The sequence below is a fragment of the Herbidospora sakaeratensis genome, assembly GCF_001570525.1.
GTDB lineage: Bacteria > Actinomycetota > Actinomycetes > Streptosporangiales > Streptosporangiaceae > Herbidospora > Herbidospora sakaeratensis.
Map to the genome: position 1 here is coordinate 654,049 of NZ_BBXC01000007.1, position 57,671 is coordinate 711,719.

The following is a 57,671-nucleotide window of genomic DNA, read 5'->3' on the forward strand; positions in this document are numbered from 1 at the left end:
ACGTCGCCCCGGCCAGCCCGCTCGAACAGGCCATCGCCGACGTCTGGGCCGCCGTGCTCAACGTCGACCAGGTGGGGGCAGAGGACGACTTCTTCGCCCTCGGCGGCCACTCCCTGCTGGCCGCCCAGGTCGTCGCCAAGCTCCGCCGCGTCACCGAACGCCCGGTGACGATCATGGACATCTTCAAGTACCGCACGGTCAGGGCCCTGGCGTCGAGAAAGGACGACGGGCCGAGAAGACTCCTGCATCGCCTCACTCCACCGAGGCGCACGACCACCAACCTCGTCTGCGTCCCGTACGGCGGCGGCAGCGCCGCGATCTACCAGCCCCTCGCCGACGCCCTGCCCGAGCACGTCGCCCTCTACTCCGTCGCCGTCCCCGGCCAGGAGTGGGGCCTCGACGAGGAGGCGCGGCCGATCCCCGAGGTCGCCGACGCGTGCGTCGCGGAGATCCTCGAACGGGTCCCCGGCCCGATCGCCCTCTACGGCCACTGCGGCCTCGGCGTCATGCTCGCCGTCGAGATCACCCGCCGCCTGGAGGCCGCCGGACGCGAGGTCGAGGTGCTGCACCTCGGCGGCGTCTTCCCGTTCTCCCGCCCGGGCTCGGTCGCCGGGAGGATCCGCACCGCCGCCGAGAAGCTGCGGTCCGACCGCATGTGGGCCAACGGCCTCATCGCCGCCGGCCTCGACGTCGAGGAGCTCGACGACGACCAGCTCAAGGCGATCATCAAGAACCGCCGCGAGGGCACCCGCGAGGCCGAGGCGTACTTCACCCGGCTCTGGTCGGAGTCGGGCGGCCCGGTCATCAACGCGCCGATCACCGCCGTCGTCGGCGAACGCGACCCGGCCACCGAGTTCTACCAGGAGCGCTTCCGCGAATGGCTGCGGCTGGCCCCGGCCAGCTCGTGCGTCGTGCTCGACGAGGCCGGCCACTTCTTCCTCAAGCACCGCGCCGAGGAGCTCGCCGAGATCGTCACCACCCGCGAGAAGGTGCCCCGCACCCCCGAACGCACCTGGTGGACCCAGGCGACCTCCGACGAACCGGTCACCGACGAGGGCCCGAAGCCGAGTATGAAGCGGTTCGGCGCGGTCGCCGCCGGGCAGCTCGTGTCGATCATCGGCTCGGCCCTGACCGAGTTCGCCGTGCCGCTGTGGATCTACGTCACCACCGGTTCACTGGTCAACTTCGCGCTGTTCTCGGTGATCGGCCTGCTGCCCGGCATGCTGGTCGCCCCGCTCGCGGGCGTGATCGTCGACCGGTACGACCGCCGCAGGGTCATGCTCGCCGGAGACGTCGGCGCCTGGTCGACCCAGCTCGCGCTCGGCGTGCTGCTCTGGACCGGGAACCTGCACATCTGGGCGATCTACCCGCTGCTGGCCGTGTTGTCGGTCGCGCTGACCTTCCAGCGGCTCGCGTACGGCGCGTCGATCCCGCAGCTGGTGCCCAAACGGCTGCTCGGGCACGCCAACGGCGTCGTCCAGATGGTCACCGGCTCGGCCCAGCTCATCGTGCCGCTGATCGCCACCGGGCTGATGGCCACCATCGGCCTGGAGGGCATCCTGATCATCGACGTCGCCAGCTACACCTTCGCGATCGTCTCGGTGCTGCTGGTGAGGTTCCCCCGCACGATGGGGCTGCGCCGCCGCGAGACCATCTGGGCCGAGATGGTGGGCGGCTTCCGCTACACCTGGTTCAACCGCAACTTCCGCGCCATGCTGCTGTTCTTCGCCGGTCTGAACGTCTTCCTGTCGCCGCTGTTCCTGCTGCTCAGCCCGCTGGTGCTGGCCTTCGGCGGCAACACCCTCGACGACGTCGGCCGGGTGGCCTTCGCCGGCGGCGTCGGCGTGCTGCTCGGCGGGCTCGCGGTGGCGTTGTGGGGCGGCCCGCGCCGCCACCGCATGCGCGGCATGCTGCTGGCCACGCTCGGGCTCGCCGTCTTCTGCGCCGTCACCGGGCTCCAGCAGAACCTCGTCGTGATCGCGGTCGGCGCGTTCGGCATGTCGCTCGCGCTGACCGTCGTCAACGGCATCTACGCCACGATCGTCCAGGTCAAGGTGCCGCAGCGGTTCCACGGCCGGGTCATCGCCCTGAACACCCTGATCGCCTGGTCGACCCTGCCGCTGGCCTTCGGCGTGGTCGCGCCGTTCGGCTCGGAGCTCATGGAGAACCTCGTCGACGGCCCGAAGGGCGCCGGCATCGGGCTCCTGTACGTCGTCTTCGCCGGCGCCATCGCCCTGATCGCCCTCGTGGCGCTCCGGGTGCCGAGGCTGGCCCGGTTCGACGCCGACGTGCCCGACGCCCCGCCGGACGACCTCATCGGTCTTCAGGCGGTGGCGGACCGGCGAGCGGCAGCCGCATCACGAAGCTGACCCCGCCGGGCACCGGCTCCACCCGGACCGTGCCGTGGTGGGCCTCGACCACCTCCCGGGCGATGGCCAGGCCGAGGCCCGTGCCGCCGCGCATCCGGCTGCGGGCCGTGTCGAGCCGGGTGAACCGCTCGAAGATGCGCTCGCGGTCGGCCTCGGGGATGCCCTCGCCGTCGTTCTGCACCGTCAGCACGGCCTGGTCGCCCTCGGTGGCCAGGCTGACGGTGACCTCGCTGGCGGCGTGGCGGTCGGCGTTGTCGAGCAGCTCGCCGAAGGCCCGCGCGAGCTGCGGCTCGATCGCCTCGACGACCACGCCGGGCTCCAGGCGCAGCTTGCGCGGCATGCGCTCGGAGCTCGGCTTGAGCCGGGCGCCGACCAGCCCGGCCAGGTCGACCCGCTCCTTGACGTTCGCCTCGGCCGAGCCCACCCGGGCCAGGAACAGCAGGTCGGTGCAGATCGCCTCCAGCCGGTCGGTGTCGCGCAGCGCCGCCTCGATCGCCTCCGGCATGTCCTCGACGTGCAGCCGGCCGCTCTCCAGCTGGGCCCGGATGCCCGCGATGGGGGTGCGCAGCTCGTGGGAGGCGTCGGCGGCGAACTGGCGCTGCTGCTCCACCGCCCGCTGCATGCGCCCCAGGGTGGCGTTGGCGGTGCGGGCCAGCCGGGCGATCTCGTCGTCGCCGGGCGGGACCGGCACCCGCCGGGTGAGGTCGCGGGCGGTGATCTCGGCCAGCTCGTTGGTGATGTCCTCGACCGGGTGGAGGGCCCGGCCGGTGATCCGCCAGGCCAGCCAGCCGATCAGCGCCGTCAGCAGGGCGACCTGCACGGCGATGGCCAGGGCCAGGCTACGGGTGGTGAGGAAGCTGGGGGCTTCCCGGGCTGCGTACACGACCTCGCTGTTGGCGTCCGTGGTCGCTCTTATACCGACTCCGTAGACGCAGTTCCTCTCCGGCAGCATGCACGAGGTGAACCGGATGATCCGGTTGTCGGGGGCCGGCCAGACGGCCGTGACCGGCGGCAGGTCGCGGGCCGGGTTGCTCGACTCGATCACCCGGCCGCCCGGGGCGACGACCTGCACGTAGGTGATCTCGTCGCGGATCGGGATGGGGGAGGGCACGACGCCCATCCGGATCTCCGCCGACACCTGCGAGGCGACGTTCTGGCTCGACTCGAAGATGTTGTCGATCACCAGCCTGCGGGTGATCAGGTTGCCGCCGACGCCGACCGGGATCAGGATCAGCAACGCGATGGCCACCGCGACGAGCGTGAGGCGCGCGCGGATCGAGCGGGTCCGCAACCAGGGGAGGGACATCCCTTGAGGCTACTCACCGTGATCTCATCGCGCCGCCCCGACAACACCAAAGGTCGGCCAAGCCCCGGGCGGGATTCGGCTGCCGCCTTATGCTGGACATCCTTCCGGAACACGACCGAAACGTGCGTAAGCCAGTGTGGTGGTCGGCGGGGGAAGAGAGGAGGCTGGTCATGCTGCTGCGTCTGCGGGTGTCGCTGCCCGATCGGCCGGGAGTGCTCGGCCAGGTGGCCCGGGCCTTCGGGGTGATGGGGGCCGACATCCTCCAGGTGACCGTGCTCGAACGCGAGGGGGGCCGGGCCATCGACGACTTCACCGTCTCGTGGTCGGCCGTCTTCAGCGCCGACGAACTGCGCGACCGCATCGGCGTCGTGCCCGGGGTCAAGGTCGAGGCGGCCTGGCCCACCCGGGAGACGCCCGGCGCCAGCCCCGACTACGACCTGCTCGGCCACGTCGCGGCCGAACCGCAGCGGGCCGTGCTCACGCTGGTCGACGCGGTGCCCGACCTGGTCAGCGCCGAATGGGCGGTCGCCGTCGACTGCGCGTCGGGAGAGGTCGTGCACGGCAGCTGGCAGGCCCCGGAGACCCTCCAGGCCGCCCGGCTGACCGCGCCCCGCGCGACGGCGTTCTCCGAGGGCACGCTCAACCTGCTCAGCGTGCCGATCGGCGACCTGTGCCTGGTCGTGGCGCGACGGCAGGGCCCGGCGTTCCACCGGGCCGAACAGGACAAGATGACCCGGCTGGTCGGCGTGGTCTCGGTGCTCGCCCACGCCGGGGCGAGCCGCTGACGCCGGTGTTATCGACGGGGCGGGTCGATCCGCGCGCCGGTGTGGGTGAACAACATCAGCCGCGACACGTCGACGGCCACCCGGGCGTGCTCGCCCGCGCGCCACGACGGCCGGGCGCCCAGCCGGACGATCAGGTCGGCCCGGCGGTGCGACCCGAGCCCGTTCGGGCCGGGCTGCGGGCCCGACGGGGTCTCGTCGGCCTCGATGTCGTTGTTGAACAACCGCCGCATCATCGACCGCGTCTTCGAGCCGTTGGCGCCGCCGTTCGCGGCGCGGAACCTCGGGTCGGGCGGCTCGGGCACCGCCACCGCCGGGATCCCGCACTCGACGTAGGCCAGCCACTCGTGGCCGTGGTATTCGAGCGTGCGGACCCGGCCCATGAACATCGGGCCGTCCATGCCCTCGGGCATCGGCGCGAGCGCGTCGGGCCGGATGCCCACGATGATCTGGCTGCCGGTGTGCTGTGACACCGCGTAAGCGCGTGGATCGGTCCAGGGCATCGTGATCTGGTGGGTGCCGAAGTCGAGCATTATGAACTGGTTCTGTGGTGTACGCACCGTGGCCGCCAGCAGGTTGAGCTGCTGCGAGCTGAGGAACGCCGCCGTGAACGCGGTCGCCGGGTCGTTGTAGACCTGCGCGGGGGTGCCGATGTCCTGCAGCACGCCCCGGTTCATGATCGCGATCCGGTCGGCCAGCGTGAGGGCCTCGATCTGGTCGTGCGTCACGTAGATGGTGGTGACGCCGAGCGCGCGGACGAGGCTGGAGATCTCCATGCGGAGCTCGGTGCGCATGCCCGCGTCGAGGTTCGAGAGGGGCTCGTCCATCAGGAAGAGCGACGGCTGACGCACTATGGCACGGCCCATCGCCACCCGCTGGCGCTGGCCGCCGGAGAGCGTTCCAGGCCGACGGTCGAGGGTCTCGTCGATGTGCAGCGCCTTGGACAGTTCGACGACGCGGTCGCGCACCATCTGCGGATCGGCCTTGGCGATCTCCAGGGGGAAGGACAGGTTCCCCCGCACGGTCCGGTGCGGATAGAGGGCGCCGTTCTGGAAGACCATCGCCACGTCGCGGTCGCGGGGCGCCAGGTGGTTGGCTATCTTGCCGCCCAGCCACAGGTCGCCGTCGGTGATGTCCTCAAGACCGGCGATCATGCGGAGCAGCGTCGACTTCCCGCAGCCCGACGGGCCGAGTAACACCAGCAGTTCGCCGTCCTCGGCGCGCAGATTCATCCGGTCCACGGCCAGGAATCCGCCTGGGTAGATCTTGGTGACGTTGTCGAGGACGACCTGGCTCATAGGTTCTCGTTCCCTTCCGGGCGCGCAGTGCCCGGAGCCCGCCATCTGGGTGATTGATGAGGTAGTACATCGTGTGGGCACGGTCCATGTCCATACATGTCGTGAAAAACGGGAGGCCCAGAGGTTACCGGGGTGTTGCCGGGACGAGGGGTGAGCCAATCAGACGGCGGTGTCCCGGTGTTCCGGAAAGCCCGAAACCCCGTGAGCTGCGCCTGGAGCCCCAGCTCCCTTGCGGAACTTCCTGCTGGTTTTCACGTCGTTCAACGTCATCGGCTGACATTTCCCGAAACGCCGACATGAAAGGTTCATTTGACTTCCGGCCCTGACAAGGGCGGATCAATGGTGAGCGGCCTACTTTCTGCAATGCGAAGAACAGGTGAAGTAGCGTTCCTGGCCCGAACGCCGCCCGGCGGTGAGGATACGCGCATGAACAACGCCCGGCTCGCCGACATCGCGGTGCAGGCGGGGGTCAGTGAGGCGACCGTGAGCCGTGTGCTCAACGGGAAGGCGGGGGTCTCCCCGTCGACCCGGCAGGCCGTCCTCACCGCCCTCGACTTCATGGGGTACGAACGCCCGCTCCGATTACGCCAGCGCAGCAACGGCCTGATCGGACTGGTCACCCCCGAGCTGGACAACCCCGTCTTCCCGGCCTTCGCGCAGGCGGTCGAGAAGGCCCTGGGCCAGCACGGCTACACCCCGGTCCTGTGCACGCAACTGTCCGGCGGCGCCCCCGAGGACGAGTTCACCGAGATGCTCATCGACCGGGGCGTCAGCGGCATCGTCTTCATCTCCGGCCTGCACGCCGACGCCACCGCCCGCATGGACCGCTACACCCGGATGACCGACCGGGGCCTGCCGATCGTCCTGGTCGACGGCTACAACGAGGCCATCCAGGCGCCCTTCATCTCCCCGGACGACCGGCTGGCCACCCGCCTGGCGGTCCGCCACCTCGTCGACCTCGGGCACGAGCGCATCGGGCTCGCGCTCGGCCAGCGCCGGTTCGTCCCGGCCCTGCGCAAGATCGAGGGTTTCCGGCAGGCGATGACCCACCTGCCCCGGGCCGCCGACGCCGACGACCTGATCGAGCACAGCCTGGCCACGGTCGAGGGGGGCCAGGCGGCGGCGGGGGCGCTGTTCGACCGGGGCTGCACCGCCGTCTTCTGCGCCAGCGACCTGATGGCCCTGGGCGCGATCAGGGCCGCCCGGCAGCGCGGGCTCAACGTGCCCGGGCACGTCTCGGTGGTCGGCTTCGACGACTCCCCGCTGATCCCGTTCACCGACCCGCCGCTGACGACCGTGCGCAAGCCCATCGGCGCGATGGCCTCGGCGGCCGTGGAGACCCTGCTGGAGATCGTCGACGGCGCGCCGTCGAAGAACCTGGAGCTGATGTTCCAGCCCGAGCTGGTGGTGCGCCGCTCGACCGGGGCCAGGCACGGGAAGGGCCCGTGACGTCCTGGTTGGGTGTCACGGGCCCGGTACCCATGGCCGTGTTTCCGGGTTGCGGACGCGGGCATGGCCGCCAGCTTCGGCCGAGGGAGGATGGCCTGGCTGGCGAGGCTGTCAACGGAGCCTGGCGGCCTCCGCGGCGAGTTTCTCGATGACGGCGTAGTCTCCGGCGGCCAGCGCGTCGGCGGGCGTGAGCCAGGTGCCGCCGACGCAGCCGACGTTGGGCAGCGCGAGGTAGTCGGGGGCGGTCGCCAGGCGGATGCCGCCGGTGGGGCAGAACCGCACCTCGGGCAGCGGGCCGCCCAGGGCCTTGAGGTAGCCGACGCCGCCGGCCTGCTCGGCCGGGAAGAACTTCATCTCCCGCAGGCCGCGCTCGAACAGCGCCATGACCTCGGTCGCGGTCGCCACGCCCGGCAGGAACGGCACGCCCGAGGCGGTCATCGCGTCGATCAGGGCGGCCGGGGAGCCGGGGGAGACCAGGAACCGCGACCCCGCCTCGACGGCGGCCGCGACGTCGGCGGGGCGGCGGACCGTGCCGGCGCCCACGACCGCTCCCTCGACCTCGGCGGCGATCCGGCGGATCGACTCCAGCCCGGCCTCGGTCCGCAGGGTGACCTCGATGACCGGCAGCCCGCCCGCCACGAGGGCGCGGGCCATCGGCACGGCGGTGTCGACGTCGTCGATCACGACGACGGGCACCACGGGGGCGAGGTCGAGGAGGGAACTCATACGTACTCCACACTAGTGGCCCGCTGCTGGAGCCAGGCGGCCGCACCCGTCAGAGCGGGCTGCTCGGCGACGATCAGCGAGGTGGCGATGGCGGTCAGATAGTCGGACAGGGCCGGGCCGGTCAGCTCGAACCGGGACCGGAAGTCGCTGCCGCGGACGCGGTCGACGATCCGGGGCAGCACCCCGCCGCCCAGGTAGACGCCGCCGCGCGCGCCCAGCGTGAGCGCGACGTTGCCGGCGAAGCCGCCCAGCAGGGCGAGGAACACCTCGACGGTCTCGTGGCACAGGTCGTCGTCGCCCGCCACGATCTCGGAGGCGCTCTTGCGGGTGGTCTTGATGCCGCGCACGAGCGCCAGGCCCCGGTGCAGCCGGGGCAGGCCCGAGCCCGAGAGCAGGTGCTCGGCGTCGACGTAGGGCAGGCCGTCGGCGCGCAGGGCCTTGACGATCTCGAACTCCAGGTCGGTCACCGCCGGGACGGACACGTGCCCGCCCTCGCCCGGCACCGGCACCCAGCCGTCGCCGGCCGGCACCAGCCCGGCCACGCCCAGCCCGGTGCCGGGCCCGAGCACCGCCTTCACCATCCCGGCCGCCGGCGCCGGGCCGCCGAGCGGCACCAGGTCGTCGCCCGCCAGGTGGGGCAGCGAGATCGCCAGCGCCTCGAAGTCGTTCAGCACGTGCGACTGCGGGATGCCGAGGCCCGCCACCGAGCCCGACCACGAACCGTTGGTCAGCGTGTAGTGGTCACCCTTGACCGGCCCGGCGATCGCCACGCACGCCGCGCCCGGCCGCGCGCCGTCGGCGTGGTCGGCCAGGTAGGCGGATATCGCGTCGGGCAACGTCGGGTGTTCCGCCACGTTGAGGACGGCCACCGCCTCGGGCGCCGCACCCCGCCCGGAGACGATTCCAAAACGTGCATTGGTGCCGCCGATGTCGGCGACGAGCCAGGGGTAGCTCACTTAGAACCCTCCGAAGATGCTGGCACCGCGTTCCGCGGGTCCAACCGTACGACGGAAGGCGGCAAAAAGCTCGCGTCCGGTTCCCACCCATTTGTCGTCGGGTTTCGCGGCGCCGTCGGGGGTTCGGGTGCTCAGGTCGGCCAGCACGTCCAGGGTTCCGGCGGTCGAGTCGAGCCTGATCGGGTCGCCGTCCCTGATCAGGGCGATCGCGCCGCCGTTGGCCGCCTCGGGCGACAGGTGGATCGCGGCCGGGACCTTGCCCGACGCGCCCGACATACGGCCGTCTGTAACGATTGCGACCTTCTGTCCGCGGTCGAGCAGCACGGCCAGCGGCGGGGTCAGCTTGTGCAGCTCCGGCATGCCGTTGGCGCTCGGCCCCTGGTAGCGGACCACCGCGACGAAGTCCTGCCCGTCGAGGTCGCCGGCCTCGAAGGCGCGCAGCAGGTCGAGCTGGTCGTCGAAGACCTTCGCCGGGGCCTCGATCACCAGGTGCTCGGGCTTGACCGCCGACACCTTCGAGACGGCCCGGCCCAGGTTGCCGCCGACCATGTGGATGCCGCCGTCGGGCGAGAAAGGTTCATCGGCGGGCCGCAGCACCGACAGGTCGCCGCTGCCCTCGGCGCGCTCGGTCCAGACGAGCTCGCCCTCCTTGAGCTCCGGCGCCGACCGGTAGTGGCCGAGCCCCCGCCCGGCCACGGTCAGCACGTCGTCGTGCAGCAGCCCGGCGTCCAGCAGCGTGCCGATGAACACCTGCATGCCGCCCGCGGCGTGGAAGTGGTTCACGTCGGCTTCGCCGTTGGGGTACATCCGGGTCAGCAGCGGCACGACCTTCGACAACGCCGCCATGTCGTCCCAGGTCAGCGTGATGCCGGCGGCGTTCGCCATGGCGACCAGGTGCATGGTGTGGTTGGTCGAGCCGCCCGAGGCCAGCAGCGCGACGACGGCGTTCACGATCGCCTTCTCGTCGACGACGTGGCCGATCGGGGTGTACTCCTCGCCGTGCGCGGTCAGCTCCACCACCCGCTTCGCGGCGGCGGCCGTGAGCGCGTGGCGCAGCTCGGTGCGCGGGTTGACGAAGGTCGAGCCCGGCAGGTGCAGGCCCATGACCTCCATCAGCAGCTGGTTGGAGTTGGCGGTGCCGTAGAAGGTGCAGGTGCCGGGGGAGTGGTAGCTGTCGGCCTCGGCGTCGAGCATCTCGGCGCGGCCGATCTTGCCCTCGGCGAACGCCTGCCGGGCCCGCGCCTTCACCTTGTTCGGCAACCCCGACGTCATCGGCCCGGCCGGCACGAACATCGCCGGCAGGTGCCCGAACCGCAGCGCCCCGATGAACAGCCCCGGCACGATCTTGTCGCAGACGCCCAGCAGTAGCGAGGCGTCGAACATGTCGTGCGAGAGCGCGATGGCCGTCGACATGGCGATCACGTCGCGGCTGTAGAGCGACAGCTCCATGCCCGCGCGGCCCTGGGTGACCCCGTCGCACATGGCCGGCACCCCGCCGGCCACCTGCGCGACACCCCCGGCCGCCCGGACCGCCTTCTTGAGTTCCGGCGGGTAGCTCTCGTACGGCTGGTGCGCCGAGAGCATGTCGTTGTACGACGTCACGATCGCCACGCCCGGCCGGGTGGAGGCCCGCAGCAGCGGCTTGTCGTCACCGGCGGCGGCGAACCCGTGCGCCAGGTTGGCGCAGCCCAGATGGCCCCGTGCGGGCCCCCGTCGACGCAGCTCGGCCGCGTCGGCGTCCACACGGGACAGGTAGGCGGTGCGGGACTCCCGGCTGCGATCGGCGATGCGTTGGGTGACCTCGGCCACGGCCGGGTGTGTCATGACGTGCCCTCCTCAATACGGACAAGGGGGACATTAGCCCGAACCTTAGGTATTCATCAAGCCGACTTTTGTAACCTAGAATGAATAAGTCGGTGAACTTACGTCAACCACTATGCTTGAGGCGATGCCACGTATGTCACGGATTGCCACCACCGGTGAGGTGCTCCAGCTGATCCGCGGCGGAGAGGCGACGACCCGCGCCGAGATCGGCCGCGTCACCACGCTCTCCCGCCCCGCGGTCACCCACCGGGTCAACGAGCTGCTGCAACGCGGCCTCGTCGTGGAAGACGCCGAGGGCCCGTCGACCGGCGGCCGGCCTCCGGTGCGCCTGCGGTTCAACGCCTCGGGCGGCGTCGTGGCGGTCGCCTCACTGGGCGCCAGCCGCACCCAGATCGCCCTGTGCGACCTGGCCGGCGATGTGATCGAACGCACAGACCTGGTGATCGACGTCGAGGAGGGCCCCGACGCCGTTCTCGGCCTCGTGATGGACACCTGGGAGAAACTGCTGGAGGGCCGCGGCCCCCTGGCGGGCGTCGGCCTGGGCGTGCCGGCCACCGTCGAATACGCCCGCGGCCGCACCGAGTCGGCCCGCGTGATGGCCTCGTGGACCGGCGTGGAGATCCCGCCCCGCATCGCCAGGCGTTTCCCCGTCCCGGTCCTGGTCGACAACGACGTGAACGTCATCGCGATGGGCGAACACCGCGGCGTCTACCCCGACCAGGACGACCTGCTGTTCGTGAAGGTCTCCACCCGCATCGGGGCGGGCGTCGTCTCCAGCGGGGCCGTGATGCGCGGCGCGCTCGGCGCCGCCGGCGAGATCGGCCACATCCCGGTCCGCGACGGCGGGGGAGTGTTGTGCCGGTGCGGCAACCTCGACTGCGTCGACTCGGTGGCCAGCGGCACCGCCATCCTGCGCACCCTGCGCGAACGCGGCCGCGACGTGGAAACCCTCGCCGACGTGACCGCCCTGGTCCGCCAGGGCGACGCCGAGACGATGGCCGTGGTCCGCCAGGCGGGGCGCTGGCTCGGCGAGGTCATCGCCAGCGCGGTCAACCTGCTCAACCCGTCGGTGGTGGTCCTGGGCGGCGACGTGGCCGAGATGTTCCAGCCGCTGGTGTCGGGCGTGCGCGAGGTCGTCTACCGGCGCTCCACCCAACTGGCCACCCGCAGCCTCCGCATCGAACGCAGCCGCCTGGGCCCGGGCGCGGGCATCACCGGCTGCGCCCTGCTGGTGATCGACCGAATCCTCGAAGAGATCTGACGGGGACGACCCCCGAACCCCCGCACCCTCCGGGACCACCCGATCACCCTGATCGTGTGACGATCAGCCTTTCTCAGTGGGCGCAGACCAGGCAGGCCAGCGCGTGCTCCAGCGCCTCCGGGCTCTGGGCCGGTGACGGCCACGGCATCCGGACCAGCCGGTCCTGCCCCGCTCTGACCGTCGCGCCGTAGCGGTCGAGTTCCCACAACCACGCGTCCGGGGCCGGTTCGCCCATAAGGCGTTCCACGGCGGCCACCAGTTGGGCCCGGTGTGCCGAGTTCACGTGGTGGAGCATGCGTTCGGCCTGGTCGAGGAAGGGGTCGGGGTCGGCGTCCAGGTAGTCGTCGGAGTCGAGGATGCCCGACTCCGTGCCCGTCAGGTACACGACGTCGGCCACGTCCAGCCGCAGCAGGCGCGGGGCCCGGCCGGTGTTCTCGATGACGGCGAACAGGTCCTCGTCGGGGCAGCGCTCGGCGATGGCGACGGCCGTCTCGCGGACCTCGTGGCCGGGGACCGTGGAGGCCCAGCCGCGGATCTTCAGCATGCCCCGGGCGCGTTCGGTCCCGCCCATGGTGCGGGTGGCGACCAGGTCGACGGTGACGGCCAGGTCGTCGCGGCAGCCGTACAGGGCCTCGTCGGGTTTGACCAGCAGGACCGGGCGGCCCTTGGCGTCGACGCCGCCGCGGGCGGGGAGCGCCGTCAGCTCGGAACCGGCCACCGCGACGTGCGTGGGCGTCGCCGTCGCGGCCAGGGTGCGGACGCGTTCGGTGATCGGGGGAGCCGAGACGGGCTGGGTCATCGTGACTCTCCTTCAGTCTGTTAAGGTAAGGCTTACCTTAGCAAGGGTTACCTAACCACAGAGGAGTGCACGTGCGCTACACGGGTCCGAAGGTGCGGTTGTCGCGGCGGGCGGGCGTCCCGCTGACCCGCAAGGCCGTGAAGTACTTCGAAGCGCGGCCCTACCCGCCCGGGGAGCACGGCCGGAAGACCAACCGCCGCAACGTCGGCGACTACGGCATGCGGCTGATGGAGAAGCAGAAGCTGCGCTGGTACTACGACGTGTCCGAGCGCCAGCTGCGCCGCTACTGGGACCTGGCCGTGCGCCGCCCCGGCCGCGCCGGCGAGGAACTGATCGCCATCCTGGAGACCCGCCTGGCCTCGGTCGTGCTCCGCTCGGGCCTGGCCCCGTCGATCTACGCCGCCCGCCAGTACGTCAACCACGGTCACATCACCGTCGACGGCCGCAAGGTCGACATCCCCAGCTACCTCGTCAAGCCCGGCCAGGTCATCGGCGTGCGGGCCAAATCGCGGCAGCTGCAGCCGTTCGTCGCCGCCGCCGAGGGGATCTACGCCGACGAGCGCCCGGCCGCCTTCCTCTCGATCGACCTCAAGGAGCTCACGGTCACCCTGCTGCAGAAGCCGGTCCGCGAGCAGATCGCCCTCCCCGTCGACGAGCAGCTCGTCGTGGAACACTACTCTCGGTAGCCTTTGGCCCGGGATCGCCGTATTTCCCGGGGTCCCCGGGGATTCGTTCGACCGCGATTACGCTCGCCTGCTGTTCCTGTTCGCTTCCCCCGGGGGCAAAAACGGTGCGCGAGCGTGTCCGGTACATCATCGAGTCCAAGCGGTTCCAGCAGGCGATCATCGCCGTCATCCTGATCAACTCGGCCGCCCTCGGCGTGGAGACCTCCGCCGACGCGATGGCCCGCTACGGCGACCTCCTCCACATGATCGACCGCGTCTCCCTGGCCATCTTCGTCGTGGAACTGGCCGCGCGGCTCTACGTCCAGCGCGGCCGGTTCCCGCGCGACCCGTGGAACGTCTTCGACTCCATCGTCGTGGCGGTCTCGCTCATGCCGGCCGCCGGCGGGCTGACCGTCCTGCGGTCGCTGCGGGTGCTGCGGGCGCTCCGGCTGGTCTCGGCGGTGCCGAGCCTGCGCCGGGTGGTGTCCGCGCTGCTCACCGCCGTTCCCGGCGTCGCCTCGATCGCGGCCCTGCTCGGGCTGGTCCTGTACGTCGCCGCGGTCATGGGCACCCGCATGTACGGCCACGTCGCCCCCGACTACTTCGGGAACCTGCAGACGTCGTTGTTCACCCTGTTCCAGATCATGACCGGCGACGGCTGGTCGGACATCACCCGCCAGGTCATGACGGTCTACCCGTCGGCCTGGATCTTCTTCGTGTGCTTCGTCCTCATCTGCACCTTCGTCGTGGTGAACCTGTTCATCGCGGTCGTGGTGAGCGCCATGGACGAGGAGGAGGTCGAGGTCAGCGAGCGCATCCTGGCCGAACTGGCCGAGCTCAGAGAAGAGGTCAGGTCGCTGCGCGAGCCCGCAGGCGCGCCGTGATCTGCGGGAACCAGACCTGCCATCCGGCGACCGCGAGCAGGCCGAGCACCAGCCCCCAGCCGGGGAGCGGCAGCAGCCCCAACACCGCCGGACCGAGCACGGCGGGCAGCGTCCACCCGAGCAGCCAGCCGATCCTGGCCTTCGAGGCGGCCGCGACGATGCCCGACGTGAGGAAGTAGACGATCGTCCCGCCGCAGAGGGTCCACTTCACCGCCTCCTCCAGGTGGCCCTCCGGGTGGGCGACCAGCGCCCCGAGCCCGGCGGCGACGGCCGCGATCCCCGCGGTCATCGCGAAGTGGCTCGGCAGCGTGACCTTCGCCTTCATCTCCTGTACTGGGGCCGCCGACGCCCCGTACCGGAGAGTGAGCCACCAGAAGCAGACGAGCAGCCCGAACCCCGCCATCGCCGACACGGCCAGCGGGCGGGTCCACTCGATCTCCGAGGTGGCCAGCACGACCTGCATGACCGCCTCGCCCAGCACGATGATCACGAACAGCCCGAGCCGCTCGGCGAGGTGGTCGCCGTCGACCCGCGCGGGCTGCGGCAACGTGAACGGCCGCCGCCTGAGGCCGCGCGCCTCCTCCCGCTTCCGGTGCTCCTCGAACCGCTTGGTGATCCGGCTGAGCTGCTGCTCACTGTCACCGCCGCGCAGGAACGAGAAGACCAGGTCGAGCGCGATGCCGACGCCCCACAACCAGTAGCGGTTCACCGGCTCGTGCGCCCAGATCGAGATCACCCACGGGATCAGCCCGGCGCCGTTCTGCGCGGCGGGCCAGCCGCCGAAGAACGTATTGGTGGAGCCCCAGGTGGAGGTGGCCAGCAGGCGGCAGTAGACGTAGGCGATCGCGAACGCGGTCCCGTGTTCCCCGGTTGCCTCCGGCACCGACGCGGCCATGACCGCGATCCCGAACATCGCCGCCAGCATCGCCCGCTGCCGGGTCTTCGGCCCGGCGACGTTGGCGTAGAGGGTGAAGGAGGTCCAGACGCTCCAGATGGCGTAGTAGAGCCCCAGGAACAGCAGCACCCGCTGGACGTCGAGGGGATGCTCCGGCGTGGGATGCAGGATGTGGGCCAGCTGCGCGACGGCCACCACGATGATCAGGTCGAAGAACAGCTCAAGCCAGCTGGCATGGCGCTCGGCCGATTCCATCTCAGACACGCACAGGAATGTACGCGTTGCGCGCTCCGCCACATAACCGGCCAGGGGCGGTGCGGCGGAACGCCACGGCGGTGCCCGGCGTCGGTTCAGGCGATTCCGAGCCGTTCCAGCTGGCGTTCCATCGGTTCGGCCCCCGGGCGGTTGTCGATCTCCACGTGATCCACGACGGGCGGCTCGTCGACCTTGATCGCTCTGATGTAGTCGCCGAAGGCGGCCAGTTTGCCGCGATCCCGCTCCAGCCCCCGGGCGACGATGCGCTCGCGCAGGGTCGCCGCGTCGGAGCGGACCCAGAGCAGCCTGATGTCGCCGCCGCCGAGTTCCTCGGCCCATTCGTCCCAGCGGGTCTTCGAGTGGACCTGGCCGGTGAAGGGGCCGCTCAGCAGGACGGGCGTGCCGTGCCGCCGGATCTCCCGGGCGGTGGCGGTCATGCCCGCGTATTCGTGCCTCTTGATGTGCTCGTCGTACCAGGGACCCTCGCGCTCGCCCTCGTCTCGCCCGGCGGCGGCCAGGATCGCGCTGACCATTCCGCCGTACATGGTGTCCTTGTCGAGCAGGGCGGGCACCGGGTCGAGGCGGGCCAGCAGGAGCTCACCCAGAGTGGTCTTGCCGCTCCCGGGCGGGCCCGCCACGATCCAGCAGGTCATCGGTCCTTCCTGGGCGGCCCCATCGGCTCGATCTTCGGATCGGCCCACGGGCCGTCCATCGCCTCCGGGGTCGCCGTCAGCCGGTGGGCGGCCATGGCGCTGACCCGCAGGCCGTAGAGGCCGTGGTCGGGGTCGATCGCCACGACGCCGTAGCCGACGTCGACTTCTTCCTTTTTCAGCCGCAGTTCGCGCAGCGCCATGTCCAGGGTGGCGCCGCGTGGCAGCCGTACCGTGATCAGAACCATCACGCAACAACTCCGGTCGCCCTGGCATGCAGGGCCTCGACGATGCCGGGCACGTTCACGACTCCGTATCCGTAGTCGTAGTCATACCCCAGCACACCACGATCATCGGCACTTCTCATCAGCAAAGTCCTCAAATCGGACGGTGAGAGCACCGTGGACGGCACCCGCGACCGGATCGCCGCCACGACCCCGGCCGCGACCGGGCAGGCCGCGCTGGTGCCGGAGTCGGGCTCGCCGGGCCCGAACGCCCCCGACCCGGCGAAATGGGTGTAGGCCGCCAGGTCGGGTTTGCGGTCGGCCAGGCGGCCGGGGCCCTGCGAGGAGTAGCCGACCCGCTCGCCGGTCACGTCGACCCCGGCCACCGACAACACCGCCGGGTGGGAGTTGGCCCCGGTGATCGGCTGGTCGGGGTAGGCGCAGCGGCCGTCGGGGCACTCGCGCCCGCAGTTCCCGGCCGCGAACAGGATGTCGGCCCCCGCGGCGGCCAGCGAGCCGACGATCAGGTTGAACGGGTGGGCGGGGTTGTCGGAGTAGTTGCCGGGGTGGCCGGGCGGGAAGTCCCAGTCGGGGGAGAAGGAGCCCCAGCTGTTGGTGACCACGAGGGCCCGCGACTCGGCGGGCTGGGCGTCGAGGACGGTGCGCAGGTGGGCGAAGGCGGCCATCGCGTCGGACAGCAGGCCGTCGAGCGCCGAACCGCCGGGACGGCGCGACAGCAGCACCGGGATGTCGATCACCGACGCCTTCGGAGCCGCCAGAAGCGCGTCGAAGGCGCACATCGTGCCGTGGTCGACGTCGAACTCGCCCGGCCGGCCGGACACGCCGTCGGGCGACCAGCTGCGCTCCCGGTCGAGGACGAAGTCGCCGCCCAGCGCGTTCGACACGTGGCGCTGGTTCACCCCGGTGTCGGTGACGGCCAGGGCGACGCCGGAGCCGTCGTACCCCTCGGCGTGGAGCCGTTCGACGGCGAGCAGCCGGCGCACGTCGCGCCACCCGCCGACGGGGCCGTCGCCGCCACAGGTGAGGGAGGTCTGGATGACCGGGTCGGCGTAGACGCCGACCACCCCGCCCCGGCCGGGCAGCAGGGCCAGCCGGGTCGACACCTCGTCGTCGGCGATCTCGCCCCGGACCAGCACCGAGGCGTCGCGGGGCGCCATCGAGAAGATCAGCGGCTGGTTCAGCGACAGCGGGTCGCCGCCCGCGCGGGCGGGCAGCGGCCGGGGCACCGCGACGGGGGTGAACGTGGGGTCGAGCAGCACGCCGGGCAGCCCGTTGACGACGTCGGCCGCGGTGGCCGTCACCGCGGGATCGGCGACCGCGGCGACCACGTCGGGGGCAGGGCGAAGCTGGACGAGCACGCGCATGGGGGGTTCCATCCGGTCAGCGGGACGCGACGCCCACCAATCTCGCGTACGCCCGTCACCCGGTCCACCGGACGAACTACGGCCAATCCACTCCGTACCCGCCGATACCTCCGCAGTGGTACGACGATCTAACTTCCCGGCTTGTGCAGCACGACGAAGCCGTCGCGCTCGAACACCACCATGTAGCCTGCCGCCCGGCGCTCCTCGACCGACTTCTTCGCGTCGTCGACCGACCCCCACGGCCACGCCCACTGCCCGAGGTCGGCCAGCACCCACGGGGCGCCGCGCGGGGTCGGCTCCCAGACCAGCACGGTCGTCCGGTGGGTCAGCATCGGGCCCATGTGGTTGGGCGCCTCGACCACCACGCCGTCGGGGATCACGGCCATCGCCTGGTACGCCGCCGCCGCGCGGTCATGGGGCTGGTAGAAGCCGGGGTCGGCGAGCTGGTCGAAGGCGAACCGGGGGACCTGCGTCAGCCCGGCGACGGCCACCGAGGCCGCCCACGCGATCACCGCGATCCGCTTGGCCTCCTCGCCGGTCACGCGTCTGCGCAGCCGGGTCGCGCCGTCGACCCCGGCGCAGAAGACGATCGCCACGACGAAGGCGTTGTAGTGGTAGTCGGTCGACCACCACAGGCTGTTCTCGGAGACGAGCCGCTCCAGCACCATCGGCGCGGCCGCCAGCACCAGCGGCGAGAACAGGCACAGGAACAGGGTCAGCCAGCAGAGCAGCACCAGGGTGTCGATCTTGCCGGCGTCGCCGAACACCAGATGGAGGGTGTTGAGGGGGTCGCTGACCAGCTTCCCCACCGCCGCCGGGAGCGAGTCGCCGAGGTGGGTGTAGCGCCAGTGGTTGTCGTTGGAGCCCCCCGCCCACGGGATCAGCACCCCCCGGATCAGCGCCAGCGCGCCGAGGCCCATCACGGCCACGATCGCGCCGTCGAGCCGCCGCCGGGTCAGCGCGAGCGCCGCGCCGAAGCCGATCAGCATCAGCCCCATGTCCTCCTTGACCAGCAGCAGCCCGAACGCCGCCAGGTAGGCGGGCAACCGCCGGCCCCGGTCGAAGCGCTCGATCATGATCGCGCTCAGCACCGGGACGAACATGACCTCGTGGACGTCGAAGTTGACCGCCTGCGCCACCGGGAACGACACCGCGTACGCCCCCGACACCAGGTAGGCCGCCACGACCCCCAGCCGCCTGCGGGCGTACAACCACAGGAACGGGATCGCCGCGGCGAACAGGGCCGCCTGGCAGATGATCAGGGTGCGCGGGCTGTCGTGGATCGCGTAGAAGGGCGCGAGCAGCGCGTAGACGGGGGAGAAGTGGTCGGCCAGCTGGAGGAAGTCGAGCCCGTAGCCCTTCTGCACGCCGACCGAGGGGGCGTGGGGCAGCCCGAACGAGGCGTAGCCGCGCACCGCCTGGTCGACGATCACGAGGTCGAAAATGGTGGCCCGGAACGTCCCTAATCTCACCAGGCCGAGCACCGCGTAGGTCACCGCCGACACCCAGGCCAGTGACCAGACGCCGATGCGATGAGGGGTCAGATGGCGGGTGAGCGGGAGGAACACCCTCACATCGTCCCAGAACCCGGGAAAGGAAAAGCCCGTCCGCCTGGCCTCCGGGTGGCACATCCCCGTGGCGCCGAGGTCGGCGAGGTCGGCGCCACGAAGAACCGGAAAGCCAGGCGAACGGGAGTCTGGGGTCGCGTCAGGCCAGGGTGCTCAGAGTGGTGGGCGGTATCTCCACAGTGGTCGGATTGGCCAGGACGCGGTCGACCACGACCCCGGCCGCGCCGCGCGAGGCGGCGCCGAAGCCCAGGTCGGAGGCGACGAAGGTGCAGCGGGCGACGGAGCCGGTGACCCCCAGGCGGGCGAGTTCCGCCTGGGCGCGCGGGAGGATGTGCCCTTCCAGCCGCGCGAAGAAGCCGCCGACGACGATGACCCGGGGGTTGAAGAGCCGGACGAGGGTGGCGGAGCCGCGGCCCAGCCAGCGGCCGACCTCCGCCAGGGCGTGGTCGACCTGGGGATCGCCCGCCGCCAGGCGGCGCTCGATCTCGCTCAGGCGTTCCTCGGGGTCGCGGACGATGCCGTCGCGCACCCCGTAGGCGTGGTCGGGGGTGACCATGCGGACCAGCGCGGCCAGCCCGACCTTGGTCTCCCAGCAGCCGATGCGGCCGCAGCCGCAGCGCTCGCCGGAGGAGTCGACCATGACGTGGCCCACTTCGCCGGCGAAGCCGTCGGCGCCGCCGAGGAGGCGTCCGCCGGCGATGATGCCGCCGCCGACGCCGACCTCACCGGTCAGGTAGACCATGTCGGCCGATCCGGCGGCCACGCCGTTGGTGAACTCGGCCAGCGCCGCCAGGTTGGCGTCGTTGGCGACGGTGACGGGGACGCCGGGGGCGACCTCCCAGAGGCGCTCGGCGACGGGGACGCCGTACCAGCCGAGGTTCGGGGCGACGTGGACGACCCCGTTGGTGCCATCTATGAGGCCGGGCACGGCGACCGTTATCCCGGCCACCCGCACGCCCAGCATGTGGAGCTCGGCTATCGCGTCGCGGGCCACCCGGGCCAGTTCGTCGAGCGACTGCTCGGGCTCGCAGCCCATCGCGTCGAACCCGACGCGGCGGTCGACCAGGACGCGGCCCGCCAGGTCGGTGGCGAAGGCGGCGATGTAGTCGACGTTGATCTCGAGGCCCAGGGCGCCGACGCCCGCGCCGTCGAGGGCCAGGGCGAGGCCGGGACGGCCGACGGAGCCGGCGTGCTGCGGGCCGATCTCGCGGATCAGGCCACGGGCTCGTAACTCCCCGACGAGGCTGGTGACGGTCGCCTTGTTCAGCCCGGTCTCGGCGGCGACCGCCGAGCGCGAGCGGGGGCCGTGCTCCTGGAGGTGACGCAGGACGAGCGACAGGTTGGACCGGCGGATCATGGTCTGATCGACGGGCACGCCCGTGGAGCCGTTCCTGCCCAGCGCGGGCCCTGAGGTTAGTCGCACGTCTTGCTTCCCGTCGGTCTGCTTGCGGCCGTTCGTCTCGAATTAATTTGCATGCCTCGCCGAATTAAATGTCCTGGACGCATGTGCCACAAGTGTCGAACCGCTTCGCCTTGCATTACAGTTTCGTAACACGGAACTCTGGCCCGTTCCGTAGACTCCCGGGTCTGTACACGGGGATGACAGGTGTGTTAGAAATCGGTAAATTCCGCCAGCTGTTACGCAAAAGTTAGACGGAATGACGCATGGCGATGACGTGGCACCGTCATCGATTTGCATCAGCATGACCCCGATTTACCTGTTGTACCCCGGGCACAAGCGCGGCGGCGCGCGCCTTGCCTGACTGAATCCCCAGGTCAGGAAAGGATCACCCCCTACATGTCTCGACCTCACCGGTTACGGGCGTTAGCCGCCCTGACCACGCTCCTGGTGACGATGGGCGTCGTCGTGGCGCCTCCCAGTGCCCACGCGGCGGACATCCCGGCCTCGGACTATCAGCAAGTCGCGCTCGCCACCGGACCTGGCGAGCTCGGTGAGGCGATGTCCCTGGCGGTGCTGCCGAACCGTTCCGTGCTGCACACCGCGCGCGGCGGCCAGGTCAGGATCACCGACGTCAACGGCAACACCTCTCTGGCGGGCACGCTCAACGTGTACACGCACGACGAGGAGGGCCTGCAGGGCGTGGCGGTCGACCCGAACTTCGCCACCAACCGGCACGTCTGGCTCTACTACTCGCCCCGGCTGAGCACCCCCAACGGCGACGCGCCGACGACGGGCACCCAGACCGACTGGAACACCTGGAAGGGGCAGTTCTACCTGTCCCGGTTCACGCTGACCACGGGCAACACCCTCGACATGGCCAGCGAAGTGATCGTGCTGCGGGTCGACAACGACCGCGGCCAGTGTTGCCACGCCGGCGGTGACATCGACTTCGACGCGCAGGGGAACCTCTACCTGACCACGGGCGACGACACCAACCCGTTCGAGTCGAACAGCTACACCCCGATCGACGAGCGCACCAACCGCAACCCGCAGTTCGACGCGCAGCGCTCCTCGGGCAACACCAACGACCTGCGCGGCAAGGTGCTCCGCATCAAGCCGCAGACGAACGGGACGTACACGATCCCGACGGGCAACCTGTTCGCGCCGGGCACGGCCGGCACCCGTCCCGAGATCTACGCGATGGGCCTGCGCAACCCGTTCAGGATGAGCGTCGACAAGGCCACCGGCATCGTCTACCTGGGCGACTACGGCCCCGACGCCGGCGGCGCCGACGCCAACCGCGGCCCCGGCGGCCAGGTCGAGTTCAACCGCATCACCTCGGCGGGCAACTACGGCTGGCCCTACTGCACCGGCAACAACACCACGGCCGAGACCTACAACGAGTACACGTTCCCGAGCGGCCCGTCGCAGGCCAAGTACAACTGCGCGGGGCAGCCGACCAACAACTCCTTCCGCAACACCGGCCTGCAGACCCTCCCGCAGCCGCGCCCGGCCTGGATCCGCTACGGCGGCGAGGCCGGCAGCCCGCCGGAGTTCGGCGGCGGCTCGGAGTCGCCGATGGGCGGCCCGGTCTACCGGTACGACCCGAACAACACCTCCCCGGTCAAGTTCCCGCAGTCGCTCGACGGCCGCTTCTTCGCCGGCGAGTACGGCCGCCGCTGGATCAAGGCCATCGCGGTGACCTCCTCGGGCGGCGTGGGCGAGATCAGCGGCTTCCCGTGGACCGGCACCCAGGTCATGGACATGGCCTTCGGCCCCGACGGCGCCCTGTACGTGCTCGACTACGGCACCGGCTCGGGCAACCAGGCCCTCTACCGCATCGAGTACATCGGCGGCGCGAACCGCAACCCGATCGCCAAGGCCGCGGCCACCCCGACCTCCGGCGTCGCCCCGCTCGCGGTGACCTTCTCCTCGGCGGGCTCGTCCGACCCCGAGGGCTCGGCGCTCACCTACGCGTGGAACTTCGGCGACGGCACCACCTCCACGGCCGCCAACCCGTCGAAGACCTACACCGCCAACGGCACCTACAACGTGACCCTGACGGTCCGCGACAGCGGCGGCCTGACCGGCTCGGCGAACGTGACGATCACGGTCGGCAACACCGCCCCGACGGTCAACCTGCAGACCCCGCTGAGCGGCGCGTTGTTCAACTTCGGCGACACGATCCCGTACACGATCTCGGTCAGCGACCCGCAGGACGGCACGATCAACTGCGCCCGGGTGAAGTTCACCTACTTCCTCGGCCACGACAGCCACTCGCACCAGATCACCTCCAAGGACGGCTGCTCCGGCACCATCACCGTGCCGACCGACGGTGAGCACGACGCCGCGGCCAACATCTACGGCGTCTTCACCGCCGAGTACACCGACAACGGCGGCCTGACCACCACGGTCACCCGCACCCTGCAGCCCCGGCACCGCCAGGGCGAGCACTGGGGCGCCCAGAACGGCGTCCAGGTCGCCACGCACGCCGCCGCCGAAGGCGGCACCACGGTCGGGTTCGTCGACAACAACGACTGGGTCTCCTTCACCCCGTACAACCTGACGGGCGCCACCTCGTTCGTCGCCCGGGTCTCCTCCGGCGGCGTCGGCGGCACCCTGGAAGTGCGCGCGGGCTCGGCGACCGGCACCCTGCTGGGCACCGCCACGGTGGCCAACACCGGCAGCTGGGACACCTTCACCAACGTCACGGCCAACCTGTCGAACGTGCCGACCGCGACGACCACGCTGTTCCTGGTCTTCAAGGGCGTCACCGGCCAGGGCAACCTGTTCGACCTCGACGCGTTCACCGTCAACGGCGGCACGGGCAACCCGCCCGCCGGGACCATCGAGGGCGAGGCGTTCACGTCGAACTCCGGCGTCCAGACCGCGGCCCACGCCGCCGCCTCCGGCGGCCTGACCGTCGGCTACATCGACAACGGCGACTGGGCCGGCTACTCGAACGTCAGCACCTCGGGCAAGACCTCGTTCACCGCCCGGGTCTCCTCCGGCGGCCCCGGCGGCACCATCACGATCCGCTCGGGCAGCCAGACCGGCGCGGTCCTCGGCACCGTCGCGGTGCCGAACACCGGCAGCTTCGACACCTTCCAGAACGTCTCCACGACGCTCAACGGGAACGGCACCGGCGCGCTGTTCCTCACCTTCACCGGCGGCTCGGGCGCGCTGTTCGACATCGACACCTTCTCGCTCGGCAGCACCCCGCCGCCGACCACGACGGTGGAGGGCGAGGCGTTCACGTCCACCTCGGGCGTGCAGGTCGCCACCCACACCCCGGCGAGCGGCGGCCTGACCGCCGGGCACATCGAGAACGGCGACTGGGCCGCCTACAACCAGGTCACCGTGAACGGCGCCACCCGCATCACGGTCCGCTACTCCTCGGCCGGTCCCGGCGGGACCATCGAGGTGCGGGCCGGGTCGGCGACCGGCACGGTGCTCGGCACCCTCGCGATCCCGAACACCGGCGGCTGGGAGACCTTCGCGTCGGCGTCGGCGAACCTGACGGCCGGCTCGGCGACGGGCCAGGTCGTGCTCCGGTTCACCGGCGGCTCGGGCGCCCTCTTCGACGTCGACACCTTCACCATCCAGAAGTGAGGCGGGACATGAAGCGCACCATCCTCGGCGCGATCGCCGCGGCGGCCGTCGCCGCGACGACGCTGACGCCGACGGCGGCGCACGCCGCCGACCCGGCCTACCAGGTGCTCGTCTTCTCCAAGACGGCGGGCTTCCGGCACGACTCGATCCCGCAGGGCATCGCGGCGATCCAGGCCATCGGCTCGGCCAACAACTTCACCGTGACCGCGACGGAGGACGCCGCCGCGTTCACCGCCGGCAACCTGGCCAACTACAAGGCCGTCGTCTTCCTGAGCACCACGGGCGACGTGCTGAACGCCAGCCAGCAGACCGCGTTCGAGAACTACATAAACGGCGGCGGCGGCTACGTGGGCGTGCACGCCGCGGCCGACACCGAGTACGACTGGGCCTACTACGGCAACCTGGTCGGCGCCTGGTTCCAGAGCCACCCGGCCATCCAGACGGCCACCATCCGCACCGAGGACCGCGCCCACGCGGCCACCGCCCACCTGGGCGGCACCTGGTCGCGGTCTGACGAATGGTATTCGTACCGCACGAACCCGAGAAACAGCGCGAAGATCCTGCAAAATCTCGACGAATCGAGTTACTCGGGTGGCGGGATGGGCGACCATCCGATCACCTGGTGCAAGAACGTGAACAACGGCCGGAGCTTCTACACCGGCCTCGGTCACACGCAGGCAACATACGGCGAGGCGAACTTCCGCACGCTGCTGCTCGGCGGCATCCGGTACGCGGCCGGCTGGGCCAAGCAGGACTGCCGCGTCGAGACCGGCTACACGCCGATCTACAACGGCTCCACCACCGGCTGGTCGCAGGCCGGACCGGGCAGCTTCACCAACTCCGACGCCACGCTCAAGTCGGTCGGCGGCATGGGCCTGCTGTGGTACTCCGCCAAGGAGTACGGCTCGTACTCGCTGAAGCTCGACTGGAAGATGGACGGCGACGACAACTCCGGCATCTTCGTCGGCTTCCCGAGCTCGACCGACGTGAACTCGGCCGTCAACAACGGCTACGAGATCCAGATCGACGCCACCGACACCGCCGACAAGACGACGGGCTCGATCTACGGCTTCAAGTCGGCCGACGTCGCCGCCCGCGACGCCGCCCTCAACCCCCCGGGCGAGTGGAACGGCTACGAGATCCTCGTCGAGGGCGAGCGGCTGCGCGTCTACCTGAACGGCCGCCTGATCAACGACTTCACCAACACCGTGGCCAACCGGTCGCTCGCCCAGGGCTACATCGGCATCCAGAACCACGGCACCGGTGACGACGTGTCGTTCCGCAACATCCGCATCAAGGAGCTGAACGGCAACCCGCCGCAGCAGCCGGCCACGATCGAGGCCGAGTCGTACACCTCGAACTCCGGGGTGCAGCCCGCCGGGCACGCCACCGCCAGCGGCGGCACCACCGTCGGCTACATCGACAACGGCGACTGGGTCGGCTACGCCAACTTCTCCACCGCGGGCAAGAACAGCTTCTCCGCGCGGGTCTCCTCGGGCGGCCCCGGCGGCACCATCACGATCCGGGCGGGCTCCCAGACCGGCACGGTGCTGGGCACGGTCAACGTGCCGAACACCGGCAGCTGGGACACCTTCCAGACCGTCACCACGTCGCTGAACAGCAACGCCTCCGGCCCGCTGTTCCTCACCTTCAGCGGCGGCTCCGGCGCCCTGCTCGACGTCGACACCATCACCCTGACCACCGGCACCACGCCGACGCAGACCACGGTCCAGGGCGAGGCGGCCACGTCGCAGTCGGGCACCCAGATCGCCGCCCACGGCCCCGCCGTCGGCGGCCAGACCCTCGGCCACATCGACAACGGCGACTGGGCCGGCTACAACCAGGTCACCGCCAACGGGGCGACCCGCATCACGGTGCGCTACTCCTCGGCCGGACCGGGCGGCCAGATCCAGGTCCGCGCGGGCTCGGCGACCGGCACCCAGATCGGGACGGTGACGATCCCGAACACCGGCAGCTGGGACACCTTCCAGTCCGTGTCGGCGAACCTGACGAGCTCGGCCTCCGGGGCGATCTTCCTGAGGTTCACGGGCGGCTCGGGCTCCCTGTTCGACGTCGACCAGTTCGTCCTGGAGAAGTAGTCCAGGAGGGTTCGGGAAGCCCCGGCGCCGCTGTGCGGCACCGGGGCTTTCCCTTTTCCGGTATCGCTCCGCTTGGCCCATTTGGGTGGCTATCCGGCAAAGAAGGCGTCAGGGGATTATCTGTCCACAATTGGACATATCTGACAATTGACCCATTAGATGGCAAATCTTAAGATCAACCCTGACTTGATCTTCCCCTCCCCCATGAAGGTGCCCTTGAGCAGGGATTTTGGTCGTCGTATCTACCCCTACAGCTCTCATACTGGTTGCGGCTCTCCTGCCCGCTCCGGTGTTCGCCGAGCCGGACCCCGCCCCCGCGATCACGTCCGCCAACTCTCCCGCCTCGCCGCCCGATCCGATGGCGGAGGCGAAACGGCGCAATACCCGTGTCGAGGTCGAGAATCTGAGAACAGAGGCGTCCACCACGTACGCCAACCCTGATGGCAAGACCATGCGTACCGAGTTGCACGCGAAGCCCATCCGCGTCAAGCGAGACGGCGCCTGGCAGCCGATCGACACCACGCTGGTCGTGGACGGTGACGCCGTTCGCCCCCGAGCGACGGCATCCAAGCTGAAGCTTTCCAATGGGCGGAACAACCGTCTCCTCGGCCCTGAGGGGGCAGCGGCCGCCCACCAGACAGGAGCCGTCTCGAACTGCCGGACGGCTTTGCGCTGACCGCCGGGACCCGGTCCGGCACCTTGTCTCTGACGGCGAAGGACGGAACGCGGATCCCAATCCCGCAGGCGTTGATGGAAGACGCCAGGACCGCTGTTTCCGATCTCGGTAGGACCGGAAGCGCGGCCTTATCCGTGAGACAGGCGGACGGCCGGACCGTGCTGACGCTCCAGCCGGACCCGGGGTTCTTGGCCGACCCTTCCGTTGCCTTTCCGGTGACCGTCAACGCGCTGGCCACGGACTGGTGGGAGGCCGCGCATGTCACCGACACCTTCGTGAACAACGCTGACTACACCGAAAGCTGGAATAATTTCAATCTCGACCGCATCTTGGTCGGCAAGTCGAACAGCGGCTCGGTCACGTGGCGGAGCTTCATCCGCTTCGAAAACATCCCCAGTGACTCGCCGCTCAGAGGCGGGCGCGTCCAGAACGCCGACCTCACGCTGTGGAATCACCTGTCCAGCGGGTGCGGGGACTCCGTGGGCTCGGGCGTCACCGTCCGCCGGATCACTTCAGAGTGGGATGAACTCACCCTGCGCTGGGCCGCGCAGCCGTCAGTGACGAGCACAGGCGCGATCACCGAGTATCCCGGTTACAGTCCCGACTGCACCGGTGGTGCGTCCAGTTGGGCCGGCAAGGAGTGGGACCTCGCCTACTCGGTCAATGCGATCGTCCAGGCGTGGGCGAGCGGTGAGTCGAACTATGGTTTCCAGCTCACTTCGGGAAACGAGAGCGACAGCAAGAACTGGCGCCGCTTCCGCACCCGCGAGTACTGGGGATGCGCACCGCCGCCCGCGCAGAGCTGTCTGGGCACCCCCCACGAACCGCTGCTCACCGTCGACTACGAGCCCTCCAAAACGGAGGAAATAGAGATCGCCTACGAGCGTGACGGATTTCCCGACGATCAACTTCCCACCTACGAGGAACTCCTGGCCAACCAGATCCCGCAGAACGCGACGCTTCCGGTGGAAGACCCGATCTCGCTGGAGGAGGCCGCCGACATCCAGGAGAACTCTCCGCAGACGGAAGAGATCGGCCCCGACATGCTGCCGGTCGAGGACCTACCGCCGGACGAGCCACCCGGCGAACCCGACACGACCGGTCCCTCTGTGATCGCCACGGTGCCCACTGACGCGGCGACGATGGTCAGGACCTCAACCGCCATCGCCGCCTTCTTCACGGAGAAGATAAGCGGCCCGCAGATTGTCATGCGGGACGCAGACGGTACGTCCGTGTCAGGAGAGGTGAGTGTCAGCCCGTCGGGAGAGCGCGTCGACTTCATCCTTTCCGCGCCGTTGGAGGCGGACACCACTTACGTGGTCGAGCTCAGTGGCGCGCAGGACGTGGCGGGACTCCCGATGGAACCGACGTCGTGGTCGTTCACGACCGCGCCACCGGACACGACACCGCCCACGGTCACGGAGGTGACCCCTGCCGACGCCGCCATCGGTGTCGCGCCGGCGACAGAGGTGACGGCGACCTTCAGCGAGAGCGTGTCCGACGCTCAGATTGCCGTCACCGGTTCGGGACAGACGCAGGTGGTGGGCACGGTTGCCATGGACGAGGCCGGGACGGTCCTGACGTTCGCTCCCGGGCAGCCGCTGCTGCCGGACACCATGTATTCCGTCGTGGTGAGCGGGGCCAAAGACGCCGCCGGCAACGTCATGGCTGAGCCGCGCACATGGTCGTTCCGCACTCTGGCCAACGACGGCGACCTTTCCGCAGTGGCTCACTGGCGGTTCGACGAGAACACCGGCACGGTCGCAAGAGATGTGTCCGGACATGGTGCCGACGCCACGGTCGCGCCCGGTGCCTCGTGGACCTCGGGTCAGTTGGGCTCCGCCCTGACCAGGAGCGGAAACGGCAGCCTCGCCACGGTGTCGCGGCCGCTGCTCCGGACCGACGAGAGCTACACGGTCTCCGGCTGGGTGAAGCTGAGCGACACCAACGCCTGGCATCAGGTCGGCGGCCAGCAAGGGACCAACCGGTCGCCCTTCTATCTCGGTATCGATCCCGACACCGACGATCTGATCTTCGTCGTGTACACCGCCGACTCAACCGTCTGGAACGGCATCGGCGCCTACTCCGGGGTGGACGCTCCCGTCGGACAGTGGATCCATCTCGCAGGTGTGTACAACAAGGCCGCAGGTTCGATCGCGCTCTACCTCAACGGCAACCTGATCAAGACGACGACGGGCGTTCCCCCACTGTGGCACGCACCGAGCAACACGACCTTGGGCCCGCTCAGCGGTGGTCTCGACGACGTGCGCATGTACCAGCGGGCCCTGTCGGCCACACAGATTCGCAGCGTTTACAGCCTGCGCGGCCACTGGACGTTCGACGAAGCGGCCGGAACCTCGCTGGCCGACGCTTCTGGTCTTCGGAACACCGGCACTCTGAACGCCGACGGAGTGACCAGGACGACCGGCAAATTCGGCGGCGGAGCCCGCAGAATCGGCGGAGGCACGATCGGGTCCACTGCCGGGCCGGTGGTGCGCACCGACCAGAGCTTCACGATGACGGCCTGGGTCAAGCTTGAGGAACCGGCCGGTCACTGGAGCTTCGGTAAACAGAACGGAGTGAACAGAGCGGCCTTCGCCCTGGGCATGAGCCAGACCTCGCGCGACCTCATCTTCACCGTCTACAGCGCCGACTCGGTCGAATGGAGCGGCATCCAGGCTTACAACGGCACCGACGCGCCGACCGGGCAGTGGTTCCACGCCGCGGGTGTGTACGACAGGGCGGCAGGGTCGATATCGCTCTATCTCAACGGGACGTTGCTCAGGCGAGTCACCGGTGTGCCTGCCCTGTGGAACGCGAACGGTGCGATGATCATCGGTGACAGTATGAACGGGACCCTCGATGAGGTCCGCCTGTATCAAGCGGCGCTCCCGGCGGCCGACATCGCGGCCCTGGCCACGGCGACGACCTCGGCGAAGACCGCGCCTGCGCAATCGTCCGGCGAGCGATCGGCGTTGTCAGAGGGGGCCGCGGTCGCAGCAGCTCGAACCGGTCCCTGGCCGACGTGGCCCACCAAACGGATCGAGCTCTCCAAGTGCTGGGACAACAACATGGCCAACTCTCGTGGCTCCTATCCGCACGGATGGATCCGCGACTCCTACAACTGGTGTTCTGTTCGCACGGTTGGTAAGTCGAGAGCCAGAAAGGTCGAGTACTGGTGCGGTTGCCTCTTCAACGGTGAATGGGGGTGGACGACGAAGGTCGAGGTCACAGCGAAACTGGAGTTCCTGTTCAGCGTCGCCGGGCACACCTTCGCGGGCGGGCAGAGGGGTGGCGCGAGCGCCGGATTGGATCCGAACAACGGGAACATCAACAGCCGGACCATCAAGATGTGGGCCCGGGTCGACCAGATCAAGACAAAGGGGCCGATGGCTTCGGTGTACTTCTCGGACGCCACCGATCTGACGGTCAATATCGGAGCCGGAGCGCCGGCCGGGATGAACTGTTCGTCATCGAATGGGGGTGCGCGGAAGTCCACCCTCGGCGAATGGCGAACCAACCCTCAGCAGTACTTCGAGTGGGTTTCGCACGCCTCGCAGAGCATGGGACCACAAAAACTGAGCATCTGTACATTCACGCCGACGCTGGCACTGGGTATACAGGCGGGCGCGGCCAATCCGTACATCTCAACGAAGATGCTCGATACACCGATCAGGTGCGACACGTCGGACACGATCACCGTCTACTATGGAGGATGCGTTTTCGCTGAGTTCACGCCGACGCACAAGCCGCATCTGATCTGGGACATAGACGGTGACGGAGACACCGAGATGAATGAGTCGGCCGATCTGATCAGAAGGGCGCTGGAAGAGCCTGACGAAACGTTTCCGCGGAAGGACGGGAAGAAGATAATCCCGGGTGAGCGTGGGGTCGGTCCTCTCCATCGCTCCTTCAGCACCTCGCGGGAACAGAGTAATCGCGCTAAGTCCGTGCAGTACTGCGCCGGCATTCTGGAGCATTTCGGTGGAATTCCGTCACCTAAGGGACGAGACTGCGACGAATATCCGTTCGCGTCCACGCATGAGGGCTCCAAGGACTCCGGGGCGAACATGAATGTCGCCGTCGACTTCATCCTCGCTGGCCACAACCGGAGCGTGGGGTCCAACCTGAAAACCTTCTGGTATGCCTATCGCGTCCTAGGTCAAGATCCGTGGGGTAATGACGAACCCCACGCGTTCACCCGGTTCTACCTCAAAGCCCCCTGAAAAAGTAGGGAATTACCGTGACGGCAGATCTCGAAGAGCATTATCGGAGCGTAGTCAAAAGCCTCGATCCGTCATTGGCTGACGGCACCATCACCTGGTGCCGGTTCGCAAGCCTGGCGGACCTGGTGGCCGCGCTTCCTGTCGACCCGGCCAACACTGTGCCGCAGACACTTTCCGAAGCCTTCGGTCAATCCCTCAACCGGGTGTCGACGACCGGGCGGGGAGGGATCCTGCTCATCGGCGAGCTGGACGGATGGTTTCTGCTGATGGAACCCAACGACTGGAACTCGGCCGACCGTATCGCCGAACTGTCACGTGACGCGGAGGCTGTTTCGCTGGTCATCGGGGACACACTGGGGCATTACAACCTCTACTACGCCCGCGACGGTGAGGAGGTGTGCCGGTTCCGATGGGGCGGTCCTCCTGAAGGGGAACCGCCGTCCCTCGCGGAGGGTCTCTCCCTGGAGACACCGCTCGACTTCGACGTGTGGAAGGCGCGCGCCTTCGTACTGGCGGAGCGTGTCACCGGAGTCAGGTTGACCACCGAGTGGCTGGCCGCAGAACACACCGCTCATCGGTCGGGCAGACGATTCTCTGGCGGAAACCGCTAGCCGAAGGTCCCCCGGGGGAGAGACTCCCGGGGGGCCTTCGCGTCACGCTAGAAGCCGCAGAGTTCGGCCAGCGACTGGTCCTCCGTCGCCTGGGAGTTCGGCGTCGGCGTCAGGGTCGGCTTGGCCGCCGTCGGGGTCGGGCTCGGGTCGGGGGCCGAGGCGGCCGGGTTGGGGCCGCTCGGGGAGGCCGTCACGCCCGCCTGGACGGGGGCCGCCACGCCGTTGGACTTGCGGATGGCCGTGGCGACCATCTTCTTGATCTTCTCCCAGTCGGCGCTGCCCGGCCAGATCTGCGGGGGCACGAACTGGGTGCTGGTGATCTTGGCGTCCTTCACCTTCATGCCGAGCGTCACCAGGTGCTCCAGCAGGGGGCGCGGGATGTCGGTGCGGAACAGCCGCTTCGCCGCCTGGACGATCTTCGTGAAGTTGGCCAGCACGACCGGGGGCGACGCCTGCTGGGCCAGCGCGCCGATGACGCAGCGCTGGCGGCCCATGCGGGAGAAGTCGTCGCTGCCGACGCGGGAGCGGCCGTACCAGAGCACCTGCTCGCCGTTCAGGACGCGTTTGCCCGCCTTGATGGTGCCCGCCGTGCCGTAGACGCCGCCGTACTTGATGTCGCTCTGTACGTTGATCTCCAGGCCGCCGATGGCGTCCACGAGGGCGGCGAAGCCGTACATGTCGACCATGGCGTAGTAGTCGACGTGGAGGCCCAGCGTGGTGCTGATGGCGTCCTTCAGGGCGGCCGGGCCGCGCACGCCCAGGTTGGGGTAGTCCTCGGCGTACTGCCAGACCTCGTTCAGCAGGCCGCCGTTGGGCAGTTCGGCGCGGAAGCCGCTCGGGAACTGCCTGTTGAGCGGGCTGTTCTTGCTGAAGTGCACGTGCTGGAGGTTGCGCGGCAGCGCGAACAGGATCGTGTTGCCGGTCTGCACGTTGACGCTGGCCACCTGCATCGAGTCGGTGCGCACGCCCTGCCGGTTGCCGGCCGCGTCGCCGCCGATGAGCAGGAAGTTCACCCGCTTCTTGCCGTTCCACGGATCGGCGGCCTTGATGGGCACCGCCTGCGGGTCGCCCGCGTCGTGGTCGGAGGGGAAGTTCTCCAGCAGGTCCTGCGCCGCGTTCACCGTCGTCGCGGCGAACGCGAACGGCGCCATGACGGCCACGCACAACGCCCCGACCACGACGCCCGACACGATCTGGCCCCGTTGCGGCAGCCGGTCGGGCTGCAGCGAGACGTAGGACATCAGCACCAGCCCGAACCACGCCAGCGCGAGCACCGCCGAGCCGACCAGGACGGTCGTCAGCGTGCTCTCGCGGACGGCCGAGCCGACGTCGCCGAGGATGCCGATGCCGAACACGACGGCCGCCACGAGGACGACGCCGAACGTGCCGAGGAAGGCGTAGCCCGCCTTGCGGCGTCCGCTGCGCAGGTGCGCCGCGCCGGGCACGATCGCCGACAGGGCGGTCCAGCCGATGACGCCGCCGGTGGTCAGCGGGCGGCCGAACTTCGGCGCCCGCCCGCCCTTCGCGGGGCCGCGCGGCGGCAGGGGAGCGGGTTTGCGGGGCGGACCCGGCCGGGTCACCTCGTCGTCGGCGATCCGCTGCTCGGCGGGCGGGCCCTGCACGGCGGGGGGCGGCGTGAACTGCGGCCCCCCGGACTTCGGCGGGGCGCCCGAGTGCACCATCGTGTCGGGCCGGACGGAGGCCGCCGGTCCGGCGTTCTTGGGGACCGGGTCGGGCTGCGGCCCGGCGGTCTTGGGGATGGCGGCGAAGGATCCGGTCTGCGGTGGTTCCGACGGGCCAGAGGGCTCTGCGGGCATTTGCTGTTCTTCGTAGGTTTCGTCGGCTACTCCGCCGGGGAAGTCCTCGGACGACTTCTGGGGGCGCTTACGGGTGCGTCTCTGACGTGACTCGTCATTCGCGGCTCCCCCACGACCCATGGTCGACCGCTCCTCTGCTCGTTGTTGCCCGTGCGATGCCCAGGGATTCTAGCCCTCAAATCTGGACAACACTGAACACATCCGGAAAGAAGGCCTTGTCTAGGAGACGGCCTTCGCGGGCATCGCCCACGTGTTGCACTGGTACGCCTGCTGCTTCTGCCACCCCTGCCGGAACCACACGCCGTTGTTCGGCGGGGAACCGTGGTCGCGCGGCCATCCCGGGTGGTCGCCGAGGCTGCCCCAGAATGCGAACAGGTCGTCGCGCCGCGCCGCCGGAACCGGATAGCTCGCCGCGACGGCGCGCATGAACATGCCGGCGAAACAGTTCGCCTGGAGTTCGAGCCGGCGGCTCAGCGCCAGCCGCCGGCTCTCCGACCCGGAGGCCAGGCTGCGCTCCCAGCGGGCCTGCGACAGGCCGGTGAGCTGCTGGACGTGGTGGCCGTACTCGTGGCCCATCATCGCCGTGAAGGCGCCGTGCCACGACGACATCCGCGCGTAGCCGACCGACTCGCCGTTGCCGTTCGCCATGGCCTTGGTCGAGGCGTACACCGACATGGTGCGCGGGCAGTAGTAGGGCGCCGCGCTGTTCGCCTGCGGGAAGTCGCCGCACGGCCCCCGGCCCTTGCCCGACGCGACGACCCACTTGGGCGGCTCGAACGGGATGCCGACCTTCTCCAGCGTGGTCCGCCAGGCCCGGTCCATGCACTTGGCCGTCTTGAGGATGTGCGCCTTGATCTGCCGGTGGTCGAACACGTTCGCCCGCCCGCCCGGACAGCGGGTGCGCGGCAGCGCGCCGGCCGTGTAGACCGTGTTCTCCTTCAGCGACGTGTTGAGCGGCGCCCGCTGCTCCTTTACGGGCCGGCGCTCGCCCCGCTGCGGTTCGCGCACCGTCCGGCTCCCGTCGCCCGACGACGTGACGACCGCGTCCTCGGCGCCCGACCGGTCGGCGGCCGCCGCGCCGAGCACGACCACCACGAACCCCACGGCGGCCAGCCCGAGGACGCCCCCGATGATCGGCCCCGCGCTCGACTTCCGCCGGGGCTGCCAGTGGACCGGCATCTGCCGGGGCGGCCCGTAGGGCCCGGCGGGCGCCGGGCGCATCCCGGGTGGAAAGTGCGGCTGAGGCCCCGGATGCCCTGTACCGGCCTGCGGCATCGGGGGCGCCATCGGGGGCGCCATCGGGGGCGAAGGCGGGGCCGGGGCAGGGGGCGCAGGGTACCCCGGTAACGGCTGCCGTGGGCCGCCTGGACCGTATGGGTGACGCCCGGGAGCCGGCGGATACGGCTGCCCCATCTCTTCGACCCCCTTGGTTGGAGATTGGGCAGAACAATACTGATTTCACACTCGTCACGGATGTAGCACCGATCGCGCACGGCGGGTAATCATCCGAGGTGATCTCTGCGATGTTCCGGATTCGGACGGCTCGTCTGCCCTAGCGTCTTTGGCATGAATCTGCAACAGCTCCGCTATGTGGTAGCCACCGCAGAGCACCGCACCATGACCGACGCCGCACGGTCCCTCTACATCGCGCAGCCCGCGTTATCCCGCGCGATCCGGGACCTCGAACGGGAACTCGGCATGACCCTCTTCGCGCGTTCCGGGCGGGGAGTGGTCGTGACCGCGCAGGGGCGGCGGGTCGTCAAGCTCGCCCGGGAGGCGCTCGACGCCGTCCGGGAGATCGAGGCGCTGGCGACCCAGTCGCACACGGCGGGAGCCGAACTGCGCATCGCGTCGACGCCGAGCCTCGAACCGGGGCTCGCGGGTCGCCTGCTGCCCGCCTACGTGGCGGAGCATCCGGGCATCCGCGTGCACATCGTCCGCTGCGACGGGCGGGACAGCGTCGTCACCGCCGTCCGCGAGCAGCGGGCCGACCTCGGGCTGACCGACCTGCCGGTGCCCACCGACCTGGTCAGCCATCCGCTGGAGCGGCAGGAGATCGTGCTGATCTCGCCGCCCGGTCTCGACCTGCCCGATCCGGTGCCGATGAGCAGGCTCAACGGCATGCGGCTGGTGCTGCCCGGCCAGGGCAGCCCGCGCCGCCGGGAGTTCGACCAGATCTTCGCCTCGTACGGCGTCCGACCCATCCCCGCGCTGGAGTCGGACGAACGGGCCAAGTGGCTGCCCGCCGTACGCGAGGGTCAGGCCTCGCTCCTGTGGTATCGCGGCATGGCCGAGCAGGCGGCCCGCGCCGGCCTGGTCGTGCGGTCGCTCGACCCCGCCCCCAGGAAGATCATCGCGATCGTGCACGCCCGCAAACGGCTGCCCGCGACCGCGCAGGACTTCGTGACCCTGGCAGAAGGAGGATCCGCCGCTTAAACGCTTGGACCGTTCCAAATCCGACTTGTCGGATTCGGGGCCGGATCTGTGGGGGCACTTCTGGATCGGCCATTTCCCGAAGCGTTCCCTCGTCCGGCGGTCGCGCGGAGGGCGCGGAGTAGGCTCGCTGACGATGTCTACTCTGCGCCTTCGTGGCCGTACGTTCGGGCCCGGCGACCACGCGATCATGGCCGTGGTCAACCGCACGCCCGACTCCTTCTACGACCGGGGCGCGACCTACGGCTTCGCCGCCGCCCTCGACGCCGCCAGCCGCCAGATCGAGGCGGGGGCCGACATCGTCGACATCGGCGGCGTGAAGGCCGGGCCGGGCGACGACGTCGGCGTGGCGGAGGAGATCCGCCGGGTCGCCGACCTCGTGGCGGCGGTCCGCGACCGGCACCCCTCGGTGATCATCAGCGTCGACACCTGGCGCGCCGAGGTCGGCGAGGTCGTCGCCGCCGCCGGCGCCGACCTGCTCAACGACACGTGGGGCGGCGTCGACCCCCGGCTGGCCGACGTGGCCGCCGAGCACGGCATCGGCCTGGTCTGCGCGCACGCCGGACGCGTCGAGCCGCGCACCCGCCCCCATCGGATCGCCTACGACGACGTGGTGGGCGACGTGGTGGCGTACACGACCGACCTCGCCGAGAAGGCGCTCGCCGCGGGGGTGTCGCGGGACCGCATCCTGATCGACCCCGCCCACGACTTCGGCAAGAACACCTACCACTCCCTGGAGCTCAGCCGCCGCCTCGACGAGATGGTCGCGACCGGCTGGCCGGTGCTGGTGGCCGTCTCGAACAAGGACTTTGTTGGCGAGACCCTCGGCGGCCTGCCCGTCGACCGGCGGCACGCGGGCACCCTCGCGACCCTGGCCATCTCGGCCGCCCAGGGCGCCCGGGTCTTCCGCGTCCACGACGCCGCCTCGGCCCGCACGGTCCTCGACGTGGTCAGCCGTAGATCACCGACAGGAACCTGACCAGGATCGCCTCGCGGGTCTTCGCGGGCAGCGCGTCGAGGACCGCGTTGACGGCGGCCATCTCCGGCTGGTCGCGGGAGGTCAGGTCGATGCCGACCGAGGCGGCCAGCTCCACGAAGGTCGGGTCGTCGAGTTCGTCGAGGTTCAGCGAGGCGATCAGCTCCGGCAGGCCCTCCGGAACCACCGCCGGGCCGCGCTCGCGGGCGGCCTGGGCCGACTCGGCGATGACGGCGAGCATCGCGTCGACCCGCTCCAGGGTCACGCCGGTGACGGTGATGTGGAGGTTCGCCGGGATGCCGGCGTAGGAGAGCTGCGGCTGGAGGAACCAGCCGCGCCTGCGGGCCTCGTCGGCCAGCACGAACACGTCGACCTCGGGGGAGCCCGCGATGGCCACCAGGGCGGCCTGCGGGTCGCCCAGCACGCGCAGGCCGGGGATCTTCGCCGCGCCCTCGGCGATCCGGCGGGTGGCCTCCAGGGTGGTGCGGCCCAGTTCGAGGTAGCCCTCGCGGCCCAGCGCGTGCAGGGTGCCCCACGCGCCGCCGAGCGGGCCGGCCGACCGGGAGCTCTGCACGGTCGCGTTGATGATCGTGTAGCCGGGCCAGGCGGCCGAGGCGAAGTAGGCGGCGCGGCGCAGCGCGGCGTCCTTGAACAGCAGCACGGAGGCGCCCTTGGGGGCGTACCCGAACTTGTGCAGGTCGCAGGAGATCGAGGTGACGCCCGGCACCGACAGGTCGAACGGCGGCACCTCGGCCCCGGCCTCCCGCAACCACGGCAGCAGCCAGCCCCCGACGCAGGCGTCGACGTGGCAGGGCACGCCCCGCGCGGCGGCCAGCGCCGCGACCTCGGCGACCGGGTCGATCACGCCCTGCGGGTAGGAGGGGGCCGAGACCACCACGAGCACGGTCCGCTCGGTCATGGCCGCCTCGACGCCCGCCGGGTCGACGGTGAACGTGGCGAGGTCGACGGGCACGGCGACCACCTCGACGCCGAGGTAGTGCCCGGCCTTGTGGAACGCCGGATGCGCGGTGACCGGCACGACCATCTGCGGCCGGTCGATCTTCGCGGCGTCGCGGGCCGCCTTCACCGCCAGCATGATCGACTCGGTGCCGCCGCTGGTGAAGATGCCCGGCGCGCCGGGTTGCCCCAGTTCGGCGGCGACGGCGCCGACGACGTCCTTCTCCAGGGCGACCATGCTCGGGAACGCGGTCGGGTCGAGCATGTTGACCTCGAGCATGCCCGCGTACGCCGCCGCGCCCGCCTCGTGCACCTCGGGGCGGCCGGTGTCGTACACGTAGGCGGTGACCGTGCCGCCGCGCACCGGGAGATCGGACCCCTGCGCCTCGGCCAGGCGGGCGAGCAGTTCCTCGGCGGTCACGCCGTGGTGGGGGAGCACCGTGACATCTCCTGACATACGTTGACGACTCCGATCACTTTACGGAAACCTCACACGATGACAGATGGGATCTTTTCCATGCGTGTTGCCGCTTTCGTCGCCGGACTCTTAGCCGTACTGGTCGCCGCTCCGCCGGCCGTCGCCTCGGCGGCCCCGAAATACCCGGCCTCGTTCCCGCTGCCCGCCGGTTTCCAGCCCGAGGGCGTCGCCGTCGACGAGGGCCGCTCGGCCTACTTCGGCTCCCGCGCCTCCGGCGCGATCTACAAGGTCGACCTGCGCAGCGGTCAGGGCCGCGTCATCAACGAGGGGCCCGGCACCCCCTCCCTCGGCCTGAAGGTCAAGCGCAACCGCCTGTTCGTCGCGGGCGGCACCGCCGGGACCGCCCGGGTGCTCGACGCCCGGACCGGCGCGGTGCTCAAGAGCTACACCCTGGCCACCGGCGCGTCGTTCGTGAACGACGTCGTGCTCACCCGGGACGCCGCCTACTTCACCGACTCCACCAACCCCGTCCTCTACAAGCTCGACCTGCGCCGGTGGGGCCGCCTGCCCGCCGAGGCCCAGAAGATCCCGCTGACCGGCGACATCGTGTACACGACCGGCATCAACGCCAACGGCATCGCCCAGACGCCCGACGGCAGGGCGCTGCTGCTGGTCCAGTCGAACACCGGCAAGTTGTTCCGGGTCGACAAGAAGAGCGGCGCGACCACGCAGGTGGACCTCGGGACCGACCTGCTCGCCAACGGCGACGGGCTGCTGCTGGAGGGACGCCGGCTGGTCGTCGTCCAGAACCGCCTCAACACCGTGACCTGGGTCAAGCTCGACCGGCGCGGGACGAAGGGCACGATCGACCGGAAGGTCACCGACCCCCGGTTCGACGTGCCGACCACCGTCGCGGCCTTCAAGGACCGCCTCTACCTGCCGAACGCCCGTTTCACCACCACCCCGACCCCGACGACCCCCTACGACGTCGTGGCCATCGACCGCTGACACGGAGCACGATGGGGGCATGGCGACTGATGTAGCCGCGGCCGTCTGCGACTGGGAGGACGACCTCTGCCGCGCGGGCCGCGCCGCCCCCGCCGAGCTCTCGGTGATGTTCCGCGTGGGCGCGCCGGCGCTCGCCCTGGCCTTCACGGCCGGGGCGGTGCCGGCCGCCGCGCTCGCCGCCCGGCCGTCGATCGCGGGCATCGTGCTGATCCTCGTCTCGGCGATCCCGTGGGGGCGGTGGATCCTCAAGGGCGACGACGGGCCGTCGTGGTGGTTCGCGCTGGCGGTGCTCGGGCCGCTCGGGGCCGCCGTCCTGACCGGGCTGGGCAGCCCGGTGGCGTCCGTGCTGGCGCTGGCGGTCGGCCTGCTGCTGGTGGCGCTGAACGTCGGGTTCGCGCCCGTCCCGCTGGCGGCGGGCGTCACCGCGCTGACCTACCTGCTGGCCGTCGCCGCCGCGCTGGGCTCTCCTCCGGTGGTGTGGGTCGCCCTGCACCTCGGGTTCGCCCTCACGCTGGCTGCCGCCTACGCGGTGCGGGTCAGCCACGAATCCAGCCGCCTGGTCGCCCAGGCGCTGGAGGCGCTGGCCCTCCAGCGGGCCGCCGACCAGCGGCGGATCATGGCGCAGGACGTCCACGACGTCGTCGGGCACACCCTCGCGGTGACCATGCTGCACCTCACCGCCGCGCGCATGGCGATCAGGCGCGAGGCCGCCGCCGAGGCGCTGGAGGCCCTGGAGGAGGCCGAGCGGCACGGCCGGGCCAGCCTGGCCGACCTGCGGCGGCTGGTGAAGGTGCTGCGCTCCGGGGAGGAGTCGCCGACCGGGCCGCAACCCGGCCTCGCCGACGTCGAGGCGCTGGTGGAGGGCTTCCGCGGCGCCGTCGAGCTCACCTTCTCCGTGGACGGGCTCGCGGTGGTGAACCCGGGGGCGGAGCTGGCGGCGTACCGGATCGTTCAGGAGGCCCTGGCCAACGCGGTCCGGCACGGAACCGGGACGGCCCGGGTGGCGCTGACCCTGGCGAACGGCGAACTGGCCGTGGAGGTCGCCAACCCCGTCGGCGCCCCGTCGGACGACGGGCCGGGCAGCGGCCTGCTGGGCATGCGCGAACGCGCCACCGCCGCCGGGGGCCACCTCACCGCCGGAACACGCGGCGGGCAGTGGCTCGTGTCGGCGAGGATTCCGGTGTGATCACCGTCCTGCTGGTGGACGACCAGCCGCTCGTCCGCGCCGGCCTGCGCCGCATCCTGGAACCCGAGGGGACCTTCACGGTCGTCGGGGAGTGCGACGACGGCGACCAGGTCGCCGCCGCCGTCGCCCGCTGGAGCCCCGACGTGGTCGTGATGGACGTCCGGATGCGCCGGGTCGACGGCGCCGAGGCGACCCGCCGCCTGGCGGGAGCCGTGCCGGTGCTGATCCTGACGACCTTCGACGACGACGACACCGTGGCGGCGGCCCTGGGCGCGGGCGCGGCCGGGTTCATCCTGAAGGACGCGCCCGGGGAGGACATCGTCCGGGCCGTCACGATGGTGGCCGAGGGCGGTTCGTGGCTCGACCCGCAGGTGGCCGGGCCGGTGCTGACGGCCTTCCGGCGGGTCGCTCTGAAGGAGAGCAGAGGGCGCGCGGCGGCGGCCCAGCTCACCCAGCGGGAACACGACGTGCTGGCCCAGATCGCGCGCGGGGCCACCAACGCCGAGACGGCCGCCGCGCTGCACGTGTCGGAGGCCACGGTGAAGACCCACCTGGGCAACATCCTGACGAAGCTCGACCTCAGAGACCGGCCCGCCGCCATCGTGTACGCCCACGACCACGGCCTGGCCTGATCACACCGGCAGCCGGACCGTCGCCACCAGCCCCGGACCCGCGTCGTCGAGCGTGATCGACCCGCCGTGCGCCTCGGCCACCTCCCGCGCGATGGCCAGCCCCAGCCCGGTGCCGCCGTCGTCGCGCGACCGCGACGTGTCGAGCCGGGTGAACCGGTCGAAGACCCGCTCGCGGTCCTCCGCCGGGATGCCCGGCCCGTCGTCGGTGACGGTGACGAGCGCCCACGGGCCCGACTTCCACAGCCCCACCCGCACCTTGTCGTGGGCGTGCCGGACGGCGTTGTCGATCAGGTTGACGAGCACCCGGCCCAGGTCCATCTCCGCGCCGATCACCACCACGGCCTCGGCCGGGATGTCGGCGTCGAGGCCGTAGCGGGCGGCGGTCCGGGTCACCAGGCGGCCGAGTTCGACCGGCTCGTGGCGCAGCGTCCGGCCCTCGTCGAGCCGGGCCAGCGCCAGCAGGTCCTCGGCCAGCTTCGACAACCGCAGGGTGTCCTCCAGGACGCCTTCCGCGGTCTCGCGCCAGTCCTGGCCGTCGGGGTGGCTGAGCGCGACCTCCAGCTGAAGGCGCATGCTGGCCAGCGGGCTGCGCAGTTCGTGGGCGGCGTCGCTGACCAGGGCGCGCTGCCGCGAGCCGGCCTCCTCAAGGCGGGCCAGCATGTCGTTCAGGGTCATCGCCAGCGAGTGGACCTCGTCGTTGGCCTCCGGGACCGGCAGCCGCCGCGACGGCGACGAGCCGGTGATCTCGGTCGCGCCCCGGCGCAGCGCGCCGATGGGGCTCAGGGTCCGGCCGATGATCAGCCACGACGCCCCGGCCAGCACGACCAGCAGCAGCGGGGTGCCGAGCAGCAGGACGTGGCCGGTCGTGCGCAGCGCGCGTTCGATCTCGCTGAACGACCGCGCCGCCAGGACCGTCACCCCGTTGTCGGCGCTCATCACCGTGATGCGCAGCACGGCCGGGATGCCGTAGGGGCGGCCGTCGAGGAACTGCGGCCGGCCCGAGTGGGCGGCGGTCCTCCGCGCGGCCTCGGGGAGCAGCGGGACCAGGCGGTCGGTCGACGGGGTCGCCGCGGTGATCAGCCCGTTCCGGTCGATGACCTGCACGATCGTCGCCTTCGTCGGCACGATCTCGCCGTCGAGCCGGCCGGCGTCCGACAGGGCCACGATCTCCCGGGCCCGCGAGGTCACCTCGTCGTCGATGGTGGCGATCAGCGAGCGGCCCAGGACGTTCACGAACACCCACGCCGCCACCGCCAGGCCGACGCCGAGCACGGCCGTGGCGACCACGGTCAGCCGGACCCGCAGGCTGCGCCGCCGCCACCACAGGAACGGGTTACCCGCCATCGCTGGCCAGCCGGTATCCCGCCCCCCGCACCGTCTGCACGGCGCCCCGGCCGAACGGCGCGTCGATCTTGCGGCGGAGGTAGCCGACGTACACCTCGACCACGTTGGGGTCGGTGTCGTAGGTGTCCCAGACGTGCTCCAGGATCTCCGCCTTCGAGACGACCTCGTCCGGATGGCGCATCAGGAACTCCAGCAGCGCGAACTCGCGGGGCGTCAGGTCGACCGTCTTCTCCGCGCGCCGCACCAGCCGCCGCGCCGGGTCGAGGGTCAGGTCGCCGGCCCGCAGCACCGACGGACGGCGTCCGCCGCCGCGCCGCAACAGGGCGCGCAGCCGGGCGACCAGGACCACATAGGAGAAGGGCTTGGTCAGGTAGTCATCGGCGCCCAGGTCGAGGCCGTCGGCCATGTCGTACTCGCCGTCCTTGGCCGAGAGCATCAGGACCGGCACCCAGTTCTCCGCCTCGCGCAGGCGTTTGCACACGTTGTAGCCCGACAGGCGGGGCAGCATGATGTCGAGCACCACGATGTCGTACTCGCCGGTCGAGGCCAGGTGGAGGCCCTCCTCGCCGTCGTGGGCCAAATCCACGGCGAAGCCCTCGGCGCGCAGGCCCCGTTGCAGGGCCGCGGCCATCCGTCGTTCGTCCTCCACCACCAGCACGCGCATTTCCCCATTTTGGGGGTTGTGTGCTGTGACCCGGCTGAGAGGAGTCTCAGCACGTCTCAGCCTCGCCACAGGGCCGGGCGCGCATGGTGTGGGCACGTCCATCAGATTGGAGTGCATGAGATGTCCACGAGAGCACGCGCCGTGAGGTGGGGGGTCCCGGCCGCCGCCGTCCTGGTGGTGGCGGGCGCCATCGGAGCGGGCCCCGTCATCGCGGCGGTCCAGGGGGACCCGCAGCTGCCCGAGCTGACCGCAGAGCAGCTGATCACCCAGGTCAGCGCCAAATGGAGCGGGACGGGGACGATGCCGCCGATGTCGGGCACGATCGTCGAGACCGCCTCGCTCGGCATTCCCGGCCTCCCGGCCGCGCCGGTCGGCACCAGCCCGCTCGCGCTGCTGTCGGGGTCCCACGAGCTCAAGGTCTGGTACGGCTCCGCCGACCGGTTCCGCATCGCGATCCCCGGCGCCATGAGCGAGCAGAACGTGATCTACAACAACGGCCAGACGTGGTGGTGGGACAGCGCCGCCAACACCGCCACGAAGATCAAGCTGCCCGCCGACGGCCCGGCCCCCGCGCCCCCGCCCGCCGCCGTGACCCCGCCCGACGCCGCCCGCCAGGCGCTGGCGATGGCCGAGTCCGACACGGCGATCAGCGTGGGCAACGACGCGACGGTCGCCGGGAGGGCGGCGTACGAGCTGGTGCTCGCGCCGAAGGCGGCCGAGTCGCTGGTCCGGGACGTGCGCCTGGCGATCGACGGCGAGACGCTGGTGCCGCTGCGGGTCCAGGTCTTCGCCGAGGGCGCCGCAGAACCGGCCTTCGAGGTCGGCTTCGACTCGATCACCTTCGCCGAGCCCGCCCCCGAGAACTTCACCTTCACCCCGCCGCCCGGCGCGAAGGTGACCGAGGGCGACCTGCCGGCGTTCACCCGGACGCAGCCCCAGATGCCCGCGGGAGACGTCGCGGTCACCGGCAGCGGCTGGACCTCGGTCGTGACGCTGCCCTTCGACGCCGCCGCGCTGAAGGACAACCCGATCCTGGCCGCGGCCAGGCCCGTCGAGGGCGGCAGGGTGATCACCACCAAGCTGGTCTCGGCCCTGCTGACCGACGACGGCCGCCTGCTGGCCGGCGCGGTGACCCCCGAGACCCTGGAGAAGGCCGCCGGATGAACGCTCCCGCGATCGCCACGCGGGGCCTGACGAAGCGCTTCCCGGGAGGTCAGGTCGCCGTCGACGGCGTCGACCTGGCCGTCCCGGGCGGTTCCGTGTACGGCTTCCTGGGCCCCAACGGATCGGGCAAGACCACCACGATCCGCATGCTGCTCGGCCTGATCACCCCCACCGCCGGCACCAGCACCCTGTTCGGCGACCCCGCCCGCGCGGCCCTGACGAGGGTGGGCGCGCTGGTCGAGGGCCCCGCCTTCTACCCGTGGTTGTCCGGGACCGCCAACCTGCTGCGCCTGGACGCCGCCAACCCCGCCGCCGACGCCGCCACGGCCCGGCGGCGCACGGCCGAGGCGCTCGACCGCGTCGGCCTCACGGCGGCGGCCGGGAAACGCTACAAGGCGTACTCGCTGGGCATGCGCCAGCGCCTGGCCATCGCCGGCACCCTGCTCAGCCGCCGCGACCTGCTGGTCCTCGACGAGCCCACCAACGGCCTCGACCCCCAGGGCACCCGCGAGGTCCGCGCCCTGATCAAGGACGTCGCCGCCGACGGCACCACCGTCTTCGTCTCCTCCCACCTGCTGGCCGAGGTCGAGCAGATGTGCACCCACATCGGCGTCATGCGCACCGGCCGCCTGGTCGCCCAGAGTTCCCTCGGCGACCTGCGCTCGGCCGCGACCGCCCGGGTCGAGGTCGACACCCCCGACGTGACGGCCGCGGCGAGGGTCCTGACCGACCTCGGCCTCCGTGACGTGACCCGGGCCGCGGGCCGGGCCGGCGCCGAGATCGGCACGACGGCCCCCGAGCACGTCAGCGACCTGCTGTTCCGGGCGGGCGTGTCCATCCGTGGTTTCCAGGTGGTCCGGCCCAGCCTGGAGGACGTCTTCGTGGGGCTGACGGGGGAGGGCTTCGATGTCGACTCATGACCGCACGGCGACACCGGGTGCCGGTCTCGCTTCTGATGTGGCTCTTGGTGCGAGTGCCGGTGTTCGCGTGCCGGGCGATGGGCGCGGGGGCGGTCCGCCGTTCGTGGCGGGGCCCCGGCAGGCGACGTCGCGGTCGGCGCTGCGGTTGTTCCGGTCGGAGACCGGGCTGATCTTCCGGCGGCCGCGGACCGTGGCGATGCTCGCCGTCGTCGCGGTCGTGCCGGTGATCTGCGGGGCCGCCATCAGGGTCTTCGGGGCCGACGGCGAGGCGATCCTGGTGCAGGTGGCGGGGAACGGGCTCGCGCTCGGGTTCGTCGCGTTCTCGTTCATGGTGCCGCTGATCCTGCCGCTGGTCGTGGCCGTCGTGGCCGGCGACGCCGTCGCGGGGGAGGCGGGGCTCGGGACGCTGCGGCAGCTGCTCACCGCCCCGGCCGGGCGGACCCGGCTGCTGGGTGTGAAGTTCGCCGGGATGGCCGTGTTCGCGCTGGTCACCAGCCTGGTCATCCTGGTGGCGGCGCTGCTCACCGGGCTGGTGCTGTTCCCGGTCGGGCCGGTCACGCTGCTGTCGGGCACGACCGTGCCGCTCGTCGAGGGGCTGCTCCGGATCGGGCTGGTCGCGCTCTACGTCACGCTCGGCATGATCGCGCTGGGCACGCTCGCGCTGGCCGTGTCGGTGTTCACCGACACCTCGATCGGGGCGGTCGTCACCACGGTCGTGCTGGTGCTGGTCAGCCAGATCATCACGGTCATCCCGCAACTGGACGCCGTCACGCCCTACCTGCTCACCTCGTGGTTCCAGCGGTTCGACGGGGCGCTCCGCGAACCGCTGGCCACGGGTGACATGGGTCAGGGCGTGCTGGCGTTCGCCGCGTACATCGCGATCTTCGGGTCGCTCGCGTGGGCGCGGTTCACGTCCAGGGACGTGACGTCCTAGGCGGTCGGCCTGCGGCGCAGGGCCGCGATGGCGACGCCCACGCCGGCGATGCCGACGACGATCCCGATGCCGCCGATGAGGCGGGCGGTGCCGTCGGCGGAGCCCGAGTCGTGGGCGTCGGCGGCGACCGGGGAGGCGGCCACGGCCGGGGCGGCGCTGGGGGCGGCGCTGGGGGCGGCCGAGGCGGCGGCGCCGTGGTGGTCGTCACCGGTGGGCGGGGTGAGCTTCAGGGTCGGGACGGGGCGCTCGGCCTCGCCGCCGTCGGCCTTCGGCTCGTCCTTCCAGTCGACGACCTCGCCGCTGCTGTAGGTCTGCTTGGTCGGGAAGTAGAGGTGGTCGGTCTCGGTGGGCAGGCCGCCGAGGGAGACCTCGAACTCCTGGAACTCGCCCGGCTTCACCTCGCCGCCCGACCAGGTGATCTTGGTGACGGCTTCGGTGATCTCGCCGTACTGCGACTGGACCGGGGTGGCCAGCTTGCCCTCGGTGACCTCGGCCTTCCAGCCGGGGACCGGCTTGACCGACACGAAGGGCAGCGGGTGGTCGACGGGGAAGGTGACCTCGATCTTGGTGGTCGAGGCGTCGTCGCGCTCGTTGGGGACGCGGAAGGCGACCTTGCTGAAGCTGCCCTGCTCGACCGAGCCGGGCTGGACGGTGACGTGGGCCAGCGCGGGGAAGGCGAAGCCGAGGGTGAGGGCGGTGGCGGTCGCGGTGATGGTCAGGGCGCGGCGGATGACGGACATGGCGAAGACTCCACTGGTCGTGCGGAAGGGAAGAGGGGACGGGTCAGCACCCGGCCAGTGGAGGACCTCTTCTGACGACGGCGTGCCGGAGGGGCCGGAGCGGGCCCGGCCGGACGGCCGCGGCGCGCACCCGCGCCGGACGCGGCAGCGCCGGGACCGGCGGCGCCTTGAGCACCCGCCAGGCGCCGGCCCCGATCCGCCGCAGCACCGACCACAGGGCGGCCTCGCCCCGGGCCAGCCACCAGGCGGTGATCAGCGAGGCGGTCAGGTGGGCCACGACCATGCCGAGCGACACCCCGAGCCCGCCGTGGGCGTGGTCGGGATCGGTCAGCACCCGGGCGGTCTGCCCCTCGGTGAACAACTCGTGGAGGAGGACCTGGGCCGCGACCTGCACCGCGGCGATGACGCCGGGCGAGCGCTCACGTCCCGCGAACACGAACGCCGCCCCGAAGGCCCCGGACATCCCGACGGCCAGCGCCGCGAGCGTCGGCCCGTCACCCCCGGCGGCCTGGTGGCCGACGGCGGCGAGCACCACGCAGACGGCGGCGAACGAGACCGACCGGGCGAATCTCAGCGCGGGCCCGGCCGAGCCGCCGAAGGTCTGCGCATCGCTCGCGGGGACTCGATCGCCCAGAGTGGGCACGCGCCGGGCACCAGCGGAGCCGTTCACCGAGCGTCGATTGCCGGGGCTCGGGAGTGCGTTCAGGGCGGCGGCGGGGAAGTTCCGGGCTCGTTGCGACCGGGCCAGGGCGACCCCGTGCGACAGTGTCGCGTCTGGTGGGGTCGGGTGGCTCTTCGGCATGGCGGGCACATCTTCTCACGCTTCGGCGGGATGTCACCCCCGCGTCAAAGCCATCCCGTCAGGAGCAGTGCGATATTTCGGTTTTTGTCGCTAATGTGGCCGCGCGGACCAAGAACGTTTTCGAGGTGGGTGACATGCGGCACTTCATCGGGCTGCTCGTCGGGATCGTCGTCGCCGCCGCTCTGCTGTTCGGAGGGGGCTGGGCCTCACGCGAGTCGTTGCGGGGATCCGTCGGCGACATCGACCCCGTCCGCGACCCCCGGATGCTCATCGCGCTGGGGATCATGGCCGTCGTCGGCCTCCTCCTCGGCCTGGTGATCGCGGGGCGGATCTCGCCGGTCGCCACGTTCGTGCCCTCGATGGTGCTGCTGGCCTGGACGGTCGTGTACGCCATCGACGTCTCCCGCGCCACGAGCCTGGCCCCCGTCGGCGCCACCCTCCAGAAGGAGATCGCCGAGGCCGGCCAGGGCATGCTCGCGCTGCTGTCGTCGGGCGTCTACGGCCTGGTGGGCATCGCCCTGTTCGTGCCGGTGCTCATGCCGTCACGGTGGGCGGGTCCGCATCGGGAGTACGACGAGGAGTACGAGGAGCAGCCGGAGTACTACTGAGGTAGAGGTGCGCGACCACGTCCTCGATCGACTCCTGGCCCGGCACGAGCGCCCGCAGCTCCGGCACGCTCCCGTCGAAGGCCAGCCGCCCGTGGTCGATCAGCAGCACCCGCCGGCAGAGCCGCTCGACGTCGCCCAGGTCGTGGGTGGTCAGCAGCACGGTGGTGCCCCGGTCGGCGTTCAGCCGGGCCAGGAACGACCGGACCTCGGCCTTGGCCACCACGTCGAGCCCGATCGTCGGCTCGTCGAGCACCAGCACCTCGGGGTCGTGCAGCAGCGCGGCGGTGATGTCGCCCCGCATGCGCTGGCCCAGGCTGAGCTGCCGGACGGGCGTCCGGAGGAACGGGCCCAGGTCGAGCACCTCGGTGAGCTCGGCCAGCCGGGCCGTGAACCGGCTTCGATCTACTTTGTAAAGGAGCCGGACCAGTTCGAAGCTGTCGCGCAGCGGCAGGTCCCACCACAACGTCGTCCGCTGCCCGAAGACCACCCCGATCCGCCGCGCCAGCGTCTTGCGCTGCCGTGCCGGGTCGAGCCCGGCCACCGAGGCGCGCCCGCGTGTGGGGGTCAGGATCCCGGTCAGCATCTTGATCGTCGTGGACTTCCCGGCGCCGTTGGGGCCCAGGCAGCCGACGAACTCGCCGGCCTCCACCCGGAAGGTCAGGTCGTGGACGGCCGCGACGACCGCCCCGCGCACCTTGAAGTCGCGGCCCAGTGACATGGTCTCGATCATCTAGCTCCCCGTCGATCGGTAGCGGCGCAGGCCCGCCCGCCAGGCGAGGGCGGCCGCGCCGGCCAGCAGCAGGGCGGCCAAGGGCGCGGCGAAGCGGAGCCAGCCGGGCAGCCCGAGGGGATCGGGCCGCCCGAGCACGTAGAGGGCCGGCTGCCAGTTCACGAACGCCAGCGGCACGATGTAGGTCACCCCGCGCACGAGCTGTTCGCCGTAGACCGACAGCGGATACTGCGTCAGCGTGACCCCGCCGTAGGTGAAGGCGTTGGCGAGCTCGGGGGCGTCGACCAGGACGAACTGGAGCGCCGCCCCGAGCGTGAACACGGCCGTGAAGATCACGATGCCGCAGAGGATCATGACGGGCACCATCCAGGCCCGCGACCACGGCACGACCGGCAGCGCCAGGCCGAGCACGATCGCCGCCTGGGCCAGCCGCCCGATCCGGTGGGCGCCGAAGCCGTCGGCGGCCATCTGGACGAAGGGCGAGACCGGCCGGATCAGCATCGTGTCGAAGGTGCCGGCCCTGATGTGCTGGCTGAGCCGTTCGATGTTGCCGAAGAGCAGGTCGGCGAGGGCGAAGGAGACGCCGCCGGTGCCGTACAGGAACATGACCTCGCGGAGCGAGAACCCGCCCAGGGTGGTGACGTGGGTGAACACGATGCCGATCGCGATGACGTCGAGGGCGTTGATCGCGAACGAGCTGACGATCGAGACGACGAAGGAGGTGCGGTACTGGGCGGAGGCGCGGGCCCACGTCCAGGCCAGCAGGAGGTAGTCACCCACCCTGGACCACCACCTTGCGCCGGGCCGCCACGGTCAGCAGCGCGCCGAGGCCGAGCAGGGTGACCGCCCAGAAAAGCTGGAATCCCAGGCCGCTCCACGTAGGGGTGGCGCCGAGCCACATGTCGGCCGGGACCTGCACCATCGCCGCGAACGGCGAGGCCTCCGCGACCGTGCGCAACCAGCCGGGGAACAGCCCGAGCGGGAGCACCATCCCGCTGAAGAAGAAGGTCAGCAGGGACGAGAGGGTGTGCATGCCCCGGTCGTCGGTGGTCCAGCACGCCGCGAGCGTGACGAGGTAGCGCCAGCCGAAGCTGACCACGATCCCCAGCACGAACGACGCGACGAACCAGGGCGAGACCGGCGCGACCATGGTGAACATGGCCGCCCCGGCGATCGAGGGCGGCAGGCTGCGGGCGATGGTGAGGTAGGCGGCCCGGCCGAGGTCCTCCGCCAGGCTCCAGAGCAGCAGGGGAGCGGGCCTGACCAGGTCGAACGCGATGTCGCCCGACCTGATGCGGTCGCCGAACGACAGGCCGCGGCCGAAGACCTGCATGGGCCCGATGAAGCCCTGGGTGAGGAAGCAGAAGGTGACGGCCTCGGCGAGGGTGTATCCGGCGAGGCCGGGGCGGGCCTCCCATAAGGCGATCAGGACATAGGCCCGCAAAACGCCGAAAACCGTGTTGGTGAAGGCCCCGGCGAGCGCTGCGGCGAGGTAGGTGCTGTGCCGGCGGAAGCCGTACTGGAACAGGCGCAGGTAGAGGACGAAGTCGGCCACCTCCCGCCGAGGATCGTAACCCGGTATTTCACCCCTGCCGATCTGCGTAACCCCTGTGTAACATCCTGGGTTACCTAACTAGGCATAAGGGAACGAATCGGACAAGGAGGGATCCGCATGAACGCTGACATCGACGTGGACGTTCGCCCGGAGCACCCTTTGAGCTGGCAGGCCATAGCGGCCAACGGGCTGTTGCGCGGGACCATGAAGCCCATATCGGCCGTCCTTCTCCGTACGACCGCCAGCCTGGTCGTCGCCAACCGGATCATCGAGCTGGGCGGGCGGCTGCCCGGACTGGTCCCGGCGACCGTCTCGATCGAACAGGAGTCGTTCGGCGCCTGCTCGGGGGAGTGGGTACGCGGGTCCGGTGAGCCCGACTCCGATCTCGAAGAGCTCGATGAGAGCAAGGTCGTCCTCTATCTCCACGGGGGCGGCTATTTCATCTGTTCTCCAGTGACGCACCGGCCGATCACGTGGCGGTTGTCCGCCGTGACGCAGCGGCCGGTGCTGGCCCTCGACTACCGGCAGGGGCCCCAGCACAAGCTGGCCGAGTCGCTCGCCGACGCCCTGGACGCCTACCGCGCCCTGCTCGACCGCGGTTTCGCCCCCGAGGGCATCGTGCTGGCAGGTGATTCAGCCGGCGGACATCTGGCCCTGGCGATGCTGCTCTCCCTGCGTGACAACGGGCTGCCGCTCCCCGCGGCGGCCATTTGCCTGTCTCCCTGGGCCGACCTGAGCGACGAGCGCAAGACCGCCAACCGCTGGGCCGACCCCCTGCTCCCCGCCGGCCGGGTCGAGTGGATGGCCCGCCGCTGGACCGAGGGCCTGGACAACCGCGACCCCCTCGTCTCCCCGGTCTTCGGCGACTACACCGGCCTGCCGCCCCTGATGATCGTCACCAGCACCACCGAGGTGCTCCGCGAGGAGGCCCACCGGGTCGCCGAACGGGCGCGTGCGGATGGCGTTCCGGTGCGGTATGAAGAATGGCGGAAGATGCCCCACGTCTTCGCGCTCATGGCCGACATACTGCCCGAGGCCCGGCTGGTCTTCCCCCACATGGGCCAGTTCGTCGAGGCGGTCGAGGCCGCGGCGAAGGCCGAGGGCGGCGAGGTCGCGGCTTAAGGGCTGTTACCCCTGATACCGCTGTGACCAGGCGTTTGTTACCCCGAGGTCGTAGTGACCTAACCCGTTATGCCGCTTCTGCCTAGTTGGAGGCGCGGACCGTTCCATCCGGCCACAGTGTGCCTTGCGTACTTCTTTGGATCGGAGAGGTAACTTCCGGATGGCACGAGGCGGAACGGGCCCCCAGAACGGCATGCCGCCCGGCGTGCGGCCGCTCACCGTGGGAGACCCGGTCATCATTGGCCGATATCTGCTGCTCGGCCGCCTGGGCACCGGCGGCATGGGCGTGGTCTACCTCGCGGAGCATCCGCAGGGCGGCCTGGTGGCGTTGAAGACGCCCCATCCCATGCACCTGTCCGACCCGATCCTGCGCGCCCGGTTCACCGAGGAGGTCGAGTTCTCCCGCCGCGTGGCGCCGTTCTGCACCGCCGCGGTGATCGAGGACGGGCACGACCGCGACCGCCCCTACCTGGTCACCGAGTACATCGCCGGGCCGGGCCTGTCGCAGGTCGTGGCCGCGCGCGGGCCGCTCACGCCCGACCTGGCCTACGGCGTCGCCCTCGGCACGGCCGCCGCCCTGGTGGCCACCCACGACGCCGGGCTGGTCCACCGCGACCTGAAGCCCGGCAACGTGCTGCTGTCGCCGAGCGGCCCGTTCGTGATCGACTTCGGCATCGCCCGCGACCTCGACGCGCTCGCCGCGCACACCCAGGCCGGGCAGATCATGGGCAGCCCCGGCTGGGTCGCCCCCGAGCGGCTCACCGGCGGGCCCGCGATCCCCGCCTCCGACGTCTTCTCCTGGGGCTGCCTGGTGGCCTTCGCCTCGACCGGCTACCACCCGTTCGGCGCGGGCGAGGCCGAGGTCGTGATGCGCCGCATCCTGCTGGAGGAGCCCCGGATCGCGGCCGTGCCCAAGCTCCTCTGGGACACCGTGAACGCCGCCCTGCGCAAGGAACCCGCCGAGCGTCCCGACGCCGCCGAGCTGCTGTCGGCCCTGCTGGCCGCCGGAGGGGTGGGCCTGCCGCCCGACCTGCGGGTGGCCGTGGCGCACGTCATGGAGGAGATCTGGCAGCCGGTGCCCTACCCGCGCGGCGGCGAACGGAAGGCCGTCGCCGCGCCGGGCCCCGAGACCGCCGCCCGTGGACGCCGCCGCCGGTCGGGCTCGGCCACCCAGCACGCCGGCTACGCCGCCCTGGCCACCGTCACCATCGCGGCGATCACGGTCGTGGCGGCCACCAGCTCCCCGGCGGGCGGCGTGCAGACCGCCGAGCCGCCGCCGGCGGTGCCGATGGTCGTGCTGCCCAACGAGGCCGCGGCCTCTCCCGAGGTGCTCGGCACGTCGCGGCCGCCGGTGGCGGGCGAGGTGCCGCCGATCGGCGAGGACGGCGCGCAGGTCACCGTGACGGCGACCCGGACGATCACCCCGTCGTGGCCGCCGGGCGAGGACCCGTGGAACACCTCGGTCCCCTCACCCCCGCCGGGCGGCGGCTGGACCCAGGGGCCGCCCGACCCGGGGCCGACGGGCAACCCGAACCCCAACCCGAACCCCACGCGGCCGACCCCGACCCGCCCGGTCCCGACGGGCGGGATCACCACCGAGCCGCAGTGGGGCGACGAGGAGTCCCCGCAGCCCTCCCCGTCGCCGTCTCCGTCGCCCTCCCCATCGCCCTCGCCGAGTCCGTCGCCGTCCCCGTCTCCCGGCGGGTGATCGTCAGTCGCACTGCCGGGTCGACACGGCGGCGGCGGCCTTCAGGCCCTTCGCGGCGGGGCGGGCGATCTCTCCGGTGCTGATCACCCAGCCGCTCACGGAGTCGTCGAGGTTACTGGCGAAGACCATGCCGATGACGTCGCCGTCCGGCCCGAACAGCGGCGCGCCCGACATGGCCGGGTCGACGGCGGCGTGGACGAGGAAGACCTGGCGCGCCACGATGTCCTCGTCGTAGATGTCGTTGCCGACGGCGGTCTGCGGCGCGCCCGCCCTGCCCGATCGCACGGTGAACTCCCCGTCCTTCGAGTAGGCCGCGAACGTGGCCCGTTCGCCGGGGTCGACCGAGTCGAAGTGCAGGACATCGGCGTCCAGACCCGCTACCCGCAGCACGGCGACGTCCCGTTTCGGGTCGAAGACGACGACGTCGCCCTGATGGCGGCTGCCGTCGGCGCCGGTCACCGTGATCGGGCCCTCGGCGCCCGCCACGACGTGCGCGGTGGTGAGCACCCGGTCGGGAGCGTAGGCGAACCCGGTGCCCTGCGCCGTGTCCTTGGCGCAGGAGGGGGTGGCCACGGTCACCCTGACCACGTTCTGCCGATGCGGCGCCACCTCGGGCGGCACCGACACGGGCATCGGCACCGGCGTCGCCTGCGTGGTCGGCCGGGCCGCTTGGCCGCAGCCCGCCACCGCGACGAGCACGACGAGAGCGAGTAACTTCTCGATCACCCGCCGGATGCTAGTTCGTGGGGTTGAGACCCCGCCGCCGCTTATGCGCCGGAACGGCGGCGGGGCCCGGCCTCTAGTGGAACTGGTCCTCCTCGGTGGAGCCCCGGTAGGCGGTCGTCGAGGAGTCGGGTGAGATGGCGGTGCTGACCAAATCGAAGTAGCCGGTGCCGACCTCGCGCTGGTGCCTGGTCGCGGTGTAGCCGCGCTTCTCGGCCGCGAACTCCGCCTCCTGGAGCCCCACGTAGGCCGTCATGCCCTCTTCGGCGTAGCCCCGGGCCAGGTCGAACATCGAGTAGTTCAGCGAGTGGAACCCGGCCAGGGTGATGAACTGGAACTTGTATCCCATGTGGCCGAGCTCGCGCTGGAACTTGGCGATCGAGGAGTCGTCCAGGTGCTTGCGCCAGTTGAACGACGGCGAGCAGTTGTAGGCGAGCATCTGGTCGGGGTGGCGGTCCTTGATCGCCTCGGCGAAACGGCGGGCCACGTCGAGGTCGGGCGTGCCGGTCTCCATCCACAGCAGGTCGCTGTACGGCGCGTAGGCCAGCCCGCGCGCGATGCACGGCTCGATCCCGTTGCGGACCCGGTAGAAGCCCTCCGCGGACCGTTCCCCGGTGCAGAACCGCTGGTCCAGAGGGTCGACGTCGCTGGTCAGCAGGGTCGCGGCCTGGGCGTCGGTCCGCGCGATGACCAGAGTGGAGACGCCGCAGACGTCGGCCGCGAGGCGGGCCGCGTTGAGGGTCTTGACGTGCTGGGAGGTCGGGATCAGGACCTTCCCGCCGAGGTGGCCGCACTTCTTCTCGGACGCGAGCTGGTCCTCCCAGTGCACGCCCGCCGCGCCGGCCGCGATCATGCCCTTCATCAGCTCGAAGGCGTTGAGCACGCCGCCGAATCCGGCTTCGGCGTCGGCGATGATCGGCGCCAGCCAGTGGGGCGCGTCCTCGACGCCCTCGGCCCAGGTGATCTGGTCGGCCCGCAGCAGCGCGTTGTTGACGCGCCGGACCACGGCGGGCACCGAGTTGGCGGGGTAGAGGCTCTGGTCGGGGTAGGTGTGGCCGCCGAGGTTGGCGTCGGCGGCGACCTGCCAGCCCGACAGGTAGATGGCCTTGAGCCCGGCCCTCACCTGCTGGACGGCCTGGTTGCCGGTGAGGGCGCCCAGGGCGTTGACGTAGTCCTCGGTGTGCAGGAGGTCCCACAGCCGCTTGGCGCCGAGGCGGGCCAGGGTGTACTGCTCCTGGACGGACCCGCGCAGCCTGATCACGTCTTCCGGAGTGTAGGTGCGCTCGATGCTGGACCACCGGGGATTGGTGTCCCAGTCGTGACGCAGCTCGGCGGCGGCTGACCTGAGGCGTTCCGACATCATCTTCTCGGTCACTCCCTTGTTGCGTTGGGTCGTCACCTGGGGTGCTTGGTTCGAGTTTGTGTTGATGTCAAGAGACCGAACAAGCCGATATGTCTAGAAATATGGCCAAATCTTCGCGGAGCGGAAATTCGTTCCCGTGTTGTGCGGAGAAGAAACCTCGAATTTTCTATAAGGACTAGACCAATCGATGTGAGGTGCGTCACCCGGTCTGGAAGATGTCACGAAATTTCGCCTATCCTGAGGAGATGCCCTCCGTGCTCGGCGAAGAACCGCTGTCTTTGACGCAGGAGATCGACCTGCTCGCCTTCGGCCAGCGCCTCAAACACCTCCGCCGGCAGCGTGGTCTCACCCTCTCCGACCTGGGCGAGCGCGTCGGCCGTGCGCCCAGCCAGCTGTCCCTGCTGGAGAACGGCAAGCGCGAGCCCAAGTTGTCGCTGCTCAAGGCGCTCGCCGCCGCGCTCGGCGTGCCGGTCGAGGAGCTGCTGCGCCGCCAGGCCCCCAACCGCCGCGCCCAGCTGGAGATCGCCCTGGAGGAGGCCCAGCGCGACCCCCTCTACACCTCGCTCGGCCTGGGGAGGCTGAAGGTCTCCGCGCGGGTCCCCAACGACGTGCTGGAACACCTTCTGGGTCTGTACGACGAACTGAAGGCCCGCCAGGCCAAGGGCACCGCCACCCCCGAGGAGGCCCGCGCCGCCAACGCCGAGCTGCGGCAGAAGCAGAAGGAGGCCGGCAACTACTTCCAGGAGATCGAGAGCGCCGCCGCCGAGGCCCTGCTGTCGGTCGGCTACCGCACCGGCGCGTTGTCCCAGAGCATGATCCAGGCCCTGGTCGCCCACTACGGCTTCACCGTGCACACCGCCCCCGACCTGCCCCGGTCGGCGCGTTCGGTGACCGACCTGCGCAACCACCGCATCTACCTCAAGCGCGAGCAGCTCGGCATGCACACCCCGCGCACGATCCTGCTCCAGACCATCGGCCACATCGCCCTGGGCCACCACAAGCCCCGCGACTTCGCCGACTTCCTGCGCCAGCGGGTCGAGGCCAACTACTTCGCCGCCGCGGTGCTGGTCCCCGAGGCCGCCGCCGCGCCCTACCTGCTGGAGGCCAAACGCGACCGGGCACTGTCGGTCGAGGACCTCCGCGACGTGTTCGCCGTCTCCTACGAGATGGCCGCCCACCGTTTCACCAACCTGGCCACCCACCACCTCGACCTGGTCTGCCACTTCGTGCGCAACGACGCCGGGGGCATCATCTACAAGGCGTACGAGAACGACGGCATCATCTTCCCGGCCGACGAACAGGGCGCGATCGAGGGCCAGCGGCTCTGCCAGCAGTGGTCGGGCCGTCAGGTGTTCCGCTCGCCCGACCGCTACTCGGTCTACCACCAGTACAGCGACGGCCCCACCGGCACCCACTTCTGCGTCGCCCACGTCGACCCGTCCCATGAGAAGGACTTCGCGATCACCCTGGGCGTGCCGTTCCGGGAGTCGCGCTGGTTCCGGGGCCGCGAGACCACCCGGCGGACCAAGTCGAACTGCCCCAACGGCGACTGCTGCCGCCGGCCGCCGGCCGAGCTGGCCCAGCGCTGGGAGGGGTACGCCTTCCCCTCGGCCCGCGCCAACTCCCACGTGCTGGCCGCGCTGCCGCCCGGTTCGTTCCCCGGCGTCGACGAGGCCGACGTGTACGCGTTCCTCGAACGCCACGCCGCCGATTAGAACGGTCACGACACCCCATAAGGTGTGTGCGTGACGTTCAGGGGGGAGTGGGGGCGTGCTGCCTGAGGTGCTGGCGTGGTCGGGCAGGCGATCGTCGTCGGCGTCCGACTGGCCCCTCCCGGCGCTGCTCGACGCCAAGGGCGCCACGACGATCAGCGTGGTGCTCCCGGCCCGGAACGAGCGTGAGACCGTCGGCGAGATCGTCACGGCGATCCGGCGCGACCTCTCCG

The 57,671-nt window shown here is 70.8% G+C and carries 48 protein-coding genes (2 of these 48 only partly in view); 24 read left to right on the forward strand and 24 right to left on the reverse strand.

Annotated features, from left to right (window positions below):
* Positions 1–2,369, forward strand: partial view of a non-ribosomal peptide synthetase/MFS transporter gene (locus AW271_RS02730; RefSeq protein ID WP_062331164.1) — the 3' portion only. Its footprint begins 2,797 nt before the window's first position; the window shows 2,369 of its 5,166 coding nt (coding positions 2,798–5,166); the start codon falls outside the window, past its left edge; its stop codon occupies positions 2,367–2,369.
* Here AW271_RS02730 and AW271_RS02735 read toward each other — a convergent pair.
* Entirely contained in the window at positions 2,314–3,675 is a 1,362-nt protein-coding gene (locus tag AW271_RS02735) for a sensor histidine kinase (protein WP_062331167.1), read from the reverse strand. The two genes, AW271_RS02730 and AW271_RS02735, sit on opposite strands and share 56 nt — an antisense overlap.
* 170 nt (positions 3,676–3,845) lie before the next feature.
* Here AW271_RS02735 and AW271_RS02740 point away from each other — a divergent pair, with 170 nt between their 5' ends.
* Positions 3,846–4,460, forward strand: coding sequence for an ACT domain-containing protein (locus AW271_RS02740; protein WP_062331170.1), 615 nt, complete (start codon positions 3,846–3,848; stop codon positions 4,458–4,460).
* An 8-nt stretch (positions 4,461–4,468) separates the two neighbouring features.
* Here AW271_RS02740 and AW271_RS02745 read toward each other — a convergent pair whose 3' ends face one another.
* Positions 4,469–5,755, reverse strand: coding sequence for an ABC transporter ATP-binding protein (locus tag AW271_RS02745; protein ID WP_062331174.1), 1,287 nt, complete (start codon positions 5,753–5,755; stop codon positions 4,469–4,471).
* Positions 5,756–6,181: 426 nt separating this feature from the next.
* Between AW271_RS02745 and AW271_RS02750 the strand changes: the two genes are divergently transcribed.
* Complete coding sequence (locus tag AW271_RS02750) at positions 6,182–7,204, forward strand: LacI family DNA-binding transcriptional regulator (RefSeq protein ID WP_062331177.1); 1,023 nt, start codon at positions 6,182–6,184, stop codon at positions 7,202–7,204.
* 111 nt (positions 7,205–7,315) lie between these two features.
* Here AW271_RS02750 and eda read toward each other — a convergent pair whose 3' ends face one another.
* From eda to edd, 3 genes are read right to left on the reverse strand one after another with little or no spacing between them, the layout of a single operon-like run.
* Entirely contained in the window at positions 7,316–7,930 is a 615-nt protein-coding gene (eda, locus tag AW271_RS02755; RefSeq protein ID WP_062331180.1) for a bifunctional 4-hydroxy-2-oxoglutarate aldolase/2-dehydro-3-deoxy-phosphogluconate aldolase, read from the reverse strand.
* Positions 7,927–8,886, reverse strand: coding sequence for a glucokinase (locus AW271_RS02760; RefSeq protein WP_062331183.1), 960 nt, complete (start codon positions 8,884–8,886; stop codon positions 7,927–7,929). The genes eda and AW271_RS02760 overlap by 4 nt, the downstream gene beginning before the upstream one ends.
* A complete protein-coding gene (edd, locus tag AW271_RS02765) occupies positions 8,887–10,710 on the reverse strand; it encodes a phosphogluconate dehydratase (RefSeq protein ID WP_062331186.1) in 1,824 nt (607 codons plus the stop codon).
* A 133-nt stretch (positions 10,711–10,843) separates the two neighbouring features.
* Here edd and AW271_RS02770 point away from each other — a divergent pair, with 133 nt between their 5' ends.
* Positions 10,844–11,971, forward strand: coding sequence for an ROK family transcriptional regulator (locus AW271_RS02770; RefSeq protein ID WP_157553867.1), 1,128 nt, complete (start codon positions 10,844–10,846; stop codon positions 11,969–11,971).
* A gap of 73 nt (positions 11,972–12,044) precedes the next feature.
* Here AW271_RS02770 and AW271_RS02775 read toward each other — a convergent pair whose 3' ends face one another.
* Positions 12,045–12,770, reverse strand: a complete 726-nt coding sequence (locus tag AW271_RS02775; RefSeq protein WP_062331192.1) for a DUF2470 domain-containing protein — start codon at positions 12,768–12,770, stop codon at positions 12,045–12,047.
* A 71-nt stretch (positions 12,771–12,841) separates the two neighbouring features.
* Between AW271_RS02775 and rpsD the strand changes: the two genes are divergently transcribed.
* Entirely contained in the window at positions 12,842–13,456 is a 615-nt protein-coding gene (gene rpsD / locus AW271_RS02780) for a 30S ribosomal protein S4 (RefSeq protein WP_062333003.1), read from the forward strand.
* 104 nt (positions 13,457–13,560) lie between these two features.
* Positions 13,561–14,319, forward strand: a complete 759-nt coding sequence (locus AW271_RS02785; RefSeq protein ID WP_062331195.1) for an ion transporter — start codon at positions 13,561–13,563, stop codon at positions 14,317–14,319.
* On the opposite strand, the gene AW271_RS02790 is transcribed toward AW271_RS02785, so the two are convergent.
* From AW271_RS02790 to AW271_RS02815, 6 genes are all read right to left on the reverse strand, one after another.
* A complete protein-coding gene (locus tag AW271_RS02790) occupies positions 14,285–15,469 on the reverse strand; it encodes a low temperature requirement protein A (RefSeq protein WP_062331197.1) in 1,185 nt (394 codons plus the stop codon). The genes AW271_RS02785 and AW271_RS02790 overlap by 35 nt on opposite strands.
* A 95-nt stretch (positions 15,470–15,564) precedes the next feature.
* The gene (locus tag AW271_RS02795; RefSeq protein WP_062331200.1) at positions 15,565–16,122 is read right to left on the reverse strand and encodes a P-loop nucleotide/nucleoside kinase family protein; all 558 of its coding nucleotides are present in this window, start codon (positions 16,120–16,122) and stop codon (positions 15,565–15,567) included.
* Positions 16,119–16,370 (reverse strand): hypothetical protein, encoded by a 252-nt coding sequence (locus AW271_RS02800; RefSeq protein ID WP_439648957.1) that lies wholly within the window; start codon positions 16,368–16,370, stop codon positions 16,119–16,121. The genes AW271_RS02795 and AW271_RS02800 overlap by 4 nt, the downstream gene beginning before the upstream one ends.
* Positions 16,367–17,728, reverse strand: coding sequence for a S8 family serine peptidase (locus AW271_RS02805; RefSeq protein WP_062331206.1), 1,362 nt, complete (start codon positions 17,726–17,728; stop codon positions 16,367–16,369). The genes AW271_RS02800 and AW271_RS02805 overlap by 4 nt, the downstream gene beginning before the upstream one ends.
* Before the next feature lie 128 nt (positions 17,729–17,856).
* Positions 17,857–19,296: a DUF2079 domain-containing protein gene (locus AW271_RS02810; protein WP_245652899.1), complete on the reverse strand. Its 1,440-nt coding sequence runs from the start codon at positions 19,294–19,296 to the stop codon at positions 17,857–17,859.
* 139 nt (positions 19,297–19,435) lie between these two features.
* Positions 19,436–20,719, reverse strand: a complete 1,284-nt coding sequence (locus tag AW271_RS02815) for an ROK family transcriptional regulator (RefSeq protein ID WP_218007924.1) — start codon at positions 20,717–20,719, stop codon at positions 19,436–19,438.
* Between the two features lie 375 nt (positions 20,720–21,094).
* Here AW271_RS02815 and AW271_RS02820 point away from each other — a divergent pair, with 375 nt between their 5' ends.
* The 5 genes from AW271_RS02820 (at position 21,095) to AW271_RS02835 (ending at position 31,922) form a co-directional block, all read left to right on the forward strand.
* Positions 21,095–24,310 (forward strand): carbohydrate-binding protein, encoded by a 3,216-nt coding sequence (locus AW271_RS02820; RefSeq protein ID WP_062331211.1) that lies wholly within the window; start codon positions 21,095–21,097, stop codon positions 24,308–24,310.
* A gap of 8 nt (positions 24,311–24,318) precedes the next feature.
* A complete protein-coding gene (locus tag AW271_RS38200; RefSeq protein ID WP_083975989.1) occupies positions 24,319–26,409 on the forward strand; it encodes a ThuA domain-containing protein in 2,091 nt (696 codons plus the stop codon).
* Positions 26,410–26,698: 289 nt separating this feature from the next.
* Entirely contained in the window at positions 26,699–27,085 is a 387-nt protein-coding gene (locus AW271_RS39380; RefSeq protein WP_157553869.1) for a hypothetical protein, read from the forward strand.
* 158 nt (positions 27,086–27,243) lie between these two features.
* The gene (locus AW271_RS02830; RefSeq protein WP_169806265.1) at positions 27,244–31,311 is read left to right on the forward strand and encodes a LamG-like jellyroll fold domain-containing protein; all 4,068 of its coding nucleotides are present in this window, start codon (positions 27,244–27,246) and stop codon (positions 31,309–31,311) included.
* A gap of 17 nt (positions 31,312–31,328) precedes the next feature.
* Positions 31,329–31,922 carry a DUF6461 domain-containing protein gene (locus AW271_RS02835; RefSeq protein ID WP_062331217.1) on the forward strand — a complete coding sequence of 198 codons (594 nt, stop codon included), beginning with the start codon at positions 31,329–31,331 and terminating at the stop codon, positions 31,920–31,922.
* 47 nt (positions 31,923–31,969) lie between these two features.
* On the opposite strand, the gene AW271_RS02840 is transcribed toward AW271_RS02835, so the two are convergent.
* Together AW271_RS02840 and AW271_RS02845 are read right to left on the reverse strand one after the other, a co-directional pair.
* Positions 31,970–33,739 carry an LCP family protein gene (locus AW271_RS02840; protein WP_245652900.1) on the reverse strand — a complete coding sequence of 590 codons (1,770 nt, stop codon included), beginning with the start codon at positions 33,737–33,739 and terminating at the stop codon, positions 31,970–31,972.
* 219 nt (positions 33,740–33,958) lie between these two features.
* Entirely contained in the window at positions 33,959–34,960 is a 1,002-nt protein-coding gene (locus AW271_RS02845) for a neutral zinc metallopeptidase (RefSeq protein ID WP_062331223.1), read from the reverse strand.
* A gap of 345 nt (positions 34,961–35,305) precedes the next feature.
* Between AW271_RS02845 and AW271_RS02850 the strand changes: the two genes are divergently transcribed.
* Together AW271_RS02850 and folP are read left to right on the forward strand one after the other, a co-directional pair.
* A complete protein-coding gene (locus AW271_RS02850; protein WP_062331225.1) occupies positions 35,306–36,175 on the forward strand; it encodes a LysR family transcriptional regulator in 870 nt (289 codons plus the stop codon).
* 133 nt (positions 36,176–36,308) lie between these two features.
* Positions 36,309–37,151 carry a dihydropteroate synthase gene (folP, locus tag AW271_RS02855; protein ID WP_062331228.1) on the forward strand — a complete coding sequence of 281 codons (843 nt, stop codon included), beginning with the start codon at positions 36,309–36,311 and terminating at the stop codon, positions 37,149–37,151.
* Here the strand turns inward: folP and AW271_RS02860 are convergent.
* Positions 37,123–38,544, reverse strand: a complete 1,422-nt coding sequence (locus AW271_RS02860) for a pyridoxal phosphate-dependent decarboxylase family protein (protein WP_245652901.1) — start codon at positions 38,542–38,544, stop codon at positions 37,123–37,125. The genes folP and AW271_RS02860 overlap by 29 nt on opposite strands.
* Before the next feature lie 78 nt (positions 38,545–38,622).
* On the opposite strand from AW271_RS02860, the gene AW271_RS02865 reads away from it, so the two are divergent.
* From AW271_RS02865 to AW271_RS02875, 3 genes are read left to right on the forward strand one after another with little or no spacing between them, the layout of a single operon-like run.
* Positions 38,623–39,531, forward strand: a complete 909-nt coding sequence (locus AW271_RS02865) for an SMP-30/gluconolactonase/LRE family protein (protein ID WP_157553870.1) — start codon at positions 38,623–38,625, stop codon at positions 39,529–39,531.
* Positions 39,532–39,550: 19 nt separating this feature from the next.
* Positions 39,551–40,717 (forward strand): sensor histidine kinase, encoded by a 1,167-nt coding sequence (locus AW271_RS02870; protein ID WP_062331237.1) that lies wholly within the window; start codon positions 39,551–39,553, stop codon positions 40,715–40,717.
* The gene (locus AW271_RS02875) at positions 40,714–41,349 is read left to right on the forward strand and encodes a response regulator transcription factor (RefSeq protein ID WP_062331240.1); all 636 of its coding nucleotides are present in this window, start codon (positions 40,714–40,716) and stop codon (positions 41,347–41,349) included. Before AW271_RS02870 ends, AW271_RS02875 begins: the two co-directional genes overlap by 4 nt.
* Here AW271_RS02875 and AW271_RS02880 read toward each other — a convergent pair whose 3' ends face one another.
* Together AW271_RS02880 and AW271_RS02885 are read right to left on the reverse strand one after the other, a co-directional pair.
* Positions 41,350–42,693 carry a sensor histidine kinase gene (locus AW271_RS02880; RefSeq protein WP_062331243.1) on the reverse strand — a complete coding sequence of 448 codons (1,344 nt, stop codon included), beginning with the start codon at positions 42,691–42,693 and terminating at the stop codon, positions 41,350–41,352. It abuts the gene before it with no gap.
* A complete protein-coding gene (locus tag AW271_RS02885) occupies positions 42,683–43,357 on the reverse strand; it encodes a response regulator transcription factor (RefSeq protein WP_062331247.1) in 675 nt (224 codons plus the stop codon). The genes AW271_RS02880 and AW271_RS02885 overlap by 11 nt, the downstream gene beginning before the upstream one ends.
* Before the next feature lie 120 nt (positions 43,358–43,477).
* Here AW271_RS02885 and AW271_RS41325 point away from each other — a divergent pair, with 120 nt between their 5' ends.
* From AW271_RS41325 to AW271_RS02900, 3 genes are all read left to right on the forward strand, one after another.
* The gene (locus tag AW271_RS41325) at positions 43,478–44,521 is read left to right on the forward strand and encodes a LolA family protein (RefSeq protein ID WP_063817831.1); all 1,044 of its coding nucleotides are present in this window, start codon (positions 43,478–43,480) and stop codon (positions 44,519–44,521) included.
* Positions 44,518–45,441, forward strand: a complete 924-nt coding sequence (locus AW271_RS41330) for an ABC transporter ATP-binding protein (RefSeq protein ID WP_062331253.1) — start codon at positions 44,518–44,520, stop codon at positions 45,439–45,441. Before AW271_RS41325 ends, AW271_RS41330 begins: the two co-directional genes overlap by 4 nt.
* A gap of 67 nt (positions 45,442–45,508) precedes the next feature.
* Positions 45,509–46,375: a DUF2705 family protein gene (locus AW271_RS02900; RefSeq protein WP_245652902.1), complete on the forward strand. Its 867-nt coding sequence runs from the start codon at positions 45,509–45,511 to the stop codon at positions 46,373–46,375.
* Here the strand turns inward: AW271_RS02900 and AW271_RS02905 are convergent.
* Both AW271_RS02905 and AW271_RS02910 read right to left on the reverse strand, forming a co-directional pair.
* Positions 46,372–47,115: a YcnI family copper-binding membrane protein gene (locus AW271_RS02905; protein ID WP_062331257.1), complete on the reverse strand. Its 744-nt coding sequence runs from the start codon at positions 47,113–47,115 to the stop codon at positions 46,372–46,374. The two genes, AW271_RS02900 and AW271_RS02905, sit on opposite strands and share 4 nt — an antisense overlap.
* 43 nt (positions 47,116–47,158) lie before the next feature.
* Positions 47,159–47,758 (reverse strand): MFS transporter, encoded by a 600-nt coding sequence (locus tag AW271_RS02910; RefSeq protein WP_157553871.1) that lies wholly within the window; start codon positions 47,756–47,758, stop codon positions 47,159–47,161.
* Between the two features lie 293 nt (positions 47,759–48,051).
* On the opposite strand from AW271_RS02910, the gene AW271_RS02915 reads away from it, so the two are divergent.
* On the forward strand, positions 48,052–48,525 hold the full coding sequence (locus tag AW271_RS02915; RefSeq protein ID WP_062333018.1) for a hypothetical protein: 474 nt from the start codon (positions 48,052–48,054) through the stop codon (positions 48,523–48,525).
* Here the strand turns inward: AW271_RS02915 and AW271_RS02920 are convergent.
* The 3 genes from AW271_RS02920 to AW271_RS02930 are packed head-to-tail and all read right to left on the reverse strand — an operon-like array spanning position 48,452 to position 50,810.
* Positions 48,452–49,255: an ABC transporter ATP-binding protein gene (locus AW271_RS02920; protein WP_062331261.1), complete on the reverse strand. Its 804-nt coding sequence runs from the start codon at positions 49,253–49,255 to the stop codon at positions 48,452–48,454. The two genes, AW271_RS02915 and AW271_RS02920, sit on opposite strands and share 74 nt — an antisense overlap.
* Positions 49,256–50,035: an ABC transporter permease gene (locus tag AW271_RS02925; protein WP_062331264.1), complete on the reverse strand. Its 780-nt coding sequence runs from the start codon at positions 50,033–50,035 to the stop codon at positions 49,256–49,258.
* A complete protein-coding gene (locus tag AW271_RS02930) occupies positions 50,028–50,810 on the reverse strand; it encodes an ABC transporter permease (protein WP_245652903.1) in 783 nt (260 codons plus the stop codon). Before AW271_RS02930 ends, AW271_RS02925 begins: the two co-directional genes overlap by 8 nt.
* 117 nt (positions 50,811–50,927) lie before the next feature.
* Between AW271_RS02930 and AW271_RS02935 the strand changes: the two genes are divergently transcribed.
* The gene (locus AW271_RS02935) at positions 50,928–51,932 is read left to right on the forward strand and encodes an alpha/beta hydrolase (protein ID WP_062331267.1); all 1,005 of its coding nucleotides are present in this window, start codon (positions 50,928–50,930) and stop codon (positions 51,930–51,932) included.
* Positions 51,933–52,092: 160 nt separating this feature from the next.
* Positions 52,093–53,640, forward strand: coding sequence for a serine/threonine-protein kinase (locus AW271_RS02940; protein ID WP_083975993.1), 1,548 nt, complete (start codon positions 52,093–52,095; stop codon positions 53,638–53,640).
* Between the two features lie 3 nt (positions 53,641–53,643).
* Here the strand turns inward: AW271_RS02940 and AW271_RS02945 are convergent, their stop codons facing one another.
* On the reverse strand, positions 53,644–54,366 hold the full coding sequence (locus tag AW271_RS02945) for a S1 family peptidase (protein ID WP_062331273.1): 723 nt from the start codon (positions 54,364–54,366) through the stop codon (positions 53,644–53,646).
* A 73-nt stretch (positions 54,367–54,439) separates the two neighbouring features.
* Complete coding sequence (aceA, locus tag AW271_RS02950) at positions 54,440–55,723, reverse strand: isocitrate lyase (protein WP_083976160.1); 1,284 nt, start codon at positions 55,721–55,723, stop codon at positions 54,440–54,442.
* Positions 55,724–55,971: 248 nt separating this feature from the next.
* On the opposite strand from aceA, the gene AW271_RS02955 reads away from it, so the two are divergent.
* A complete protein-coding gene (locus AW271_RS02955) occupies positions 55,972–57,441 on the forward strand; it encodes a helix-turn-helix domain-containing protein (protein WP_062331276.1) in 1,470 nt (489 codons plus the stop codon).
* A 55-nt stretch (positions 57,442–57,496) separates the two neighbouring features.
* Positions 57,497–57,671, forward strand: the start of a protein-coding gene (locus tag AW271_RS02960; protein WP_062331279.1) for a glucosyl-3-phosphoglycerate synthase. It continues 740 nt past the right edge of the window; only the first 175 of its 915 coding nucleotides appear in the window; it begins with the start codon at positions 57,497–57,499; its stop codon lies off the right edge, out of view.

Coding starts and splice junctions, on each gene's coding strand:
- AW271_RS02735 (WP_062331167.1), bottom strand. CDS start 3,675: ATGTCCCTCCCCTGGTTGCGGACCCGCTCGATCCGCGCGCGCCTCACG.
- AW271_RS02865 (WP_157553870.1), top strand. CDS start 38,623: ATGCGTGTTGCCGCTTTCGTCGCCGGACTCTTAGCCGTACTGGTCGCC.
- AW271_RS02845 (WP_062331223.1), bottom strand. CDS start 34,960: ATGCGCCCGGCGCCCGCCGGGCCCTACGGGCCGCCCCGGCAGATGCCG.
- edd (WP_062331186.1), bottom strand. CDS start 10,710: ATGACACACCCGGCCGTGGCCGAGGTCACCCAACGCATCGCCGATCGC.
- AW271_RS02885 (WP_062331247.1), bottom strand. CDS start 43,357: ATGCGCGTGCTGGTGGTGGAGGACGAACGACGGATGGCCGCGGCCCTG.
- AW271_RS02805 (WP_062331206.1), bottom strand. CDS start 17,728: ATGCGCGTGCTCGTCCAGCTTCGCCCTGCCCCCGACGTGGTCGCCGCG.
- eda (WP_062331180.1), bottom strand. CDS start 7,930: ATGAGTTCCCTCCTCGACCTCGCCCCCGTGGTGCCCGTCGTCGTGATC.
- AW271_RS02955 (WP_062331276.1), top strand. CDS start 55,972: ATGCCCTCCGTGCTCGGCGAAGAACCGCTGTCTTTGACGCAGGAGATC.
- AW271_RS02840 (WP_245652900.1), bottom strand. CDS start 33,739: ATGCCCGCAGAGCCCTCTGGCCCGTCGGAACCACCGCAGACCGGATCC.
- AW271_RS02795 (WP_062331200.1), bottom strand. CDS start 16,122: ATGACCTGCTGGATCGTGGCGGGCCCGCCCGGGAGCGGCAAGACCACT.
- AW271_RS02745 (WP_062331174.1), bottom strand. CDS start 5,755: ATGAGCCAGGTCGTCCTCGACAACGTCACCAAGATCTACCCAGGCGGA.
- AW271_RS02850 (WP_062331225.1), top strand. CDS start 35,306: ATGAATCTGCAACAGCTCCGCTATGTGGTAGCCACCGCAGAGCACCGC.
- AW271_RS02915 (WP_062333018.1), top strand. CDS start 48,052: ATGCGGCACTTCATCGGGCTGCTCGTCGGGATCGTCGTCGCCGCCGCT.
- AW271_RS02790 (WP_062331197.1), bottom strand. CDS start 15,469: ATGGAATCGGCCGAGCGCCATGCCAGCTGGCTTGAGCTGTTCTTCGAC.
- AW271_RS02920 (WP_062331261.1), bottom strand. CDS start 49,255: ATGATCGAGACCATGTCACTGGGCCGCGACTTCAAGGTGCGCGGGGCG.
- AW271_RS41325 (WP_063817831.1), top strand. CDS start 43,478: ATGTCCACGAGAGCACGCGCCGTGAGGTGGGGGGTCCCGGCCGCCGCC.
- AW271_RS02740 (WP_062331170.1), top strand. CDS start 3,846: ATGCTGCTGCGTCTGCGGGTGTCGCTGCCCGATCGGCCGGGAGTGCTC.
- AW271_RS02820 (WP_062331211.1), top strand. CDS start 21,095: ATGTCTCGACCTCACCGGTTACGGGCGTTAGCCGCCCTGACCACGCTC.
- aceA (WP_083976160.1), bottom strand. CDS start 55,723: ATGTCGGAACGCCTCAGGTCAGCCGCCGCCGAGCTGCGTCACGACTGG.
- AW271_RS02905 (WP_062331257.1), bottom strand. CDS start 47,115: ATGTCCGTCATCCGCCGCGCCCTGACCATCACCGCGACCGCCACCGCC.
- AW271_RS02750 (WP_062331177.1), top strand. CDS start 6,182: ATGAACAACGCCCGGCTCGCCGACATCGCGGTGCAGGCGGGGGTCAGT.
- AW271_RS38200 (WP_083975989.1), top strand. CDS start 24,319: ATGAAGCGCACCATCCTCGGCGCGATCGCCGCGGCGGCCGTCGCCGCG.
- AW271_RS41330 (WP_062331253.1), top strand. CDS start 44,518: ATGAACGCTCCCGCGATCGCCACGCGGGGCCTGACGAAGCGCTTCCCG.
- folP (WP_062331228.1), top strand. CDS start 36,309: ATGTCTACTCTGCGCCTTCGTGGCCGTACGTTCGGGCCCGGCGACCAC.
- AW271_RS02870 (WP_062331237.1), top strand. CDS start 39,551: ATGGCGACTGATGTAGCCGCGGCCGTCTGCGACTGGGAGGACGACCTC.
- AW271_RS02775 (WP_062331192.1), bottom strand. CDS start 12,770: ATGACCCAGCCCGTCTCGGCTCCCCCGATCACCGAACGCGTCCGCACC.
- AW271_RS02935 (WP_062331267.1), top strand. CDS start 50,928: ATGAACGCTGACATCGACGTGGACGTTCGCCCGGAGCACCCTTTGAGC.
- AW271_RS02770 (WP_157553867.1), top strand. CDS start 10,844: ATGTCACGGATTGCCACCACCGGTGAGGTGCTCCAGCTGATCCGCGGC.
- AW271_RS02880 (WP_062331243.1), bottom strand. CDS start 42,693: ATGGCGGGTAACCCGTTCCTGTGGTGGCGGCGGCGCAGCCTGCGGGTC.
- AW271_RS02940 (WP_083975993.1), top strand. CDS start 52,093: ATGGCACGAGGCGGAACGGGCCCCCAGAACGGCATGCCGCCCGGCGTG.